A 52,451-nucleotide genomic window follows, 5' to 3' on the forward strand; every position below is an offset into this window, starting at 1 on the left:
AGCGGGAGCCGGCTGCACGACGCCGGGTGGCGGCCGCGGTGGACCAACGAGGAGGTGCTCGCGGAGCTGCTGGAGGAGGTCTCCGGGCGGCACACGGTGGCCGGGCGGCGGCTCGGGCGCAAGGACGCGACGGCCGCGGGCGCCGCGGGGGCGACGGTCGCCCTGCTGGGCGCGGCGGCTGTCGTACGGCGGGCCCGCAAGGCCCGGCGGCGGGCCTGAGCCGGGCCTGGGCCGGACGCAGTGATCCCCGTGCCCGCGGCCGCGTCGTAGGAGCATCCAAGACGCCCCGCGCGCGTGCCTGGTGAAACTCGTATTCCCCGGTGTCACAGGCGTGCGGCACGATGGGGGTATGGCACACGCGAACGAGCACCCCGGTGAGCAGGCGGCACAGGATCCCATCAGGTTGATCGGTGTCCGGGAGACCGCGCTCTCCGCGGACGAGGTGTTCCAGGCCGTCGGGGACGACGCGGCCGGGGGCATCGCCCTGTTCGTGGGGACCGTGCGCAATCACGACGGGGGTGCGGACGTGGACGCGCTCGGGTACTCCTGCCATCCCAGCGCCGAGGCCGAGATGCGGCGGATCGCCGAGAAGGTGGTCGCAGAGTATCCGGTGCGGGCGCTGGCCGCCGTGCACCGGGTCGGGGACCTGCGGGTCGGGGATCTCGCCGTGGTCGTCGGCGTCGCCTGTCCGCACCGGGCCGAGGCCTTCGACGCCTGCCGGAAGCTGATCGACGACCTCAAGCACGAAGTGCCCATCTGGAAGCACCAGAGATTCTCCGACGGTACGGAGGAATGGGTCGGCGCCTGCTGAGCTGGGTCACTCGGAGCACACGGGCTACCCCGTGTTGCGTAACCGGCACCCTCGCGTGAGCGTTGTCAGTGCGGATGGTTAATCTGCTGATCAGTCAGTTGCGGACGCTCATGGCGTTGGGAGGTCGGCATGGGGGCGCTTGTCTGGCTGCTGATTCCGCTGGTGGCCGCGGTCGGCGGCGGGCTGTGGAGCAGTTGGGCCAATCGGACTCGCAAGGTGCGCGGCGACGGCCCGGAACTGGACGGATATGCCCGGTTCCGCGAGGCCATGGAGAGATCCCACACGGGTGCCGGCGGTGCGTGACGAGGGTGCCCTGACGGTGCGCTGACAGCGGCGTCCCGTACTGTCGTGGCATGCCACGCCGCACCGCGACGATGCTCGCCTCCACCCTGATGCTGATCGCGCTCCTGTGCGCGGGAGTGCTCATCCCCGTGCCGTACTCGGAGATGTCTCCCGGCCCGACCGTGAACACGCTCGGGGACCACGACGGCGAGCCGGTGCTGCAGATCACCGGGCACGACACGTACAAGACCAGCGGCAACCTGAACATGACGACCGTCCGGGTCACCAGCGCGGACTTCCGGATGAACCTGGTGGAGGCCGTCTACGGCTGGCTGGACCACGACACCAAGGTCGTCCCGCACGACACGCTCTACCCGAACGGGACGACCGAGGAGCAGTCCTCGCAGCAGAACGCCGAGGAGTTCAGCCAGTCCCAGGAGAGCGCCAAGGTCGCCGCCCTGAAGGAACTGGGCGTCCCGGTGAAGTCCTGGGTGATCGTCTCCACCGTCGTCAAGGACTCGCCCGCCGAGGGCAGGCTGCACGCCGGTGACGTGATCAAGGCCGTCGACGGCACGGCCGTGAAGCAGCCCTCCGACGTCGCCAAGCTCGTCACCAAGCACAAGCCCGGGCAGAACGTCGTCTTCACGGTCGTCCCCGCCAAGGAGCAGGCCGCCGCCGAGAAGGCGCACAAGACGGCGACGAAGACGCGGGACGTCACCATCACCACGGCCACCTCCGACGACAGCGGCGCCAAGCGGGCCATCGTCGGGATCTCCGCCGGGACCGACCACACGTTCCCGTTCGGCATCGACATCAAGCTCGCCGACGTCGGCGGGCCCAGCGCCGGTCTGATGTTCGCCCTCGGCATCTACGACAAGCTGACCCCGGGCAGCCTGACCGGCGGCAAGTTCGTCGCCGGCACCGGCACCATCGACGACAACGGCACCGTCGGGCCGATCGGCGGCGTCGAGATGAAGACCGTCGGCGCGCGCGAGATGGGAGCCCGGTACTTCCTGACGCCCGCCGACAACTGCGCGGCCGCCGCCAAGGACACCCCGGGCGGGCTCACCCTGGTCAAGGTGAGGAACATCGGCGACGCGCTCGACGCGCTGAAGGACATCCGCAGCGGGAACACCGCCGCGCTGCCCAAGTGCACCACCAAGAGCTGACCGGCCCGTGACACGGCTGGGGGCGCCCCCGAGGCAGGGGCGCCCCAGCGCCGTACCGAACCGGGCGGGATCAGTCCTCGAACGTCGCCGCCAGGGCCGCGGCCAGGCCGGGCACCAGGTCCGGGCCGGTCAGGACCTCCGTCGGGGAGTCCTTCTCGCGCAGCCGCAGCGCCGACTCGCGGCCTCCGTCGCGCAGCACCGCGACCGTCATGCGCACCTCCTGGCGCTCGGGGTGGTCGGCCACCCACTGGGCCAGCTTGGCCTCGCTCAGGTTCTCCGGGACCTGAGCCTCGGCGGACGGCGGCAGCATCAGGCGCTCCACCGAGAGCGCGCAGCCGGCCACCGCGTCGGGCCAGGCGATGGTGCCGAGGAACTCGTCCAGCGGCTTGCCGGACGGGATCTCGTCCTGCTCGATCGGGGTGAGACCGGTGGAGGCGGACTCGTCCTCAAGGCCCAGCTGGGCCGCGAGCGCGGGTTCCTGGGCCCGCAGCCGTGCGGTGTCGACAAGGGCGAAGAGGCGAGCGGGCTGGTCCCAGCCGAGGCCGGAGACGTACTCGTCGATCTCGAGTACGGCCCGGGTGAGCGGGCTCGCTGCCATGGGAGTGTTGGACATGGTCACAATCCTGCCTCGTTCCCCGGCCGAATCGGGAACCGAGGAACGCGTGAGTAAGTTGCATAGGTGTGGGTCCGCGATCACGGGGGGCCACGGCGGGTCCGCGAACACGAGGGCCTGACGGATCGACAGCGAACTTCGAGGTGCGCACCTTGGCTTTCCAGATGCCGGACCGCGGCGGAGGCCCGACGGGGCCGCGGATCAGAGCGGGACGACCGTCCCGGGGTGTCCGGACCCTGCTCGTGACGCTGGGCGTCCTGGCCGTCCTCGGCATGGCGTTCACCATGTTCGCGGGCTTCTGGACGGACTGGCTGTGGTACCGGTCGGTGCACTACTCGTCGGTGTTCACGACCATGCTGTGGACCAAGATCGGACTCTTCTTCGTCTTCGGTCTGCTGATGGCGGTCGCGGTGGGGGTCAACATCTGGCTGGCGCACCGCCTGCGGCCGCCGCTGAGCGCCATGTCCATGGAGCAGCAGAGCCTCGACCGCTACCGGATGGGCATCGCGCCGTACAAGAAGTGGCTGCTGCTCGCCGTGGCCGCGCTCGTCGGGCTGATCGCCGGCGCCTCCGCGGCCGGCCAGTGGCGTACCTGGCTGATGTGGGTCAACGGAGTGCCCTTCCACCAGAAGGACCCGCAGTTCCACCTCGACGTCTCCTTCTACGCCTTCGATCTGCCCTGGTACCGCTTTCTGCTCGGCTTCGGCTTCGCCGCCGCCATCCTGTGCCTGATCGCCGCCGCGCTCACGCACTATCTGTACGGCGGGCTGCGCGTCACCAGCCCCGGCGCGCGGGCCACCGGCGCCGCGACCGGGCACCTGTCGGTGCTGCTCGGCATCTTCGTCGCCCTGAAGGCGGTCGCGTACTGGCTCGACCGGTACGGCCTCGCGGTCAAGTCCAGCGACTTCAAGGCGACCGGCAACTGGACCGGTCTGCGCTATGTCGACGCCAACGCGTATCTGCCAGCGAAGACCATCCTGTTCTGCATCGCCGTCATCTGCGCGCTGCTGTTCTTCGCCACGCTGTGGCGGCGCACCTGGCAGCTGCCGGTCATCGGCTTCGGCCTGATGGTCCTCTCGGCGATCCTGATCGGCGGGCTGTACCCGGCGATCGTGCAGAAGTTCCAGGTCCAGCCCAACGAGCAGGCCAAGGAAGCCCCGTACGTCCAGAAGAACCTCAAGGCGACCCGCGAGGCGTACGGCATCGACGACACCAAGGTCACCGAGTACGCCGGCAAGTCCACGGCCTCGGACAAGACCGGGCTGCCGGGCGACGCGGACGACACGGCGAGCATCCGCATCATGGACCCGAACATCGTCTCGCCGACGTTCCAGCAGCTGCAGCAGATGCGGAACTACTACGGGTTCCCGACCAACCTGGACGTCGACCGGTACCCCACCAAGGACGGCAAGGAGCAGGACACGGTCCTCGGCCTGCGCGAGCTGAACCTGGACGGGGTCCCGAAGAACAACTGGATCAACGACCACTTCCGGTACACGCACGGCTACGGCGTGGTCGCCGCCAAGGGCACCGAGGCCGGCGACGGCGAGCCGGTCTTCACCGAGTCCGACCTGCCGTCCAAGGGCGACCTGCCCCGGTACCAGCAGCAGATCTACTACGGCGAGAAGACCACCACCTACTCGATCGTCGGCGGCCCCCAGAAGGAGGTCGACTACTCCGACGACAGCGGTGAGAAGACCACCAGTTACACCGGCAAGAGCGGGGTCAACCTCGACAACCCGCTCAACCGGGCCGCGTACGCGGTGGCGTTCAACGAACCGCAGATCCTCTACTCGGGCGCGATCGGCAAGGGTTCGCGGATCCTGTACAACCGCACGCCCAAGGAGCGCGTCGAGGCGGTCGCGCCCTGGCTGACCATCGACGGCGACGCCTATCCGGCGGTCGTGGACGGCCGTATCCAGTGGATCGTCGACGCGTACACGACGTCGAACGGCTTCCCGTACTCCTCCCGTACGACCCTCGGCGACACGACGGCCGACTCGCTGACCGCCACCAACAACAACCGTGCGGTGGTGGCCCAGCAGAACCAGGTCAACTACATCCGCAACTCGGTGAAGGCGACCGTCGACGCGTACACCGGCAAGGTCAGGCTCTACCAGTGGGACACCCAGGACCCGGTGCTGAAGACCTGGATGAAGGCCTTCCCCGACACGGTGCAGCCGCGCACCGCCATCTCCGCGGACCTGATGGCCCATCTGCGCTATCCGCAGGACCTGTTCAAGGTGCAGCGCGAGCTGCTCTCGCGCTACCACGTGACGGACGCGCAGACGTTCCTCAGCGGCAGCGAGGTGTGGCAGGTCCCCGATGACCCGACCAACGACTCGGGCAGCGCGGTGCCGCCGTACTACCTGAGCATGAAGATGCCGGACCAGAGCGGTCAGGCGTTCTCGCTGACGACGACGTTCACACCGAACGGACGCGACAACCTCAGTGCCTTCATGGCGGTGGACTCCGATCCCCGCAGCGGCGACTACGGCAAGATCCGCATCCTGAAGCTGCCGACGAGCACGACCATCGACGGCCCCAAACAGGTCCAGAGCAAGTTCAACTCCGAACAGGACATCGCGGAGACCATCAGCCTGCTCAGCCGGGGACATTCGAAGGTCGAGTACGGCAATCTGCTGGCCGTGCCACTAGACGGCGGACTGCTGTACGCGGAGCCCGTCTACGTCCGCGGTGGTGAGCTCAAGTACCCCTTGCTGCGCAAGGTCCTGGTCACCTACAACGGCAAGACGGCCTTCGAGAACAGCCTGGACGAGGCGCTCAACAAGGTGTTCGGGGTGCAGGGTTCGACCACCCCGCCGGACACCGGCACCATCAAACCGCCCACGTCCTCCAACCCGACCGTCCAACAGGCCCTGGACGACGCACAGAAGGCGTACGACGCCGGTCAGAAGGCCCTGCAGGAGCCGAACGGACCGGACTGGGCCGCGTACGCCAAGGCTCAGAAGGACCTGAAGGAGGCGCTGCAGCGGGCGCAGGACGCGGAGGCCAAGGCCGGCCAGTCCGACGGCGGCAAGAACGCCGACAAGAGCACCAAGAAGGGCACTTGATCAAGGGCACCTCGCGTCGTGGTACGGTTGACCTGCAACGGCGCGGGGTGGAGCAGCTCGGTAGCTCGCTGGGCTCATAACCCAGAGGTCGCAGGTTCAAATCCTGTCCCCGCTACTGAAGTCGAAGGCCCGGATCCTTGAGGGATCCGGGCCTTCGTGGTGTGCGAACTCATGTACTGGGGGGAGGGACGGCCGCGCCGCCGTGGGGAGGTGAGGGGGGTGTGTTTGACTTGTCGTCCTGTGGGCATGTCGACAAAACGCTGAAGTGACCTCACGGGCTGCGGTATACCAGGTGTACCCAGGTGCAGGTGGTGCGACGATGGACGTTATGGGGGACAAGGCAACTCTGTTCGAGTCAGGGCGATTTGTGCAGCCTTCCGGTGAGGAACCCTCCCGTGACGAGATGGCCGACATGGGAGATGCCGCCGAGGAGGTGCGCCTCGGACTCGCCGCGCAGAGCGGCGACGCCGAGGCGGCGAGCGTCCTCGGAGCCATGCTGCTGCGCCGCGGCGACCTCGACGGAGCCGAAACCCATCTGCGGGCCGCCACCGCTTCCGGCGACCGGGCCGCCGCCAACAACCTGGGTGTCCTGCTGCACCAGCGCGGCTACCCCGAGGAGGCCGCCGGCTGGTGGCGCATCGCCGCCGTCGCCGGCTCCGCGGCCGCCGCGCACGCCCTGGGCCGCTACCACCGCGAGCGCGGGGACGAGCCCGCCGCCGAGTACTGGCTGCGCCAGTCCGCCGAGCAGGGCCACGTCCTCGGCGCCTACGCGCTCGCCGACCTGCTGGAGCACCGCGGGGACGTCGGCGCCGAGCACTGGATGCGGGCCGCGGCCGAGCGGGGGCACCGGGAGGCCGCCTACCGACTGGCGCGCACGCTCGACCAGCGGGCCGGGCGCGAGGACGAGACCGGGGCCGACAACGCTGTCGCCGAGGCCGAGCAGTGGTACCGCCAGGCCGCCGCGCGCGGCCACCGGCGTGCCGCGCTGCACCTCGGGGCGATCCTGGAGAAGCGGGGGGAACTGAAGGAGGCCGGGCGCTGGTACCTGACCTCCGCCAAGGACGGCGAGTCCCGGGCCGCCTGCGCGCTCGGCTTCCTGCTGCGCGACGCCGGGGACACCGAGAGCGCGGCCGTGTGGTGGCTGCGCGCGGCCCAGGAGGGCGACGGCAACGCGGCCAACGCGCTCGGCGCGCTGCACGCCGAGCGCGGCGAGACCCAGACCGCCGAGCGCTGGTACCGGGCGGCGCTGGACGCCGGTGACGACAACGGCGCGTACAACCTCGGGCTGCTCTGCGCCGAGCAGGGACGGACCGCGCAGGCCGAGCAGTGGTACCGGCGGGCCGCCTACGCCGGGCACCGGGAGGCCGCCAACGCGCTGGCCATCCTGCTGCTCCAGGGCGGCGACACCACTGGCGCCGAGCCGTGGTTCTCCAAGGCCGCCGAGGCCGGCAGCGTGGACGCCGCGTTCAACCTCGGCATCCTCTACGCCGGACGCGGCGAGGAGGCCATGGCGCTGCGCTGGTACGAGCGGGCGGCCGCCGCCGGGCACACCGAGGCCGCGCTCCAGGTCGCGATCGCCCGGCTGCGCGCGGGTGATGAGCAGGAGGCCGAGCGGCATCTGCGGTGCGCGGCGGGCGGGGGCAGCGCGGAGGCGGCGTACCGGCTGGCCGCGCTGCTCGACGCGCGGCGGCCGCCGGAGCCGGCGCACGAACTGGGCGAGATCGTGCACGAGAAGACCGAGTGCGAGGAGTGGTACGAGCGGGCGGCGACCCAGGGGCACCGGCGGGCGCAGGTGCGGGTCGGGATGCTCGCGGCGGCGCGCGGGGACGTGGTCGAGGCGGCGCGCTGGTACCGGGCGGCGGCGGAGGCCGGGTCGCGCAACGGCGCCTTCAACCTCGGGCTGCTGCTGGCGCGGGAGGGTAGCGAGCCGGAGGCCGCGGTGTGGTGGACGCGGGCGGCGGGCGCCGGGCACGGCCGGGCGGCGCTGCGGCTGGCCCTGGTCTACGCGCGTCGGGGGGAGCTGGCGGAGGGGCAGCGGTGGGCCGATCGTGCGGTCGCGCTGGGGCCGGCGGAGGTTTCGGAGCGGGCGGGGCGGTTGCGGGACGCGCTGCGGGAGGAACTCTCGGCGTGAGCCCGGACACGTCCCCGGTAACTGATTTGCTTCCGCCCACCTCCCTCACGTAATGTCGTGTTCACCGACGCGGGGTGGAGCAGCTCGGTAGCTCGCTGGGCTCATAACCCAGAGGTCGCAGGTTCAAATCCTGTCCCCGCTACTGAAGGCCGAGGGCCGGAATCCAGAAATGGGTTCCGGCCCTCGGTCGTATCCGGGAGCAGCGCAGAAAAAAAAGAGGGGGCTTTCGCCCCCTCTCCGGCGTTCGCTTACGCCCGCGCGCAGTCCGGGCACAGTCCCCGGTACGTCACCTCGACGTCCGACACCGTGAAGCCGAAGCGTTCGGTGTCGGGGAGGTCGGCGAGCGGGTTGCCCGTGGGATGGACGTCACGGATCGCGCCGCAGTGGGCGCAGACCAGGTGCTGGTGCGGCCGGTGCGCGTTCGGGTCGTAGCGCTTGGCGCGTTTGTCCGTCGTGACTTCCAGCACCTCGCCGAGCGTGACCAGCTCACCCAGCGTGTTGTAGACGGTGGCCCGGGAGATCTCGGGCAGCTTCGCGACAGCCCGTGCATGGACCTCGTCGGCCGTCAGATGGACATGCTCGCCGTCGAGGACCTCTGCGACGACGCGCCGCTGCGCGGTCATCCGCCATCCGCGTCCACGCAGCCGTTCCAGAAGGTCGCTCATGCACACCAGCCTAACAGCAAGGGGGACCAGGACGGGAATAGGTGTGAGATTGGATCGACCTTTGACTTAGAACTTGTCCAATGTAGGATTCGGAACGGCTTTGGCCATAGGACAGGACTGGTACAGGACCAGTCAGTAGTGACGCAGGAGGCGCGCGTGACGCAGGGACCGCTCACCACGGAGGCCGGTGCTCCGGTCGCCGACAACCAGAACAGCGAGACGGCGGGCGTCGGCGGACCGGTCCTCGTCCAGGACCAGCTCCTGCTGGAGAAGCTCGCCCACTTCAACCGGGAGCGCATTCCGGAGCGGGTCGTGCACGCACGCGGCGCCGGTGCGTACGGCACCTTCACGGTGACCGCCGACGTCACCCCGTACACCCGCGCCGCCTTCCTCTCCGAGGTCGGCAAGGAGACCGAGGTCTTCCTGCGCTTCTCGACGGTGGCGGGCAACCTCGGCGCGGCGGACGCCGTCCGTGACCCGCGGGGCTTCGCGCTGAAGTTCTACACCGAGGAGGGCAACTACGACCTCGTCGGCAACAACACCCCGGTCTTCTTCATCCGGGACGCGATCAAGTTCCCGGACTTCATCCACACCCAGAAGCGCGACCCGTACACCGGCTCCACGGAGGCCGACAACGTGTGGGACTTCTGGTCCCTGTCACCGGAGTCGACCCACCAGGTGACCTGGCTGTTCGGCGACCGCGGCATCCCGGCGTCCTACCGCCACATGGACGGCTTCGGCTCGCACACCTTCCAGTGGAACAACGCGGCAGGTGAGGTCTTCTGGGTCAAGTACCACTTCAAGACCGACCAGGGGATCAAGAACCTCACCGCCGAGGAGGCGGAGGCGCTCGCGGGCAAGGACCCCGACTCGCACCAGCGCGATCTGCGCGAGGCGATCGAGCGCGGGGAGTTCCCGAGCTGGACCGTGGGTGTGCAGATCATGCCGGCGGCGGACGCGGCGGCGTACCGCTTCAACCCGTTCGACCTGACCAAGGTCTGGCCGCACGCCGACTACCCGGTCATCCAGATCGGCCGGCTGGAGCTGAACCGCAACCCGCAGAACATCTTCGCCGAGGTCGAGCAGTCGATCTTCAGCCCCGCGCACTTCGTGCCCGGCATCGGCCCCTCGCCCGACAAGATGCTCCAGGGCCGCCTCTTCGCGTACGGCGACGCGCACCGCTACCGCGTCGGCATCAACGCCGACCACCTGCCGGTGAACCGTCCGCACGCCGCCGAGGCGCGCACCAACTCCCGTGACGGCCACCTCTACGACGGCCGGCACGGCGGGGCCAAGAACTACGAGCCGAACAGCTTCGGCGGGCCGCAGCAGACGGGCCGGCCGCTGTGGCAGCCCGTCTCCGTCGACGGTCCCACCGGCAACCACCCGACGCCGGCGCGCGCCGAGGACGACGACTTCGTGCAGGCGGGCAACCTCTACCGGCTGATGTCGGAGGAGGAGAGGGAGCGGCTGGTCGCGAACCTGGCGGGTGCGATCTCGCAGGTCTCGCGCGAGGACATCGTCGAGCGCGCCGTCGGCAATTTCCGCAACGCCGACGCCGGCTTCGGCAAGCGACTGGAGGCGGCGGTTCAGGCGCTGCGCGGCTGAGCCGGCCGTACCGGGTCTGCGGCACGTCCGTGTGCCTCCCCGGTGCCTCGAGGGCCTGGGGGGCGACCCCAGGCGGGCCGGACCCCACGGTGCTCGGGGTCCGGCCCGTTCCGCGTGGTCAGAGCGCCGGTGCGGGCTCGCGTACCGGGGCCCAGCAGCGGATGAGGTCGCGGACCGAGACGATTCCGGCCACCTCGCCGCGGTCGAGGACGACCAGGTGCCGGAAGCCGCCGTGGGCCATGGCGCGTGCGGCCTGCTCCAGCGTCCAGGTGGGCGCCGCGAAGACGACGTCGGTGGTGGTGTGGGCGTGGGCGCGTTCCTTGTCGGGGTTCTGGCCGAGGCCGACGGAGTTGAGGATGTCGCGTTCGGTGAGGATGCCGATGCCGCCGGCGTCCGGGTCGAGGACGACGGCGGCACCGACGCGGCGGGCGGACATCAGGGCGGCTGCCTGGCGGAGCGTGTGGGCGGGGCCGACGGTGAGTATCACCGTGCTCATGGCGTCACGGACGAGCATGGATGGGGCCACCTCCTCGGAATCCGGGGCGCTAGTTCCCGGATTCACAAATTCACAAGTGGGGGTAGCCTCAGAGTGACAGGTAAAGCACGGGTCAACAAGGGGGCGCGCGATGTCAGTTGAGGGCGTACCGCGCGTGCCCTCCCTGCTCAGTGGCCCGGGTTGAGATACCCCAGCAACTCGTCGTGCAGCAGACCGTTGGACGCCGCCGCGTTGCCGCTGTGCGGACCCGGGCGGCCGTCGAGGCCGGTGAAGGTGCCGCCGGCCTCCGTGACGACGATCGCGTTGGCGGCCATGTCCCAGAGCGACAGCTCCGGCTCCGCGCAGAGGTCCACGGATCCCTCGGCGACCATCATGTACGGCCAGAAGTCGCCGTACGCGCGCGTGCGCCACACCTGGCGGGTGAGGTCGAGGAAGCCGTCGAGGCGGCCCTGCTCCTCCCAGCCGGAGAGGGAGGAGTAGGCGAAGGACGCGTCGGCGAGTTTGCCGACGCCGGAGACGTGGATGCGGGACGCGGAGGTCAGGCTGCGGCCGGTGAAGGCGCCGTGGCCCTTCGCGGCCCACCAGCGGCGGCCGAGGGCGGGGGCGGAGACGACGCCGACGACGGGCTGGTAGCCGCCCTCGCCCGCTTCCATCAGCGCGATGAGGGTCGCCCAGACGGGGACACCGCGTACGTAGTTCTTGGTGCCGTCGATGGGGTCGATCACCCAGCGGCGGGGGCCGGAGCCCTCGATGCCGTACTCCTCTCCGAGGACCGCGTCTCTCGGGCGGGCGCGCTGGAGGTGGCCGCGGATCAGTTCTTCCGCCGCCTTGTCCGCCTCGCTCACCGGGGTCATGTCCGGCTTCGTCTCCACCTTCAGGTCGAGGGCCTTGAAGCGCTCCATCGTGGTGGCGTCGGCGGCGTCCGCGAGGACGTGGGCGAGACGCAGATCGTCGTGGTAGTCCGGCATGTGAGGAACGGTATCTGCCGGGGTCGGTACGGGGCTACCAGGGCAAGGGGCGGTGTCGGGGGCGTGTGGTGCCGGCCGAACCTCCGCGAACCCTTGACAGTGCATACAAGCGCGTCAAATCTGGGCGCAGAGCCGCTCCGCCCCAGGGAGGCGATGATGCCTGCTGCCCGGGAGTCCCTACTGGACGCCGCCTACACGGCGCTCGCGCGCCGGCCGTGGTCCGCGGTGCGGATGGTCGACGTGGCCGCGGCGGCGGGCGTGTCCCGGCAGACCCTCTACAACGAGTTCGGCAGCAAGGACGGGCTGGCCCGCGCGCTCGTGCGGCGGGAGGCCGACGGCTACCTCGCCGGAGTCGAGCGGGCGCTCGCCGGACCGGGCGAGCCGAGGGAACGGCTGATCGCCGTCGCCGAGTGGACGCGCTCCGCCGCGCGGGACAACGTGCTGGTACGGGCCATGCTCACCGGCTGCTGGAGCGAACGGCTGCCCGCCCCACCGCCGGCCGCCGTACCGTCCTCCTCCTCGGTGCCGGCCCAGCGCCGCGCGGACGGCCCGCTGCCCACGCCCCGCGACTTCGTGCGGATCGTGCGGGACCGTGCCGTCATCGCCCTGACGGGCCCCACCGCCGCCTCCGCCGACCCCGCCGAGCTGACCCGTCCCTGCGAACTGGCCGTACGCCTCGCCCTGTCCTGCGTCGCGGCACCACCGGGGGAGGGCGGCGTGGCGGAGCTCATCCAAGCGGTCGTCCCACGTCAGCCGGTGTGATTCCCAGGTCTCAGTACGGTCCGCCCCGGAAGTACCGGGCGCCGTACGGCCGGGCGTGGTCGCCGTGCTCGTGGGCGGCGTCGGACCGGTCGGCGGGAGCCGAGCGTTCGGACAGCGTGCGCAGCCGCTCCAGGCCGGCCAGCACCTCGGCGCGATGGCCGGCCTCCTTCGTCCACCGCGGCAGTCGCGGGAACATCGCCCGTGTGGCCCCGGTGCCGCCCTCGCGCAGCGTGGCGCCGACGTAGGCGGCCAGCGCGTCGACGTGCGCCGCGTTGTAGGCCCACAGGACGTGGCCCGCACAACGCGTCTGCAGCCACAGGGGGCGCAGGAAGAACGGCTCCTCGGTGCCGCCGAGTTGCGCCGCGACCAGACCTCCACCCCGCACGGCCGCCTCCCACTCCGCGCTGGCGCCGCACGCCGCGCACGTGAGCCGACGGGGCCGGAACAACAGTTCGGAGTAGTACTGGAGGGCCGGAAGACCGGGGCGCTCGGTCACGTCCGCCCGGCCGCCGCAGCGGGGGCAGACCACCAGAATGCGGTCGGCGAACCGGGCGAGCCATTCCCCCTGGTCGCGATGCCGGCGGGGGCCGGTGCTCTGTTCGGAACTCATGAGAACGTCCTCGGACACCCCTCAGTGCGCCGACCCCGAAAGCTGCAGCCCGATCACCCCGACGATGACCAGGCTGATCGAGACGATCTTCAGGGTCGACACCAGGTCGCCGAGGAAGACCATGCCGTAGATCGCGGTGCCGGCCGCGCCGATGCCGGTCCACACGGCGTAGGCGGGGCCGACGTCGAGCTTCTTCAGGGACAGGGTCAGCAGGCCGAAGCTGCCGAGGGCGAACGAGGCGAAGGCGATGGTCGGCCAGAGGCGGGTGAACCCGTGCGAGAGCTTCAGGCACACGGCGAAACCGGTCTCCAGAAACCCGGCCACGATGACCAGCAGCCACGCCATGTGTGGTCCTCCCGTTGATCCGGATCTCCGGCTCGGTGCGATTATGCACTTACCGAACCCGGGCCCCGGCAAACAACGAAGAGCTCCTCAGTCGCCTTCCTTGCGCTCCCGCGTGGCCAGCAGACGGCGCAGCGAGTACAGGCGCGCCGGGTCCGCGTGGCCCTCCTCGACCCACGCGTCCAGCGCGCAGTCCGGCTCGTCGTGGCTGCACGCGCGCGGGCAGCCCTCCGTGCCGGGTTCGAGATCCGGGAAGGCGTGGATGACGCGGGACGGGTCGATGTGGGCCAGGCCGAAGGAGCGGACGCCGGGGGTGTCGATGACCCAGCCGTCCGTGTCGGAGAGGGGCAGGGCGAGGGCGGACGTCGTGGTGTGGCGGCCGCGGCCCGTCACCGCGTTGACGCGTCCGGTCACACGCCGGCGCTCCTGCGGGACCAGCGCGTTGACCAGCGTCGTCTTGCCGACGCCCGAGTGGCCCACGAACGCGGTGACCCTGCCGTCCAGGTACTCCCGCACCCGGTCCGCGGCGTCACCGTTCTCCAGCTCCTCGCGGCTGGTGACGACGTACGGGATGTCGAGGTCGCCGTACAGCTCCAGCAGCTTGTCGGGCGGGGCCAGGTCCGCCTTGGTCATCACCAGCAGCGGCTCCAGACCGCCGTCGAAGGCGGCGACCAGGCAGCGGTCGATCAGACGCGGGCGCGGTTCCGGGTCGGCCAGGGCCGTGACGATCGCCAGCTGGTCGGCGTTGGCGACGACCACGCGCTCGAAGGGGTCGTCGTCATCGGCCGTGCGCCGCAGCACCGACGTACGCTCCTCGATCCGCACGATCCGGGCGAGCGTGTCCTTCTTGCCGGACAGGTCGCCGACCAGGGCCACCCGGTCCCCGACCACCGCCGCCTTGCGGCCCAGCTCGCGGGCCTTCATCGCGAGCACGGTCCGGTCGTCGACCAGGCAGGTCAGCCGGCCGCGGTCGACCGTGAGGACCAGGCCCTCGGCGGCGTCCTCGTGCTTGGGCCGGATGTTCGTACGCGGCCGGGTGCCCCGGCGGCCGGGGCGGGTGCGGATGTCGTCCTCGTCGGTGTGCTTGCCGTAGCGGCGCATGGCGTGTCCCTACTGCCCGAGCATCCCGGTCCACAGCTCGGGGAAGTCCGGCAGCGTCTTCGCCGTGGTCGCCACGTTCTCGATCCGCACGCCCTCGACCGCCAGGCCGATGATCGCGCCGGCGGTCGCCATGCGGTGGTCCTCGTAGGTGTGGAAGACGCCGCCGTGCAGCGGGCGCGGGCGGATGTGCAGGCCGTCGGCGGTCTCGGTGACGTCACCGCCGAGTTCGTTGATCTCCTTGGTGAGCGCGGCCAGCCGGTCCGTCTCGTGCAGCCGCAGATGGGAAACGCCCCGCAGGGTCGAGGGGGAGTCCGCGAGGGCGGCGACGGCCGCGATGCCCGGGGTCAGCTCGCCGACGTCGCCGAGGTCCACGTCGATGCCGTGGACGGCGCCGGAACCGGTGAACACCAGCCCGAACTCGGTGAGTTCGCAGGAGCCGCCCATCTCGGTGAAGATCTCCCGCAGCCGGTCACCCGGCTGGGTGGTGCGCTCCGGCCAGTCCGGGATCAGCACCTTGCCGCCCGCCACCAGGGCCGCCGCCAGGAACGGCTGCGCGTTGGACAGGTCCGGCTCGATCGTCAGGTCCCGGCCGAGCAGCGCGCCCGGCGTCACCCGCCACACGTTCGGCTCGCCGCCCGACTCCGGGGTGTCCACCTGGGCGCCGACCGCGCGCAGCATGTCGACGGTCATCCGGATGTGCGGCATGGAGGGCAGGCTCGCGCCGGTGTGCCGGACCTCGACGCCCTGGTTGAAACGGGGTCCGGAGAGCAGCAGCGCGCTCACGAACTGGGAGGACGAGGAGGCGTCGATCGACACCGGGCCGCCGTCCAGGGCACCGCCGCCGTGCACCGTGAGCGGCAGCGCGCCCCGGCCGTCGTCGTCGATCCGGGCGCCGAGCGCGCGCAGCGCGTCGATCACCCCGTGCAGGGGACGCTCGTACGACCGCGGGTCGCCGTCGAACCGGACGGGGCCGTCGGCCAGCGCGGCCACCGGCGGCAGGAAGCGCATCACCGTGCCGGCGTTGCCGACGTCGACCGTGGCCGGGCCGTGCAGGCCGGTCGGCAGCACCCGCCAGGCCTCGCCGGTGCCGTCCGGGCCGACCCCCTCCTCGATCTCCACGCCCATCGCGCGCAGGGCACCGGCCATCAGCAGGGTGTCGCGGGAGCGCAGCGGGCGGCGCAGCCAGCCGGGCTCGGAGGCGAGGGCGGCCAGCACCAGCGCGCGGTTGGTGACCGACTTGGACCCGGGCACGTGGACCGTCGCGTCGACGGCTCCGCTCGCGTGCGGGGCGGGCCAGAGGGCGGTGTGTGCGGGGTTAACGGTCATGCGCCCCACTTTAGTGGCTGGGGACGGCCGCACCCCTGCATGCCGCGGGGGGCTGTGGGCCGGCCGGGCCGCCGTGCCAATCCGGCTTTTTTCACGTGTGCAGTTTCTCGCTCGGGAGCGCGAACCCTTCCGGGAAAGAACGCACGACAGCCGTCGCGGACATCTCCTGCAAGCGGGAAACCCATCTGCTGGACATCTGGTTCACCGCCGAGTCCGGCATTCAGAAAGCGAGATCCGCGAGCACCGGGCCGCCCTGGAGGGCCTGAAGAAGGGCCACGCGGCCAACGCCGACACGGCACGGGCCGTCGTCGCACGGCAGCGCTGATCCCCGGGCCCGTTCTCACACCTCCAGCAGCCAGCGGCCCCCGCCGATCAGCGAGCACAGCGACACCGCGTGGAACAGGAACAGCCACAGCGCCGCCGGTACGTGCGTGAGCCGCGACAGCTGGTCCGCGTCCGAGTCCCCGGCGCCGCCCCGGGACCGCTTCATCTGCAGCTCGAACGGCGGCCGTACCCCGCCGAACAGCAGGAACCAGACCACCACGTACGCGAACGCCGCCTGCACCTGCGGTCCGGTCAGCCAGGACACCAGCAGGAAGGCGCCTCCCGCCAGCACCACGGTCAGGACGCCGTACGCGTTGCGGATCATCACCAGCATCGCCACCAGCAGTGCCGTCGCCGCCCACAGCAGCAGCGTGATGCGGCCGGCGGCCAGCAGGGCGGCGCCGCCGAGGCCCAGCAGCGAGGGGGCCGTGTAGCCGGCGGCGGCCGTCAGGATCATGCCGAGCCCGTACGGCTTGCCCCGGCTGACCGTGAGGCCGCTGGTGTCGGAGTGCAGCCGGATGCCGGTGAGCTGCCGGCCGGTGAGCAGGGCGATCAGCCCGTGGCCGCCCTCGTGCGCGATGGTGATCGCGTTGCGGGATATCCGCCACAGTGCGTGCGGGACCACCACGGCGAGTGCGGCCACCGAGGTGGCGAGCACCACCCACAGGTCGGGATCGGGCTGGGTACCGGTGAGCCGGTCCCACAGGTCGGGCAGCGCGAGGGCGGCGAGGCTGTCCATGTTCCGAGTGGCTCCCTGCGGTCGTGCGGAGTCTGGCAGTGTGGCACGTATGTGCGGACGGTATGCATCGAGTCGTAGGCCCGAGGATCTCGCAGGAATCTTTGAGATCGAGAAGTGGGAGCCCGAGGAGACCCTGGAGCCGGACTACAACGTGGCTCCGACCAAGGAGGTCTACGCCGTCCTCGACCGTCCCCTGAAAGACGCGGACTCCCCGCATCCGGTTCGCCAGCTGCGCAAGCTGAAGTGGGGACTGGTGCCGTCCTGGGCCAAGACGCCCGAGGGCGGCGCCCGCATGATCAACGCGCGAGCCGAGACCGTGCACGAGAAGCCCGCCTACCGCAGGGCCTTCGCCGCCCGCCGCTGCATCATCCCCGCCGACGGCTACTACGAGTGGGTCACCGGCACGCAGGAGCGCGAGCTGGAGGTCGAGGGCAAGAAGAAGCGGCCGCGCAAGCAGCCGTACTTCGTGCTGCCGGCGGACGGCTCGGTGTTCGCGATGGCCGGGCTGTACGAGTTCTGGCGCGACCGCACCCTGCCCGACGACCACCCCCAGGCCTGGTGGGTCACCTGCTCGGTGATCACCACGGAGGCGGAGAGCACCCCGCTCGCCGTGGCCCCCGCCGACGGCCCGCACTCCCTGGTCGACATCCACCCCCGGATGCCGCTGATGCTCAGCCCCGACCGCTGGGACGCCTGGCTCGACCCGGCCCGCACCGACCCCGACGCACTGCGCGATCTGCTGGCCCCGCCCCCGCCCGGCCTGATGCGCGCCTACCCGGTCTCCACGGCCGTCAGCAACGTCCGCAACAACGGCCCGGAACTGCTGAAGGAGCTTCAGGCGCCGGAAGAGGGCACACTCTTCTAGGTGATCGAGATTGTCGAGACCGACGCCGGGACCGCACGCATCACCTGGCACAAGGCGAAGAAGGCGCGGCTGGTCCTGGCCCTGAGCCACGGCGCGGGCGGGGGCATCGAGGCACGCGATCTCCAGGCGCTCGCCGGGACCCTCCCCGCGCACGGCGTGACCGTCGCCCTCGTCGAACAGCCCTGGCGGGTCGCGGGCAAGAAGCTCGCCCCCGCGCCGAAGACCCTGGACACCGGCTGGCGCGGCATCCGGCCCGCGCTGGCCGGGATGGAACTGCCGGTGATCTCCGGCGGGCGCAGCGCCGGCGCCCGGGTCGCCTGCCGTACCGCCGCAGAGCTGGGCGCCCACGCCGTACTCGCGCTGAGCTTCCCGCTGCACCCGCCGGGCAAGCCGGAGAAGTCCCGGGCCGAGGAACTGCTGGGCTCGGGGGTGCCGACGCTGGTCGTGCAGGGCGGCAACGACCCCTTCGGCAAGCCGGAGGAGTTCCCGAAGGGCGGCTACGAGCTGATCGAAGTGCCGTACGGAGATCACGGCTTCGCGGTCCCCAAGCGCGCGGAGATCACCCAGGAGCGGGCCCTGGAGATCATCACCGAGGGTGTCGTGGAGTGGTGCGCGTCACTCGGGTGACCCCCGGGAATGTTGCGGGGTGGACCTCTGTTGAGCCGGACAGAAGTGCTGAGGCCTCGGCACCGACGTCGTAGAAGAGGGAGTCCGCCGCATGGGTTCGACCATCTGCCCGGCCCGCAGCAGCCGTACTGACCTGGACTGGACGGTGCTGCACGCGGCCAAGGCCACTCCCATTCGAGGGGCGGCAGGCACGGGTCGTGTTCTATCCTCCGAAACGAGTGGGACCGGTCTCGGTCCTGCCCGGGATCTTGAGGAGGTGGGTCCGGTCACCGGTACCGACGCAGGGACCGACAACGGCCAGGCGGAGCAGCCCGAGGGCCAGGGCGTGAGCGCGGAGTCGTTCTCCGAGTCCACCGCCGAGCGCAGTTCGCGCTTCGAGCGGGACGCGCTCGAGTTCCTCGACCAGATGTACTCGGCCGCGCTGCGCATGACGCGCAACCCCGCCGACGCCGAGGACCTGGTGCAGGAGACGTATGCCAAGGCGTACGCGTCCTTCCACCAGTTCCGCGAGGGCACCAACCTCAAGGCGTGGCTGTACCGGATCCTCACCAACACCTTCATCAACTCCTACCGCAAGAAGCAGCGGGAGCCGCAGCGCTCCGCCGCGGAGGAGATCGAGGACTGGCAGCTCGCCCGCGCCGAGTCGCACATGTCGACGGGTCTGCGCTCCGCCGAGTCGCAGGCGCTCGACCACCTGCCCGACTCGGACGTGAAGGAAGCGCTGCAGGCGATCCCCGAGGAGTTCCGCATCGCCGTCTATCTCGCGGACGTAGAGGGCTTTGCGTACAAGGAGATCGCGGACATCATGGGGACACCCATCGGTACGGTGATGTCCCGGCTGCACCGGGGCCGCCGTCAACTGCGCGGCATGCTGGAGGACTACGCCCGTGAGCGCGGTCTGGTCCCGGCGGGCGCCGGAGAGTCGAACGAAGCGAAAGGCTCGGGCTCATGAGCTGCGGAGAGCCGCACGAGACGGACTGCAGTGAGGTCCTCGACCATCTGTACGAGTTCCTCGACAGTGAGATGCCGGACGTCGATCGCGACAAGTTCCAGCACCACTTCGAGGAATGCTCTCCGTGCCTGGAGAAGTACGGCCTGGAGCAGGCCGTGAAGAAGCTGGTCAAGAGGTGCTGCGGACATGACGACGTGCCCGCGGACCTGCGCGCGAAGGTCATGGGCCGGATCGACCTGATCCGCTCGGGCCAGACCGTGCCCGAGCACGACGTGACCGCCACCCCGCAGGAGAGCTGACCGCCGGGTCGTCACCCGAACGTGCTAATCCTCAGGTCGCATACCCCGCACCCCCCGATCCCCGCCCTAGGCTCCGACCCCGGACAGGCATGGTCGGGGGAGGGGCGCGATGGAGGCGGTACCCGCGAGGGCACGCGGCTATGTGGCCTGTGTCGCCCTGCTGGCGCTGCTCTGCCTCCTGCCGCTGCCGACGATACGCACCCCCTGGCCGGCGCTCGGCCTGCTCTGCGCGCTCTACGCCGCCTGTGAGCACGTCGTACGCCGCCGCTTCGGCGGCACCTTCTACCCCGTGCTGCTCGCCGGGGCGTTCCTGCTGCCGCCGCCGGCCGCCGCGCTGGTCCCGCTGCCCGCGGCCCTGCTGTCCCCGGCCGGGCAAGCCGGGCACCGGCCCGCGCCGCTGCGGCGCGTCTGGCGGGCCGCGCAGCCCGCGCTCGCCGTGTGGGGCGCCGCCCGGGTGCACTGGGCGCTCGGCGGCCGGGACGCGGTGGTCGCCTCCGACTTCCCGTACGCGCTGCTGCCCGCCGGCGCGGCCGTCCTCGCCTTCTGTCTGATCCTCACCGTCCTCGACGGCGGCATCCGCGCCGCCGCCCTCGGCATCCCGCTGCGCCGGGCCTGGCGCGGGCTGCTGTCCCGCTCCCTCGCGCCGGTCGCGGTGCACGGACTGGCCGGGCTGATGACGGCCGTGCTGTGGCGCAGCCCGTATGGTCCGGTCGCCGCGCTGCTCGTGCTGCTGCCGATGTGCGTGTCCTGGTGGGTCTTCGCCCAGTACCACCGCGAACGCGCCGCCCACCAGGCCACCATCCGCGCCCTCGTGCAGGCCGTCGACATCAAGGACGGCTACACCCGCGGCCACAGCGAACGCGTCGGACAGGCCTCCGTGATGATCGCCCGCGAACTCGGCATGGACGACGACCGCGTCGAGACCCTGCGCTTCGCCGGCATCCTGCACGACGTCGGCAAGCTCGGCGTCCCCACCCGGCTGCTGCGCAAGGACGGACCGCTGACCCCCGAGGAACGCCGGATCATCGAACTCCACCCCGAGTACGGCCACGAGATGGTCCGCGGGATCTCCTTCCTCGGCGAGGCCCGCGCCGCGATCCTGCACCACCACGAACGCCTCGACGGCAGCGGCTACCCGTACGGCCTCGTCGGCGGCCAGATCCCCGAGTGCGCCCGGGTCGTCGCCGTCGCCGACGCCTTCGACGCGATGACCTCCACCCGCTCCTACCGCCGGGCCCGGCCCGTCGCGGCGGCCGTCGCCGAGCTGGAGCGCTGCGCGGGCGCGCAGTTCGACCCGCGCATGGTGGACGCGCTCGCCCGCGCACTGGGCCGCTACGGCTGGCACCCCACCGTCACCTCCGAGGACACCGGGACGCCGCGGGAGAGCGAGGGCCGGTCGCCGGTCATCGGGGCACCCCGGTGACCGCCCTGCGGATCGTGCACGGCGCCGCCGCCCTCGCCGGGGCCGGCTCCCTCGCCGCCACCTTGTGGACCGGGCTCGACGAACGGGGCGTCGCCCTCGCCTTCGGGGTGCTCATAGCCGTCGGCGAGCTGACCCGGTGGAGCGACGCCGAGGTACGGCAGGCCGCCCCCCTCGCCACCGCCGGCTCGCTGTCGTACGCCCTGCTCGGCGCGGTGGCCGGACGGCCGACGCAAGCCGACGCGGCGCAGGTCGTCACCGTGGTCCTCGCGGCCGCCCTGCTCGGCGCCGTCCCGCACATCTGGCACGGACGCACCCCCACCCTCGACCATCTGGCCCGCCGGGTGCTCACCGTCGGCTTCGCCGCCGTCTGCTTCCAACCCCTCTACAACAAGGGCGTGTTCGCCTCCTGGAGCGGTCCCGCCTACGCCCTGCTCCTCGTCGCCCTGCTCTGCCTCACCGCCCTGTGCGACGCCGTCCTGGCCGCCGCTCTCGCCCACTCCCGCACCCGCTGGCCGTTCGGCCCGCTGCTGCGCGAGGAGCTGCGCGGGCTGCTCGGCATCGGCTCCGCCGTCTGTGCGACCGGCGCGGTGATGGCGCTCGGGGTCGCCGTCGCCGGGCTGTGGGCGCTGCCCGTGTTCTGCCTGCCCCTGCTGCTCACCCAGTTGTCCCTGCGCCGGTACGCGGCCGTCCGCGCCACCTACCGGCAGACCATCGCCTCGCTCGCCCGGGCCACCGAGATAGCCGGCTGCACCCCCGCCGGGCACGCCCGCCGCGTGGCCGCGCTCAGCCTCGCCGTCGGCCGGGATCTCGGCCTGACCGGGGGCGAACTGACCGTCCTGGAGTACGCGGCCCTCATGCACGACATCGGCCAGCTCAGCCTGGTCGACCCGGTCCCGGCCGGCGCCACCGCCGATCTGCCCGCCGCGCAGCAGCGGCGGATCGCGCTGCTCGGCGGGGCCGTCGTACGGCAGACCGGTGTGTCCGCGGCCGTCGCCGTGATGGTGGAGCGGCAGGCGGACCCCTACCGCGAACAGCCCGTCGCCGCCCGGATCATCCGGGCCGTGAACGCCTACGAGGAGAAGACCCGGGACGCCGGCCCCGAGGGGCCCCTGCGGGCGCTGGAGGAACTGCGCCTCGGCACCGCCGGTGACTACGCTCCGGAGGTGGTGGAGTCCCTGGCCAGGGTCCTCGCCCAGCCCCGGGCCTGGCGGGATAGCGCGCCGGTGGCGGGCGACGGGAGACGCACGGCACTGTCTGACCCTCCCCGCGGCTGGGTAACCCATGGGTAATGAGCGCCTCTCCCACCGTACGTGGTTGGATGCGAGGGAGAGGGTGTCCGGGGGCACAAGCCAGCCCACTGAGCGGAACTGGAACTGGCAGGCGGGAATCGTGAGGATCTTCGGCAAGGGACGGCACCGGCCCTCCGCCTCCTGGCGGCAGGCCACCGACCGCGCGTTCACGCTGATCGGCGACGGCCGGTACGAGGACGCGGGCGAGCTGCTGACACGGGCCGCCGATCTGGAGCCCTGGCTGTCGGAGTCCTGGTTCAACCTCGCCCTGCTGCACAAGTTCCGGCACGACTGGGAGCAGGCCCGCGCGGCCGGTCTGCGGGCGGTCGCGCTGCTGGACCGGGAGGCCGGGGCGCCCGACTGGTGGAACGTCGGCATCGCCGCCACCGCCCTGCAGGACTGGCCGCTGGCCCGCCGAGCCTGGCAGGCCTACGGGCTGAAGGTGCCCGGCGGGGCCACCGTGGCCGGGGAACCGGTCGGCATGGAGCTGGGCAGCGCGGCCGTACGGCTCTCCCCGGAGGGCGAGGCCGAGGTCGTGTGGGGCCGCAGGCTGGACCCGGCGCGGATCGAGGTGCTGTCCATCCCGCTTCCCTCGTCCGGGCGACGCTGGGGCGAGGTCGTGCTGCACGACGGGGTTCCGCACGGCGAGCGCACCACGTCCACCGGGCACGCGTACCCGGTCTTCGACGAGATCGAGCTGTGGGCGCCCTCACCCGTTCCGACCTGGGTGGTGCTGCTGGAGGCGGCCACGGAGGCGGACCGGGACGCGCTGGAGCAGCTCGCCGCGGACGCCGGGTTCGCCGCGGAGGACTGGTCCTCCTCGGTGCGGCTGCTGTGCCGGATGTGCTCGGAGTCGCGGATGCCGTCGGACGAGGGCGAGGGCGATCACCTGGACCCGCACGACCACAGCGAGCCCGGTCATCCCGGGCCGCTGGGGCATCGCACGGACGGACAGCTGTGGGTGCCGGAGCGGGAGTGCGGGGTGGCCGCGCCGGCTTCGCTGGTGCGGGGGCTGCTGGACGGGTGGGTCGCCGACAGCCCGGACTCGCGGGACTGGCGGGACCTGGAAGAGGTTTGCTGAGCCGCCGACGACCTGCCGCCTTTAGGCTGTACCCGAGACTTTTCCCAGGTTTGCAGGAAGGCGTACGTCGGTCATGGCGCAGCAGGACACCGATCAGCAGCACGCGGGCGTGCTCCCCGTCGACGACGAGGGATACGTCGTCGACACGGAGGACTGCGAGGAGCGCGAGAAGGCCTGGCGGGAGCGCGGGACCTCGCGGCCGATCACGGTCGTCGGCAACCCGGTGCTGCACAAGGAGTGCAAGGACGTCACCGAGTTCGGCGAGGAGCTGCAGCAGCTCGTCGCCGACATGTTCGCCAGCCAGCGCACCGCCGAGGGCGTGGGCCTGGCCGCCAACCAGATCGGCGTCGACCTGAAGGTCTTCGTCTACGACTGCCCCGACGACGAGGGCGTCCGGCACGTCGGCGTGGTCTGCAACCCCAAGCTCGTCGAGCTGCCCGCCGAGCAGCGCCGCCTGGACGACAGCAACGAGGGCTGTCTGTCCGTGCCGACGGCGTACGCGCCGCTCGCCCGTCCCGACTACGCCGAGGTGACCGGCCAGGACGAGCAGGGCAACCCGATCAAGGTCCGCGGCACCGGCTACTTCGCACGGTGTTTGCAGCACGAGACCGACCACCTCTACGGCTACCTGTACATCGACCGGCTGTCCAAGCGGGACCGCAAGGACGCGCTGCGGCAGATGGCCGAGAACGAGCCACGTTATCCGGTGGTCGCCAACGACTAGCGGGTGCCGGGGGCTTGGGGCGCCCGGCCGGGATCACTCCCGGTCGGGCGCCCTTCCCATGCCCGGACTCGCTCGTCCGTGCGTCGTACAACCGAACCTTTCTACCCGTCTGGTGATCCTTAATCAGTCACACAAGGGGGGATTCTCGGCACCCTGGGGTAGTGAGTGAAGCAAATCCGTTCCCATGACGGTCAGTTGTGGTGCTGAATGTAAGTGCGGGGATACGCAACGGCGCACGCCCGGTACGACAGGAGGGTGCGCGCTCCTGGCGGCGGAGAGGGGTTTGTACGTGCATGCTTTCCCACACGGCACCACAGCGACGCCGATGGCGGTCGTAGTACCACCCTCACTGGCACTCCCGGTGATCGAGTCCGCCTTTCCTCGGCAACTGCACCCGTATTGGCCGCGACTCCAGGAGAAGACACGGCTCTGGCTGCTGGAAAAACGGCTCATGCCGGCGGACAAGGTGCGGGAATATGCCGATGGACTGTGCTACACCGACCTCATGGCGGGCTACTACCTCGGTGCCCCCGACGAGGTCCTGCAGGCCATCGCCGACTACAGCGCATGGTTCTTCGTCTGGGACGACCGCCACGACCGGTACGTCGTCCACGGCCGGGCCGACGACTGGCGGCGCCTCAGGCACCGCCTCCACACGGCCCTCGACGCACCCCGGCACCATCTGCACCACCCGGATCCGCTGGTCGCGGGGTTCGCGGACAGCGTGCTGCGGCTGTACGGCTTCCTGTCGCGCACCTGGAACCAGCGGTTCGCCCGGCACTTCCACGCGGTGATCGAGGCCTACGACCGCGAGTACCGCAACCGCGCCGAGGCATACATACCCGGCGTCGAGGAATACCTCGCCCTGCGCCGGCACACCTTCGCGCACCGGATATGGACGGACCTGCTGGAGCCGAGCGCCGGGTGTGAACTCCCAAATTCCGTAAGGAAAAACCCGGCCTATCGCCGGGCCGCGCTGCTCAGTCAGGAATTCGCCGCCTGGTACAACGATCTGTGCTCGCTGCCCAAGGAAATAGCGGGCGACGAGGTCCACAATCTCGGCATCAGTCTCATCACCCATGAGAGGCTGACTCTCGAGGAATCGGTGGACGAAGTCAGGCGGCGCGTCGAGGAATGCATCGATGAATTCCTTCGAGTCGAGCATGACGCCCTGCGGTTCGCCGACGGCCTCGCCGACGACACGGTCCGCGGAAAGGAACTGAGCGCCGCGGTGCGCGCCTGCGTCGGCAATATGCGGAACTGGTTCAGCTCCGTCTACTGGTTCCACCACGAGTCCGGCCGGTACATGGTCGACACCTGGGACGACCGGTCCACGCCCCCGTACGTCACGAACGAAACGGCAGGTGAGTAATGACCGTCGAGTCTGTGCGGCCCGAGACCCCCGAGGCCACCACCGGCACCACCGAACTGCGTGAACCGCCCCTGGCCGGGGGCGCCGTGCCGGGCCTCGGGCACGGCCTGAAACTGGTTCGCGACCCGCTCGCGTTCATGTCCCGGCTCCGCGACCACGGCGACGTCGTACGCCTCAGGCTCGGCCCCAAGACGGTGTACGCCGTCACCACCCCCGAACTCACCGGCGCGCTCGCGCTCAACCCCGACTTCAAGATCGACGGGCCCCTGTGGGAGTCCCTCGAAGGGCTGCTCGGCAAGGAGGGCGTGGCCACCGCCAACGGCCCCCGGCACCGGCGTCAGCGGCGCACCATCCAGCCCGCGTTCCGGCTCGACGCGATCCCCGGCTACGGGCCGATCATGGAGGAGGAGGCGCACGCGCTGACCGAGCGCTGGCGGCCCGGCGAGACCGTCGACTGCACCTCCGAGTCCTTCCGGGTGGCCGTCCGCATCGCCGCCCGCTGCCTGCTGCGCGGCGAGTACATGGACGAGCGCGCCGAGCGGCTCAGCGTCGACCTCGCCACCGTCTTCCGCGGCATGTACCGGCGGATGGTCATCCCGCTCGGGCCGCTGTACCGGCTGCCGCTCCCGGCCAACCGCGAATTCAACCGGGCGCTGGCCGATCTGCATCTGCTGGTCGACGAGATCGTCGCCGAGCGGAGGGCATCTGGTCAAAAGCCGGACGATTTGCTGACGGCATTGCTGGACGCCAAGGACGACAATGGCGACCCCATCGGGGAACAGGAGATCCACGACCAGGTCGTCGCGATACTCACCCCCGGCAGCGAAACAGTGGCGTCCACGATCATGTGGCTGCTCCAGGTCCTCGCGGAACACCCGGAACACGCCGAGAAGGTACGGACCGAGGTCGAATCCGTGACCGGTGGTCGACCGGTCGGATTCGAACACGTCCGCTCACTACGGCACACCAACAATGTCGTCGTCGAGGCCATGCGGCTCCGGCCCGCCGTATGGATATTGACGCGGCGAGCGGTGACCGACACCGCGCTCGGCGAATATCGCATTCCGGCCGGGGCGGACATCGTCTACAGCCCCTACGCGATCCAGCGCGACGCCCGCTCCTACGACCGCCACCTCGACTTCGACCCCGACCGCTGGCTGCCGGAGCGGGCCAAGGACGTGCCGAAGTACGCCATGAGCCCCTTCAGCGTCGGCAACCGCAAGTGCCCCAGCGACCACTTCTCCATGACCCAGCTGAGCCTGATCACCGCGGCGATCTCGGCGAAGTACCGTTTCGAGCAGGTCGCGGGGTCGAACGACACCACCCGCGTGGGCATCACACTCCGCCCGCACAACCTGCTGCTGAGGCCGCTGCCTTGGTAGGAGGGTCAGGGTAGGACACCTGGTACCGGCGCGCGCTCAGGCGGCCTCAGGGCCCCGGAACGCGCGCCGGTAGGCGTTCGGGGTGGTGCCGAGCGCCCGGACGAACTGGTGCCGCAGCGCCGCCGCCGTACCGAACCCGGTCCGCCAGGCGATCGCGTCCATGGTCTCGTCGGTCCCCTCCAGCAACTCCTGCGCGCGCAGCACCCGTTGCCGCAGGATCCACCGGTAGGGAGTGGTCCCGGTCTCCTGCTGGAAGCGGCGCGCGAAGGTACGCGGCGCCATGTGGGCGCGGGCGGCGAGCTGCTCGACGGTCACCTCCTGGTCGAGGTGCTCCTCCATCCACACCAGCACCTCGCCGACGGTGTCGCACGGCCCCTTCGGCAGCGGCCGCTCGATGTACTGCGCCTGCCCGCCGTCCCGGTGCGGCGGTACGACCATCCGGCGGGCGATCTTGTTGGCGACCTCGGGGCCCTGCTCCTTGCGCACCAGGTGCAGACAGGCGTCGATCCCGGCGGCGGTGCCGGCCGAGGTGATCACGGGGTCCTCGTCGACGTAGAGCACGTCCGGCTCCACGCTCAGCCGCGGGTACTGGCGGGCCAGCTCCTCGGCATGGTGCCAGTGCACGGCACAGCGCCGGCCGTCCAGCAGCCCGGCGGCGGCGAGCACGAAGACGCCCGAGCAGACGCTGAGCACCCGGGCGCCGCGGTCCACCCCGCGGCGCAGGGCGTCGAGCAGCTCCGGCGGGAACGCGCGCGCGTCGTAGCGGGCCCCGGCCGGCACGGCGATCAGATCCGCCGACTCCAGGCGCTCCAGGCCGTGCTCGACCTGAAGGGTGAACCCCGCGTTCGAGCGCAGCACCGGGCCCTCGGCCGAGGCGACCGCGAAGTCGTACACCGGCAGACCCTCGTCACTGCGGTCGATGCCGAACACCTCGCAGACGACGGCCATCTCGAAGGGGTTCACGCCGTCCAGCAGCACGGCGGCCACGTTCTGCAGCATGCTGCCAGTGTGCCTCGCCGGTGGCAGTAAATCGAGGGTGTACGACAGTCCTGCCACTCCCGGTAAGGAGCATCCGGCGTGACAGTGGTGTACATGAACGTGACACAGACAGAAGGACTGCTCGGAATGATCGCCGTGATCGGGATCCTGGGCCTCCTGGTCCTCCCGGCGGTGATCGGCATCGCGCACGACAAGATCATCGACCGCCAGATCAGGAGGGCCCAGGAGGCCCGGAGCGATCGGGGTGGAAGGAGGGGTCAGAAGTCCTCGTCCAGGTCGACGGTGCCCTCCACCGCGACCTGGTACGCCGACGGGCGGCGCTCGAAGAAGTTCGTCAGCTCCTGAACGCCCTGCAGCTCCATGAAGGAGAACGGGTTCTGCGAGCCGTACACGGGGGCGAAGCCGAGGCGGACGAGGCGCTGGTCGGCGACGCACTCCAGGTACTGCCGCATCGACTCGGTGTTCATGCCCGGCAGGCCGTCGCCGCACAGGTCCCGCGCGAACTGCAGCTCGGCCTCGACGGCCTCCCGCAGCATGTCGGTGACCTGCTGCCCGAGCTCGTCGTCGAACAGGTCCGGCTCCTCCTTGCGGACGGTGTCGACCACGTCGAACGCGAAGCTCATGTGCATGGTCTCGTCGCGGAACACCCAGTTGGTGCCGGTGGCGAGGCCGTGCAGCAGGCCCCGGCTGCGGAACCAGTAGACGTACGCGAAGGCGCCGTAGAAGAACAGGCCCTCGATGCACGCGGCGAAGCAGATCAGGTTGAGCAGGAAGCGACGGCGGTCGGCCCTGGTCTCCAGCCGCTCGATCTTCTCGACCTCGTTGATCCACTTGAAGCAGAATCCGGCCTTCTCCCGGATGGAGGGGATGTTCTCCACCGCGGCGAAGGCGGCCGCGCGGTCGTCCGGGTCGGGGAGGTAGGTGTCCAGGAGCGTCAGGTAGAACTGGACGTGCACGGCCTCCTCGAAGAGCTGACGGCTCAAGTACAGCCGGGCCTCGGGGGAGTTGATGTGCTTGTACAGCGTCAGCACCAGGTTGTTGGCGACGATCGAGTCACCGGTCGCGAAGAAGGCGACCAGGCGGCCGATGAGGTGCTGCTCCTCGGGCGTCAGCTTCGCGAGGTCGGCGACGTCCGAGTGGAGGTCGACCTCCTCCACGGTCCAGGTGTTCTTGATCGCGTCCCGGTAGCGCTCGTAGAAGTCGGGGTAGCGCATGGGGCGCAGGGTCAGCTCGAAGCCCGGGTCGAGAAGGTTCTGGGGACGGTTGGACATTACTGGCAGGCCTCGCAGGACTCGGGGTTTTCCAGGGAGCAGGCGACGGCGTCGGGGTCGGCGGCCTGCTGGACGGGGATGGGGGTCTTGGTCTGCGCCTGGCCCTGGGCGGCGCGGGCGATGCGGGTCGCCGGGCGGGAGCGCAGGTAGTACGTCGTCTTCAGGCCCGACTTCCAGGCGTACGCGTACATCGAGGAGAGCTTGCCGATGGTCGGCGTCTCCATGAACAGGTTCAGGGACTGGGCCTGGTCCAGGAACGGGGTGCGGGCCGCCGCCATGTCGATGAGCCCGCGCTGCGGGATCTCCCAGGCCGTGCGGTACAGCGCCCGTACGTCGGCCGGGATCCACGCGAAGTCCTGCACCGAGCCGCCCGAGTCGCGCAGCGCCTCACGGGTGCGGGCGTCCCAGACGCCCAGCTCCTTCAGGTCCTGCACCAGATAGGAGTTGACCTGGAGGAACTCACCGGACAGCGTCTCGCGCTTGAACAGATTCGACACCTGCGGCTCGATGCACTCGTACACGCCCGCGATGGAGGCGATGGTGGCGGTGGGCGCGATGGCCAGCAGCAGGGAGTTGCGCAGGCCGACCTCGGCGATACGGCTGCGCAGGGCCGCCCAGCGCTCCGGCCAGGCCGGCTCGACGCCGTAGTGGTCGGGGTGCAGCACGCCCCGGGCCGTACGGGTCTTCTCCCAGGCCGGCAGCGGGCCGTTGCGCTCGGCCAGGTCGGCGGAGGCCTCGTACGCGACGAGCATGATCCGCTCGGCGATCCGCGTGGACAGGGCCTTGGCCTGCGGCGAGTCGAAGGGCAGGCGCAGCTTGAAGAAGACGTCCTGCAGACCCATCGCGCCGAGGCCGACGGGACGCCACTTGGCGTTCGACCGCCCCGCCTGCTCGGTCGGGTAGAAGTTGATGTCGACCACGCGGTCGAGGAAGGTGACGGCGGTGCGGACGGTCTCGTCCAGCCGCCGCCAGTCGAGGTCCCCGGTCGCCATGTCGACAAACGCACCCAGGTTGACGGACCCCAGGTTGCAGACCGCGGTCTCCCCGTCGTCCGTGACCTCCAGGATCTCCGTGCAGAGGTTGGAGGAGTGGACGACGTGCCCCGGCAGGGCCGTCTGGTTGGCGGTGCGGTTGGCCGCGTCCTTGAAGGTCATCCAGCCGTTGCCGGTCTGCGCGAGGGTACGCATCATCCGGCCGTACAGCTCACGGGCCGGCATGGTCTTCTTCGCCAGGCCCGCCGCCTCGGCCTTGCGGTAGGCGGCGTCGAACTCCTCGCCCCACAGGTCCACCAGCTCCGGCACGTCCGACGGGGAGAACAGCGACCACTGCCCATCGGCGTTGACCCTGCGCATGAACTCGTCCGGGATCCAGTGCGCGAGGTTCAGGTTGTGCGTACGGCGGGCGTCCTCACCGGTGTTGTCCCGCAGCTCCAGGAACTCCTCGATGTCGGAGTGCCAGGTCTCCAGGTAGACGGCCGCGGCGCCCTTGCGCCGGCCGCCCTGGTTCACGGCGGCCACCGAGGCGTCCAGGGTCTTCAGGAACGGCACGATGCCGTTGGAGTGCCCGTTGGTGCCGCGGATCAGCGAACCGCGGCTGCGGATCCGGGAGTACGACAGACCGATGCCGCCGGCGTGCTTGGAGAGCCGGGCCACCTGGTGGTAGCGGTCGTAGATGGAGTCCAGCTCGTCCAGCGGGGAGTCGAGGAGGTAGCAGGACGACATCTGCGGGTGCCGCGTACCGGAGTTGAAGAGCGTGGGGGAGGAGGGGAGGTAGTCGAGCCGGCTCATGAGCCGGTAGAGCGCGGCCACTTCGTCCACGGACCGGGTGGTGTCGTCCTCGGCCAGGCCGCTCGCGACCCGCAGCATGAAGTGCTGCGGCGTCTCGATGACCCCGCGGGTGATCGGGTGCCGCAGGAGGTAGCGGCTGTGCAGGGTGCGCAGGCCGAAGTAGCCGAAGCGGTCGTCGGCCCCGCGGTCGATCAGCGCGTCGAGCCGCTCGGCGTGGAGCCGCACGAACTCCGCGGTGCGGTCGGCGATGAGTCCCTCGCGGTGCCCCACGGCCACGGACTCGGTGAAGCACGTCACGCCCTGCGAGGCGGCCTCGGCGCGGATGGAGAGGGTCAGCAGCCGGGCGGCCAGCCGGGAGTAGGCGGGGTCCTCGGAGATGAGCCCGGCGGCGGCCTCGGTGGCCAGCTCGCGCAACTCCGACTCGTCCGCGCGCGCCGACCGGCCGCGCAGCGCGGCGGCGGCGACCCGGCCAGGGTCGGCGTCGGGGAGGTCGGCGGTCAGCTCGGTCAGGGTCCGCAGCAACGCGGTACCGGGACCGACGGTCTCCAGGCCGCTGGCTGAAGCCGGATCTGCTGGCGCGATGGTCACGTGGGGCTCTCCCTCGCTCGGCACGGGGGCCTTGCGGAGGGCAGGAGGCAGCCACGAGCGCACACGGCGTCGCGTCCACCGGCCCATCCCACGAGGCCCGGACGTCTGAAGGCCACCCGAACCGGACGGCCGGGTGCGCTGTCGGCAGGTCCTCGGACTGACTCCTGAGCGCAGACGCGCACAAGTACACCGTTGCGGGACAGTTCCGGATTCGCACCGGATTCCCCTGCGGCGACAGCGAGCATGAGCATACATCTAGTGCCGGGCTGTCGCGTCACCCCCAGATGTTGTGTCGTGGTGGTGTCAGAGCGTCAACTCGTAGGTGAGCAGAGTGATGTCGTCCAACTCGGGCAGCGGATTCCAGTCCCGCTCGGGTGTGCGAACGAAACCCAGCCGTTCGTAGATGCGGTGGGCGGCGTGCATGCTGCGCTGGGTCGACAGGACGACGGCCCGGCAGCCCGCGGTGGCCCGTGCGCGGTCGACGCAGGCCCGGACGAGGGCCTCGCCGGCACCCTGGCCGCGGCCGGCTCCGGCGACGGCCAGCATGCGGATCTCGGCCTCTCCGGGGCGGGCGATGTCGGCCATGGGACCGGGGGAGGGCACGAAGGTGACTCCGCCGAGGAGGGTGTCGTTCCGGGTGGCCACGAGTACGTCGGCCGCGGCCGCTCTCTTGGCCACGTCCCTGAGTTCGCCGAGGTACGCGTCGCTCTCGCCGAAGTCCAGGAGCCCGTCCTGGAGGTACGCCTGTGCGGTGATCTCGCCGAGGGCGTCGTATTCGGCGGGGGCTGCGGGGCGGATCCGGATGTCCATGGCACCGAGTCTGCCGGAGGGGTACGGCAACGGGCCGCCGGATTTCCTCCGGCGGCCCGTCGTACGGCAGTCGCTCAGTGACCGGCGCCCGCGGTGGCCGGCGGCAGCTCCACCTGGACCCCCGGGTCGCCCGCGTCCGCCGTGTAGTCCTCCGGCTTGGTCTCGTCGGCGCCCTCGGGGGCCTTCACGGCCTTGAGGACGAAGGTGAGGACCACGGTGACCACGACGTTGAGGACGAAGGCCGTGAGGCCGATGTAGCCGATCTCGCCGATGCCGGGGATCTCCTTCGCCGAGCCGCCGAAGTGCTTCTGCGTCGGGGAGGCGACGCCGTACGCGGCGACCGTGCCGTACACCATGCCGACCGCCCAGCCGGCGAGCAGGGCCCAGCGGTGGAACCAGCGGGTGAACAGCCCGCCGACCAGGGCCGGGAAGGTCTGCAGGATCCAGATGCCGCCCAGCAGCTGGAAGTTGATCGCCACTGTCTTGTCCATCGTCAGCACGAAGACCAGCGCGCCGACCTTCACCAGCAGCGAGACGACCTTGGAGACCTGGGCCTCCTGCTTCGGCGTGGCGTCCGGCTTGATGAAGTCCCTGTAGATGTTGCGGGTGAAGAGGTTCGCCGCCGCGATCGACATGATCGCCGCGGGGACCAGGGCGCCGATGCCGATCGCCGCGAAGGCCACGCCCGCGAACCAGTCCGGGAACATGTTCTCGAACAGCTGCGGGATGGCCAGCTGGCCGTTGGTGACCTTGACCCCGGCCGCGATCGCCATGAAGCCCAGCAGGGCCAGCAGGCCGAGCATCAGGGAGTACAGCGGCAGGATCGTGGTGTTGCGGCGGATCACCTCACGGCTCTTGGAGGACAGGGTCGCGGTGATCGAGTGCGGGTACATGAAGAGCGCGAGCGCGGAGCCCAGGGCCAGGGTGGCGTACGTCCACTGGCCGGCCTCCGGAGGCGCGAGCGCGCCGCGCGGCTTGCCCGTCGCCGGGTTGACCTGGCTGAAGGCGTGACCCGCCTTGGCGAAGATGTCGTCGAAGCCGCCCAGCTTGATCGGGATGTAGATGATCGCCACCGCGATGACGATGTAGATCAGCGTGTCCTTGACGAACGCGATCAGGGCGGGGGCGCGCAGGCCGGACGAGTAGGTGTACGCCGCGAGCACGCCGAACGCGATCAGCAGGGGCAGGTCCCGCACGAACCAGTTGGTGCTGCCGTCCCCGCCGACGCCCATCACGTCCAGCACCGCCTGGATGCCGACGAGCTGGAGCGCGATGTACGGCATCGTCGCCAGGATGCCGGTCAGCGCCACCGCCAGCGACAGGCCCTTGGAGCCGAAGCGGCCCCGGACGAAGTCGGAGGTGGTGACGTACCCGTGGCGGTGCGAGACCGACCACAGGCGCGGCAGGAACGTGAAGATCAGCGGGTAGACCAGGATCGTGTACGGCACCGCGAAGAAGCCGGCCGCGCCCGCCGCGTAGATCGCCGCCGGTACGGCGACGAAGGTGTACGCCGTGTACAGGTCGCCGCCGAGCAGGAACCACGTGATCCAGGTGCCGAACGACCGTCCGCCCAGGCCCCATTCGTCCAGGGAGTGCTCGTTCTCGGCCCTGCGCCAGCGGGCGGCGAGGAAGCCCACGACCGTGACGGCCAGGAAGAAGAAGATGAAGACGCCGAGCGCGACGCCGTTGACGCCGTCCTTCACTTCACCTCACCGCCCTTCTGGGAGGTGCGGCCGCGCTGGTCGCGCTGCCACAGCTTGTACGCGGTCATCGTGAGCGCGGTGGAGATCAACACCCAGGCCATCTGGTACCAGTAGAAGAACGGGATCCCGATGAACGCGGGGTCCGTCTTGGCGTAGGAGCCGACCCAGAGCATCGCCACGAAGGGCGCGACGAGACACAGGCCGATGACCACGCGCACCGGTGTCACCACCGGTGGTTTCACTTCAGGCGTTTCGGACATGACACGGCTCCGTCCCCTCGCTGATCACCTGTGTAATGCGCAGGCAATGTAGGTGACGGTGTCGTGGAAGCGGAAGACCTCGTCCGGATCTCGGTATATCGATTCAGCGACGGTCTGCGGGTCCTACTCGACCGGCCGCTTCAGCCGCGCGACGAACTTGTACCGGTCGCCCCGGTACACCGAGCGCACCCACTCCACCGGCTTGCCCTCGTGGTCCAGGGAGTGGCGGGAGAGCATCAGCATCGGCAGGCCCACGTCGGTGCCGAGCAGGCCCGCCTCGCGCGGGGTGGCCAGCGAGGTCTCGATGGTCTCCTCGGCCTCGGCGAGGTGGACGTCGTAGACCTCGGCGAGGGCGGTGTAGAGGGACGTGTACTTCACCAGGGAGCGGCGCAGAGCCGGGAAGCGCTTGGCGCTCAGGTGGGTGGTCTCGATGGCCATCGGCTCGCCGTTGGCCATGCGCAGCCGCTCGATGCGCAGCACCCGTCCGCCGGCGGCGATGTCGAGCAGCCCGGCGAGCCGGTCGTCGGCGGTGATGTACCCGATGTCCAGCAGCTGCGAGGTCGGCTCCAGGCCCTGGGCGCGCATGTCCTCGGTGTAGGAGGTGAGCTGGAGCGCCTGGGACACCTTGGGCTTGGCCACGAAGGTGCCCTTGCCCTGGATGCGTTCCAGGCGCCCCTCGACCACCAGCTCCTGCAGGGCCTGGCGGACGGTGGTGCGGGAGGTGTCGAACTCGGCCGCCAGCGTGCGCTCGGGCGGGACCGGCGTGCCCGGCGCCTGGGTCTCCGTCATGTCGAGCAGGTGCTTCTTCAGGCGGTAGTACTTGGGCACGCGCGCCGTACGGACGGTGGTGCCGGCCTCGTTCTCCGCACTGCTGACGTCGGTGCTCATGCTCTGCCTTCCCGGCTCCGGATGCCGAAAGCGACCGACATCCCATCGGCCACGGCTCACATCGTGGCACGGGTTCCTCTGTCAGGGCTCCACCCGCACGCTCCGTGATCCCCTCTATATACAATGGCGACCAAGGCTGGTCTAGTCCATAGCGGCGAGCAGGCGTCAGATCCCCTGCCAGTCCGGCTTGCCCGCGTAGGTGTGCCGGAAGTAGTCGGCCAGCTTCAGCTTGGACGCGGCCGCCTCGTCGACGACCACCGTCGCGTGCGGGTGCAGCTGGAGCGCGGAGGCTGGGCAGACGGCCGCGACCGGGCCCTCGACGGTCGCGGCGACCGCGTCCGCCTTGCCCTCGCCGGTCGCCAGCAGCACCAGGTGCCGGGCCTCCAGGATGGTGCCGATGCCCTGGGTGATGACGTGGTGCGGCACCTGCTCGATGTCGCCGTCGAAGAAGCGGGCGTTGTCGACGCGGGTCTGCTCGGTCAGCGTCTTGATCCGGGTGCGCGAGGCGAGGGACGAACAGGGCTCGTTGAAGCCGATGTGACCGTCGGTGCCGATCCCGAGAAGCTGCAGGTCCACCCCGCCGGCCTCGGCGAGCGCTCGGTCGTACGCCGCGCAGGCCGCCCGGACGTCCTCGGCGGTGCCGTCGGGTCCGAGGAACTTGTCCATGCCGATGCCGAGCGGCTCCAGGACCTCCCGGCGCAGCACCGAGCGGTAGGACTCGGGGTGGTCGGCGGGCAGTCCCACGTACTCGTCGAGCTGGGCGATGCGCGCCCGCGAGGTGTCCACGGCGCCGGAGCGCACCTTCGCGGTCAGCGCCTGGTAGACGGGCAGCGGGGTGGAGCCGGTGGCCACGCCGAGCAGGGCGTCGGGCTTGCGTCGCAGCAGCTGCGCCATGGCCTCGGCGATCAGCTCGCCGCCCGCGGCGTCCGGAACGATGACAACTTCCACGCTGGGCCTGCCGTTCTGAAGTGGGCTCTGGACGTCTATGTGGTTTAGACCAATCTAACAGAACCGGGTCCCCGGGGGAGCGCGCCCGCCTTGTGTTTCCGAGGGCCCCGCATTTCTCTAAGGGCCGCTATAAAATGCCCTCCCATGGTGAGTGGTCAGGACACGAGCACACGGGCCGGAGCCTCCAGATCGCGTGGCCGCCCGCGCTCCTTCGATCGTGCCACCGCCCTGGAGAAGGCGCTCATGGCCTTCTGGGAGCACGGCTACGAGGCCACCTCGGTCGCCGACCTCACCCGGATCATGGGCATCGGCGCTCCCAGCCTGTACGCGGCCTTCGGTGACAAGCGGTCACTGTTCGAGGAGGTCGTGCGGCTCTACGCCGACACCCACGGCGCCTTCGGCGATCGCGCCCTCGCCGAGGAGCCCACCGCCCGCGCCGCCGTCGCGTGCATGCTGCGCGAGGCCGCCGCCGCGTACACCGACCCCGCCCACCCCTACGGCTGCCTGGTCGTGCACGCCGCCACCAACTGCACCAGCCCCGAGGTGACGCGGCTGCTGCGCGATCGGCGCAACGCGGACATCGCCGCCTTCGAGTCGCGGATCCGGGCGGACGTCGCGGCGGGGCGGCTCCCGGCCGGCACCGACGCCGCCGCCCTCGCCCGGCACACCGGCGCCATGGTCCAGGGCATGTCCCAGCAGGCCCGCGACGGAGCGAGCCGTGGGGAACTGGAAGCGCTCGCGGAAATTGCCCTGTCCATCTGGCCCCAAGGGTGACCCGCGCGGGCTAGGCTGCGTGGCATCGCGTGCCATCGCTTCTGTGCACGGGGTGCACCGGTCTTGTGCGTCGGGGTGTGGACCGAGTCTTCGTGCATGCCGACAAGACCATGGACACATCGTTGTGGTCTAGTCCAGAATCGCAGTGGACATCCAAGTGAACAAGCCTCCGCCTTCCCCGCACAGGAAGGCGGACCGAGGAACCGGTGCTCTCTGCCCTGACTGCCCCGGCTCCTCGACCTTCGGCCGACCGGGACCGCACACCCCACGGCCGATGATGCTCCGGGCTGCGGTGCCGGGAGGGTTGAGGGTCCCTTCCAGGCGCCGCGGCCCGCGGGTGTTTCCGGGGTCGGCCGCAGATGTTTTTCAGCCATGTTCAAACGTGCGGGTACGCTCGCAGACGTGCCCTCCATGAACGAACTGGTCCGCCAGCACACCGCCCTCGACGACTCCGACCTCGAGTGGCTCCATCTGCTGGTCTCGGAGTGGCAGCTGCTCTCCGACCTCTCCTTCGCCGACCTGGTTCTGTGGGTCCCCACCCGGGACGGCACCCGGTACGTCTCGGTCGCCCAGATGCGCCCCAACACCGGTCCCACCTCCTACCAGGACGACATGGTCGGCCACCTGGTCCCGCGCGGCCGGCGGCCCATGCTGGACGCGGCGCTGGACGAGGGCCGGATCGTGCGCGAGGGCGACCCGGAGTGGCGCGAAGAGGTCCCCGTACGGGTCGAGTCCATCCCCGTACGGCGCGAGGGCCGCGTCCTCGGCGTGATCGCCCGCAACACCAACCTGCTCACCGTCCGCACCCCGAGCCGCCTGGAGCTGACCTACCTCCAGAGCGCCTCCGACCTCGCGCAGATGATCGCGGCGGGATCGTTCCCCTCCCTCGACCAGCAGGTCGACATGGACGCCTCGCCGCGCGTCGGCGACGGCCTGATCCGGCTGGACGGCGACGGCATCGTCCAGTACGCCTCCCCGAACGCGCTGTCCGCCTACCATCGCCTGGGCCTCGCCGCCGACCTGGTCGGCCAGCACCTCGGGCAGACCACCGCCGAACTCGCCCCCACCCGGGGTCCGGTCGACGAGGCGCTCGCCAAGGCGGCCAGCGGCTGGGCGCCGCGCGAGTTCGAGATTGAGGCCAACGACGGCGTCATCCAGTTCCGGGCGATCCCGCTCAAGCCCAAGGGCACCCGGATCGGTTCGCTGGTGCTGTGCCGGGACGTCACCGAACTGCGCCGCCGCGAGCGCGAGTTGATAACGAAGGACGCGACCATCCGGGAGATCCACCACCGGGTGAAGAACAACCTCCAGACGGTCGCCGCGCTGCTGCGGCTGCAGGCCCGGCGCATCGAGTCCGAGCGCGGCCGGGAGGCCCTGGAGGAGGCCGTCCGCCGGGTCGGCTCCATCGCGATCGTGCATGAGACGCTGTCTCAGAACCTGGATGAACGCGTGGAGTTCGACGACATCGCCGACCGGGTGCTGGCGATGGTCGCCGAGATCTCGCCGGGCAAGGTGACCGGCCGGCGCAGCGGGCGGTTCGGGATCCTCGACGCCGAGGTGGCCACCCCGCTGTCGATGGTGCTCACCGAGGTCCTGCAGAACGCCCTGGAGCACGGCTTCCGCGAGGGCGACACGGGCACGGTCGAGGTCTCCGCGGTCCGCGGCGGTACGACCAAGGAGGCCCGCCTCCTCGTCACCGTCCAGGACGACGGCGTCGGCCTGCCCGAGAACTTCGACCCGCACCGCTCGGGCAACCTCGGCCTGCAGATCGTAAGGACGCTGGTGGAGGGCGAGTTGGGCGGCACGTTCGACATGGTGCCGGCGCCGGGCCGGGGGACCAGGGTGATCCTCGACATTCCGGTGCGGGCGCAGAAGTAGCCCAACCGGCTTACGGCGAAGGGGGCTTTGCCGGTGGACGCGGCTAGGCGCGGACAGCAAAAAGCCCCGGACCGCCATGGGTCCGAGGCTCGTGCTCGTTGCTGCTCTGCTATATCGCTAGCGGCATCGGGGGATACTGCGCGCTGCGGCTCGGGGGCGGGAGATGCGTGCGTGCTGCACGCGCCGCCAAGCTCAGGCTGTCAGCAGGGGTGGGTATGTCAGGCGGAGGCCTGACGAGCCCGGTTGCGGGCGGCGCGGCGCTTCATGGCGCGGCGCTCGTCCTCGCTGAGACCACCCCAGACGCCGGAGTCCTGACCGGACTCGAGCGCCCACTGCAGACACTGCTCGATCACCGGGCAGCGACGGCAGACGGCCTTGGCTTCCTCGATCTGCAGCAGCGCAGGACCGGTGTTGCCGATGGGGAAGAAGAGCTCGGGGTCTTCCTCGCGGCAAACGGCGTTGTGACGCCAGTCCATGGCTGCTACCTCTCCTAGGTTCTCTGAACGTATTACGTGCAGGTTGCTTGTGAATGTGAACGCTTTCACGAATCCCTCAACAAGTGAAGGGCCGACCGCCGAGTCTTCCCCGGCGTGGTCCTTGGTTTTGAAGAGGGGTTCCGGTGATCAGTGGAGGCCGGTCTCGCGGGCCGTCCCGATCGCCAGGTAGAGACTCGCAAACCTCGGCGACGGATACAACCCCTTCCAGAAAGTTTTTTTTGATTCCTCGGTGTCGACTAGGTCACAGCCGTACTTCCATGGGGTGGATCCTGGCCTAAACGTTCGAGTGAAAGGACTTTTGCCTGTTCCGCTCACACAATCACACGCAGTGCACGGCGTACGCCTGTGAACGTCACGCTCGTACGCAGTCCCAGGTGGTCACCGTCCATCTGCAGGGGCAGAGGAACCTTCGAATGCAAGGTGAACTGGTCCAGATCGTGCAGCGAGACGACATGTCGACCATGGGGTCCGCGCTCGGGGGACGAAGTGAGCAACTGGGTGCCATACCGGGCAACCGCGGCGGTCGACAGACGGCTGAGACCGAGCACGTCGATGCCGGTATCGAACGAGGCCTTAGGCGACGTGTACATGGGGCGATTGCCGAGATACGTCCAAGGGGACGTGTTCGAGACTATGGCGACCACAAGATCGGCGATCGGATCCTCACCCGTTTGCTCCAGCGTGATCGAGCCGTGCCGGCGGTTGGGCTCACCGAGGAACTGCCGGAGCACCTGACGTACGTACAACGCGTGCGTCGACTTCTTCCCGCGCTCGCGCTGCTGCTCCACCCGGCCGACGACACCCGCGTCGAACCCCAGTCCCGCGTTGAAGGTGAACCAGCGGTCCGGGACCGCCTCGTCCCCGGTGCCGGGCGTACCCGAGGTCAGCCCGAGGCCGACGACCCGCTCCCGGCCCTCCCGCAGCGCGTCCAGCAGGGCGCCGGTGGCCTCGACCGGGTCGTTGGGCAGGCCCAGGGCGCGGGCGAAGACATTGGTGGAGCCGCCGGGTACGACGGCGAGACCGGGCAGACGCTCGAGGTCGGGACCGGAGTGCAGCAGGCCGTTGACGACCTCGTTGACCGTGCCGTCACCGCCGAGGGCCACGACCAGGTCGATGTCGTCGCTGTCCGCCGCCTGCCGGCCGAGGTCGCGCGCGTGCCCGCGGTACTCGGTGGTGACCGCCTCCAGCTTCATCTCGCTCGCCAGCGCGTGGATCAGCACGTCACGCCTGCGTGCGCTTGTGGTGGTTGCCGCCGGGTTGACCACGAGAAGTGCACGCATGGACTGCAGCGTACCTACTGGGGGGTACCGGGCCCATACCGAGGTAGGGATCGGGTAAGAGGTGGTGGCGTGACACTGGACACTTGGCGAGCCGCGGCTCCCCGCGCCCCGTTCGGGGCGCCCGACACCGGCCCCGCTACCCTGCTGGGGTGAGCAGTGAGCAGAACCCCGCCCCCAACGCCGCCGACACCGCCGAAGCCGGCGCGGCGGGTCGTCCCCGCCGGCTGACCTACGCCGCCGTGCTGGCCGCCCTCGAAGGTGTCGCGCTGGCGGTCGGCGGGCTGTGGGTGCTCGTGCTCGGGCTCACCGGAGACCCGGACGACCGGCAGCAGGCCGTGACCCTGGGCGTCACGCTGGTCGTGCTCGCGCTGCTGCCGCTGCTCGCCGCGCGCGGGCTGCTGCTGCGGCGCGGCTGGAGCCGCGGCCCCGCGGTGATCACCCAGATCATGGCGCTGCCGATCGCCTACAACCTGCTCAAGGCCGACAGCATGGCCATCCCGGCCGGCATCGCCCTCGCCGTGGTCGCCGTGGCGGCGCTGGTCCTCCTCGTCAACGGGGAGACGACCCGGGCCCTCGGGATCAAGGGACCGGGTCGCGCGGAGTAAGCGCCCTCACTCCTCGACGAGCAGCTTCTCCCGCAGCTGGGCCAGGGTGCGGGCCAGCAGCCGGGAGACGTGCATCTGGGAGATGCCGACCTCCTGCGCGATCTGCGACTGGGTCATGTTCCCGAAGAAGCGCAGCAGCAGGATCCGCTTCTCCCGCGGCGGCAGATCCTCCAGCAGCGGCTTGAGGGACTCCCGGTACTCCACGCCCTCCAGCGCCTCGTCCTCCGCGCCGAGGGTGTCGGCCACCGCCGGGGACTCGTCGTCGGTGTCGGGGACGTCCAGGGACAGCGTGGAGTACGCGTTCGCGGACTCCAGGCCCTCCAGGACCTCCTCCTCGGAGATCGCGAGCTTCTCGGCCAGCTCGTGGACCGTGGGGGAGCGGCCGTGCAGCTGGGACAGCTCGGCCGTCGCCGTGGTCAGCGCGAGCCGCAGCTCCTGCAGCCGGCGCGGCACGCGGACCGCCCAGCCCTTGTCGCGGAAGTGCCGCTTGATCTCGCCGACCACCGTCGGGGTGGCGTACGTGGAGAACTCCACGCCGCGCTCCGGGTCGAACCGGTCGACGGACTTGATCAGGCCGATCGTGGCCACCTGGGTGAGGTCGTCGAGCGGCTCGCCGCGGTTGCGGAACCGGCGCGCCAGGTGCTCCACGAGCGGCAGATGCATACGGACCAGCTGATTGCGCAGCTCCGCGTACTCCGCGCTGCCCGCGTTCAGCTTGCGCAGCTCCACGAACATCGCCCGCGCCCCGCTGCGGTCCGCCGGGTCGTGCTGTACCGCCTGCACGGCCTCCGCGCTCAGCGCCCCGTCGTCGGCGTACCGCTCGTGCTCGCTCATCGTCCCGCCCGTAGCCCTTCCCCGAGCAGCCCTGGCCCCCGTGCGGCCGGTGGGCCCGGCGCCGCCGGGCCCGTCCGGCGGTACGTCCTGCACGGCACCGTCACCGGCGATCCGCGCGGAGTCGTCCTCCGGGTGTGGCCTGGCCTGCTCGGGGATGCCGTCGATGCCGTCCGCCATGCGCCGGGAGCCGTCCCCGGGAGACTCCCCGGAGACCTCGCCCGTGCTGGGCCAGGGGGCACCCCCGTCCCCCGCCGGCAGCTCGCGTGTGCCGCGCTCTTCGTCCCGCACCGGACCGTCCCCGTTCCTCACGCCGGGCCAGGGCCCGCGCCGCGCTGTTTGTAGAGGCTGATCGACACGGTCTTGTCCTCGTCGACGGCGGACGAGACCTTGCCCGCGAGGGCCGAGAGCACGGTCCAGGCGAAGGTGTCCCGCGAGGGGGCGTGACCGTCCGTGGTCGGCGCCGAGACCGTGACCTCCAGCGAGTCGTCGACGAGCCGGAAGACACAGCTGAGCACGGAGCCGGGCACGGCCTGCTGGAGCAGGATCGCGCAGGCCTCGTCCACGGCGATGCGCAGGTCCTCGATCTCGTCCAGGGTGAAGTCCAAGCGGGCCGCCAGACCGGCCGTGGCCGTCCGCAGCACCGACAGGTAGGCACCCGCGGCCGGCAGCCGGACTTCCACGAAGTCCTGGTTCGCCGCGGGCTCGCCTGCGATCTGGGACACCCTCACCTCCATGGTGGTACAAGCTTTACGGGGCCGAGGGGGTCGCCCCCCGGGGTAACGCGTACGTGGTTCCGCGGTGACGCTATCGCGGTCCGAACGGTCCTGTCCCGGGACCCAACCCCCCTGACGTCACTCACAGTAAAGCTGTGCATACGCTCCGTGTCTAGGGGGTTTGCGGACCCAAATGGGAACACCATGCGCCGGGTTGACGTACCCAGACGTCTGACGCTCGAACCGTCGTGCGGCCGCCGCCGCATGCAGTGTCACACGAGAACAGGGTCGAGCGGGAATGCGATCACCCGAGAACCCGCTCGTAAGAGGGTCAGACGAGCACGTGGTCCACGAAGCACCACCGCCAGTCCTCGCCGGGCTCGAACGTCCGCATCATCGGGTGACCGGTCGTCTCGTGGTGCTGCGTCGCGTGCCGTCCGGGCGAGGAGTCGCAGCAGCCGACGTGGCCGCAGGTGAGGCACAGCCGCAGCTGCACGGGGTGCGTGCCGTCGCGCAGGCACTCCGGGCAGGTCGGGGCGAGCGGATCCGGCTCCGGGTGCGGCAGCGCGTCGGAGTGCGTGCACTGTTTCATGATTGCCAGATTACGACGGGCGTGCGGGTGGCCGCGCGGAAAACGAGGGTGGGCGAGGGGCATGGACGTGATGCCGCTGCTGTTGCTGGTGGCGGGCAGTGCGGCGATCGCGGGGGCCGCCCGGCGCACTCCGGTGCCGGCACCGCTGCTGCTGGTCGCCGTGGGCCTCGCGGTCTCGTACGTCCCCGGGATCCCGCCCTACACCCTGGACCCGCAGGTCGTCCTGCCGCTGGTGCTGCCGCCGCTGCTGTACAAGGAGGGCACGGAGAGCTCGTATCTGGACCTGCGCGCCCAGATGCGGCCCGTGGGGCTGCTGTCGATCGGGTACGTGCTCTTCGCGACCTTCGCCGTCGGCTGGGTCGCCTATCTCGTCGTACCGGGGCTGCCGCTGCCCGCCGCGCTGGTGCTGGGCGCGGTGGTGGCGCCGACGGACGCGGTCGCGGCCGCGGCGATCGCGCGCCGGGTCGGCCTGCCCTCCCGGCTCACCACCATCCTCCAGGGCGAGTCCCTGCTCAACGACGCCACCGCGATCACCGCCTACAAGGTCGCCCTCGGCGCGGCCGTCGGCGCGGGCGCCACCTGGGCGGGCGGCTTCGGCGAGTTCCTGCGCGCCGCCATCGGGGGCGTCGTGGTGGGCCTGGTGCTCATGGTCCCGATCCACTGGCTGCGCACCCACCTGAAGGAGGCCCTGCTCCAGAACACCCTCTCCCTGCTGATCCCGTTCGTCGCCTACGGCGTCGCCGAGCAGTTCCACGGCTCCGGGGTCCTCGCGGTCGTCGTGGTCGCGGTCTACCTCGGGCACCACGCGTGGGAGGTCGACTTCGCCACCCGGCTCCAGGAGGACGCGGTGTGGCGGATGGTCGCCTTCGTGCTGGAGTCGGCGGTGTTCGCCCTGATCGGGCTCCAACTGCCCACCATCCTCAAGGGACTGGGCGCGTACCAGGGCCGTGACGCGGCCTGGTACGCCATCGCGGTCTTCCTCGCGGTCGTCGTGGCCCGGTTCGTCTGGGTGTATCCGGCGGCCTTCCTGCCCAGGCTGCTCTTCCGCCACATCCGGGAACGCGAGGACAACCCCACCTGGCGGGCGCCGGCCGTGGCGTCGTGGGCCGCCATGCGCGGTGTGGTGTCCCTGGCCATCGCCTTCTCGATCCCGCTCACGGTGCACGGCGGCACCCCCTTCCCGCAGCGGAACCTGATCCTCTTCCTGACCTTCACCACGGTCATCGGCACCCTCGTGGTGCAGGGCCTGACGCTCGCGCCGCTGATCCGCCTGATGAAGTTCCCCGGCCGCGACGCGCAGGCCGAGACCCTCGCCGAGGCCAACGCCCAGGCGCAGGCCTCCCGGGCCGCCGAGAGGCGCCTCGACGACCTCCTCGCCGACGAACGCAACGAACTGCCCCCGCCGCTCGCCGACCGACTGCGCACGGTCCTGGAGCGCCGCCGCAACGCCGTCTGGGAGCGCCTCGGCCAGACCAACCCCATCACCGGCGAGTCCGTCGACGACACCTACCGCCGCCTCTCGCGCGAGATGATCGGCGCCGAACGCGAGGTCTTCGTCAAGCTCCGCGACCACCGCTACATCGACGACGAGATGCTGCGCGCGCTGCTCAGACGCCTGGACCTGGAGGAGGCGGCGGCCTACCGGGAGACGGAGTAGCGCTACGGGAACGGCCGCCCGGTGATGACGGCGGCGACCGTCGTCCCGCCCGCGAAGGCGCCCTCCTGCGCGAGGGCGACCAGTCCGTAGAGCAACTTGGCGACATAGAGACGTTCGACGGGCAGCCCGTGGCGGTCCTCGAAGTCCTCGGCGAACGCGTGCAGTGCGGGTGTCGTGCGGGCGTAACCGCCGAAGTGGAAACGCTCGTCGAGGGACCAGGAGCCGGTACGGCCGCCGAAGGCACGTTCCTGCAGTGCCTGTACGTCGTCTGCCAGGAAGCCGCCCCTGAGGACCGGCACGCCGAGCGCCCGCTGCCCCGGGGCCAGACCCGCGGCCAGTCCGGCGAGCGTGCCACCGGTGCCGCAGGCGACGCCGACGACATCGGCGAACCCGCGCAACTCCGCCCCCAGCGCCCGGCAGCCGTGGACGGCCGCGCTGTTGCTGCCGCCTTCGGGCACGACGTACGCCTCCTCGGCCCCGGCCGCGCGCAGGACCGCGGCCAGGGTCTCGGGGTCGGTCTTGCGACGATATGTCGCTCTGTCGACGAAGTGCAGCCGCATGCCGTCCGCCGCGCACCGGGCGAGCGAGGGGTTGAGCGGACGGTCGGCCAGCTCCTGGCCGCGGACCACGCCGGTGGTCGCCAGCCCGAGGATCCGGCCCGCGGCGGCGGTGGCCCGCAGGTGGTTGGAGTAGGCCCCGCCGAAGGTGACCAGCGGCCGCCCCGCCGCCGCCTCGACGTTCGGCACGAGCTTGCGCCACTTGTTGCCGACGAGGTCGGGGTGGATCAGATCGTCCCGCTTGAGGACGAGCCGGAGCCCGCGCCGCCCGAACCGGTCGTCCCTGACCTCTTGGAGAGGTGAGGGGAGGCGAGGGGCGAGGGCGGTCCGGCTGGTCACCGCTCCATTGTCGCCCGGCACCGGGGCCGGCCCGGGTGGGGACGCCTACCGGCGCAGGCGACGGCACGGAAGCCCTACGGCGCTACCCCTTCAGCCGCTCTGCCACGCGATCCCGCAGCCAATCCATGCCGAACCCCCTCGGATCCACCTTCCCCGGCTGCCACTCCAGGTGGCCGATGACCGACCTCTCGGTCCACCCGTGCCGGCGGCACACCGCGGCGGCGACCCGCTCGATCGCGTCCAGCTGGGCCTCGGGCCACGGATCCTCCCCGTCGCCCAGGTTCTCGCACTCGAAACCGTAGAAGTGCCGGTTGCCGTCGGTGTCGGCCTCGTTGTCCGGCGGCAGCGCCTTCTCGGCGATGACGGCCCGCAGCACGTCGTCGTCGCCGAGGCCGGCGTGGTTGGCGCGGCCGTAGCCGACCAGGTGGACCGTGCCGTCCTTGGTGATCACGCCGTGGCACAGCGGGCCCGGCAGCCCCGGATGGCCGTCCCGGCAGATCCGCACGGTGTGTGCGCTGCCCCGGGTCACCGTGTGGTGGATCATCACGCCGTGGACGGGCCCCCACGGGCCCTTGTGGTTGCGGTTGTGGTTGCGCCAGTCGCCGACCTCGACGACCGCGGCGCCCTCCGCTCGCAGTGCGTCCAGAAACCCGCTCGCGGACATGGGTGGGGCCATGCCGCCTCCTTCGTGCCGTGCCGGTCCGTGTACCGACACCTCTACCGAAACCGGACGCCCCGCAGCACGTCGTTCGCACGCTGTGCGAGCCGATCCGGCCAGGTGGCGCGGGTCTCCCGCGTCCTGGGGGCTGGAGTGGAGTCCCTCTTCGTGCCCGGTAATCCGATGATCCATTCCCGCTCTTTCGGGTAATGGCACGGACACGCTCCGTGATGGAAGGCTTGGATACCGAGACCGGTGCCCCCTGCGACTCGGTGCCGGGCATACCTGGGAGGCAATTCTCTATGTCGGTAGGCGAAGAGGTCCGCACGGATCAGGGCAAGCCGCAGCAGTCCCTCGGGACGGCGGCCGCGCGGAACCTGGCCACCACGACCAAGTCCGTTCCGCAGATGCAGGAGATCAGCTCCCGCTGGCTGCTGCGCACACTCCCGTGGGCCGACGTACAGGGCGGCACGTACCGCGTCAACCGGCGGCTGACGTACTCCGTCAGCGACGGCCGCATCACCTTCGTCAAGACCGGGGACCAGATCGAGGTCATCCCGGCCGAGCTCGGCGAACTGCCGGCCCTGCGCTCGTACGAGGACGAGGAGGTGCTGACGGAGCTCGCCCGGCGCTGCCGCCAGCGCGACTTCGCGCCCGGCGAGGTGATCGCCGACTTCGGCAACCAGACGGGCGAGGTGTACCTGCTGGCGCACGGCAGGGTCGAGAAGATCGGCACCGGCCCCTATGGCGACGCCGCGGTCCTCGGAGTCCTCGCCGACGGCGCCTACTTCGGCGAGCAGGCGCTGCTGGACCCGGACGCCATCTGGGAGTACACCGTCCGCGCCGACACCGCGACCACCGTGCTGATCCTCAGCCGTCAGGACTTCCAGCAGGTCGCCGAGCGCTCGGACACCCTGCGCGACCACCTCGAACAGCTGCGCTCGGTGCCGGAGCAGCGGACCAACAAGTACGGCGAGAAGGAGGTCGAGCTGGCGGCCGGCCACTCCGGCGAGCCCGACATCCCGCACACCTTCGTGGACTACGAGGCGCGGCCCCGCGAGTACGAGCTGAGCATCGCCCAGACCGTGCTGCGCATCCACACGCGCGTGGCCGACCTCTACAACCAGCCGATGAACCAGACCGAGCAGCAGCTCAGGCTCACGGTCGAGGCGCTCAAAGAGCGCCAGGAGCACGAGCTGATCAACAACCGCGACTTCGGCCTGCTCCACAACTGCGAGTACGACCAGCGGATCCAGCCGCACGACGGCGTGCCCAGCCCGGACGACATGGACGAGCTGCTCAGCCGCCGGCGCAGCACCAAGCTGTTCCTGGCCCACCCGCGCGCGATCGCCGCGTTCGGACGCGAGCTGAACAAGCGCGGACTGGTACCGGAGACCGTCGAGATCGGCGGCAACCGCATCCCGACCTGGCGCGGAGTGCCCATCTATCCCTGCAACAAGATCCCGGTCACCCCGGAGCGCACGACCTCGATCATCGCGATGCGTACCGGTGAGCAGGACCAGGGTGTCATCGGCCTGAGGCAGTCGGGCATCCCGGACGAGATCGAGCCGAGCATGTCCGTGCGGTTCATGGGCATCAACGAACAGGCGGTCATCAAGTACCTGGTGACGGCCTACTACTCGGCCGCCGTGCTGGTGCCCGACGCGCTCGGCGTGCTGGAGAACGTCGAGATCGGCCGGTGGAGGTGACGTTTCCGCACTTCGCGGCCGTGTCCCCGCCCGCCGGGAGGGGTAGACCCTCGGAATATGCGTCCGGCCGGGCCGGCGTTGCCGGTGTCCGCGGACCTGGCGAGGGGGAGACATGGCCGAGTTCATGACGGAGACCGAACAGCGTTCCCCCGCCGTGCCGCAGCCCGGCACGGCGGGGGAACGGCGGGGGAGGAGCGGCGACAGCGGTGCCGATCCCGTCGAGGGAGATCCGGGACGGCATCCGGAACGGCAGGCCGAGGGGCATGCCGAAGGGCAGGAGGCGCCGGCGCTCCTGGAGCGCACCCGGGCCGTCGTCGACCCGGAGCTGCGGGCGGCCCTGGAGTCGCTGCCGGCCCCCATGCGCCGTATCGCGCTCTACCACTTCGGCTGGCGGCACGCGGACGGCAGCCCGGCAACGGGCAACGCGGGCAAGGCGATACGGCCCGCGCTCGTCCTGGCGGCGGCCGCTGCTCTCGGCGGCCCGCAAGCCCGTGCGGCGGCGGTCCGGGCGGCGGTGGCGGTCGAACTGGTCCACAACTTCACGCTGTTGCACGACGACGTGATGGACCGGGACACCTCCCGCCGACACCGGCCCACCGCCTGGACCGTGTTCGGCGACGCCGACGCGATCCTCGCCGGTGACGCCCTGCAGGCGCTGGCCCTGCGGCTGCTCGCCGAGGACCCGCACCCGGCCTCCGGCCCGGCCGCGGCCCGGCTCGCGGACTGTGTCATGGAGCTGTGCGCCGGCCAGCACACCGACACGGACATGGAGCACCGCGCCCCGGACGAGGTCACCCTCGACGAGGTGCTCGCCATGGCCGAGGCGAAGACCGGCGCACTGCTGGGCTGCGCCTGCGCCCTCGGCGCGCTGTACGCGGGCGCGGGCCCGGAAGAAGTGGCGGCGCTGGACGGCTTCGGCCGTCAGGCCGGGCTCGCCTTCCAGCTGATCGACGACGTCATCGGCATATGGGGTGACCCCCTGCGCACCGGTAAGCCGGCCGGTGCCGATCTCGCCGCCCGCAAGAAGTCGCTGCCCGTGGTGGCGGCCCTCTCCTCCGGCACCGAGGCCGCGGCCGAACTCACCGAGCTGTACGGCAAGCCGCATGTCCCCGGTGACGCCGAGGGCATCGCGCGTACGGCACGGGCCGTGGAGCGGGCCGGCGGCCGGGACTGGGCGCAGGCCGAGGCGGCCGACCGGATGGCCCGTGCCGTGCAGGAGCTGTCCCGCGCGGTCCCCGCCCCCGAGGCGGCGGGCGGTCTGCTGGCGCTCGCCGAGTTCGTGACCCGGCGCAGCAGCTGAGCGCCGCCGGCACCGGGAGCCGGGAAGACCCCGGAGCCCCGGGCCCGCGCGGCTCCTGACCCCGTGCGGCCACCGGGGCTCCGGCCACGCGGGTCCCGCGCATCCCCACGGTCGCGGGACCCGCTGCTTCTCCGAGCCGGCGCGGGGGCATGCCGAGCCGTCCGGCGATCGTCCCCGCCGGCCTACTCGGCGGGGACGATCGCCGTCACGATCCTCTCGACCAGCCCCTCCGGCACGCTCACTCCCTCCAGAGCCCCGTCCAGGACGCCGGGCAGTGTCAGGTGCTCCAGGATGAGGCCGAGCATCGCGAGGTAGAGGACGGTGACGGTCTCGTCGCCGCCGGGCAGACCGCTCTGGCGGTGGAAGGCCATGCCCTGTTCCAGGTCCCCGCGCACCGACCGGGTGAAGGAGGCACGCAGCTCGGGCCGCCGGGTGGCCTCCAGACGCATCTCCAGCAGGGCCAGATAGCCGGTGCGGTCGCGGGTGGCGCGGTCCATGAGGTCCCGCATGAAGGCCACGACCAGGGAGCGGTCGCGGGCCCCGCGCAGCAGCGTCTGCACCACCTGCGGATCGGGCGCGAGCCGGAGATGCAGCCGGGCGTCGATCTGGCGGAGCAGGTCGTCGCGGTTGGCGAAGTAGTTGGAGGCGGTGCCCGTGGGCACGCCCGCCTCGCCGTCCACCGCGCGGAACGTCAGCCCGCGTGCGCCCTCCCGTGCCAGCACCGCGATCCCGGCGTCCACCAGCGCCGCCCGCCGTTCCGGATTGCCCGCCATGCGGAATCCTCTCTCCCACTTGTTCTCGGTCTTCGACTGCATCCCTGAAAGACCTTGCCACCACTACAACCGGAGTACTACAAATGAAGCACTACAGCCGGAGTGGTTATTGGGCCGCTCCGCAGCCTACGAAAAGAGACCAAGCTTGCGAAAGCTCACGTACTTCGTCGCCTGCTCGCTCGACGGCTTCATCGGCGACGAGCACGGCGACGGCTCCGCGATGTACCGCTTCCTGGACGAGGAGTACCTCGCGTTCCTCGGGACGGAGTTCCCGGAGACCCTCCCCACCCACGTCCGCAAGCCGATGGGCCTGGACGACCTGGAGAACAAGCGGTTCGACACCGTCATCCAGGGCCGGGCCAGCTACGAGCTGGCGCTGAAGGAGGGCATCACCAGCCCCTACGCCCATCTGCGCGAGTACGTCGCCTCACGCACCCTGGGCAGCTCCCCCGACCCGAACGTCGAGGTCATCGCCGACGACCTGGTCGGCCGGGTGCGCGAACTGAAGGCCGAGGAAGGCGGGTTGGACATCTACCTGTGCGGTGGTTCGCTGGTCGCGGGCGCGCTGCTCGAGGAGATCGACGAACTGCTCATCAAGACCTACCCCATCGTCTACGGCGCCGGCATGCCGATGTTCGGCACCGGTCTCGACATCAAGGAGTTCACCCTGCACTCGGTGCGCACCTTCGGCAACGGCGCGCTGGTGCGGACATACCGCAGGAAGCGCTGAACCCCCGCCCGCCCTACCCTGAGGACATGGACAGCGAGGACCACGTCTGTCCCGTCTGCGGGCAGCCCGTCGACACGGTCGTCGGACGGCGCAAGACGCTGGGCGCCTGGGTACCGGTGTGGGGCCCCGGCCCCTGCCGCAACCCCGACTGCGCGGCCTACGGCCAGCCCGTCGAGACCGAGACCGCGGCCGCGGACGACGGGACCGAGCAACCGCGCCCCGGTGAATCCGAGGCCGAGAAGACCTGAGCCGGGTGGTCGTGAGCCGAAGGAGCGGACCATGAAGTACCTGGTGATGGTGCAGGGGACGCAGGCGGACTACGACGCGATGGCCGGCCGGCCCACCCGGCACGCCCCGGCCTGGACCGAGGTGCGGCTCAAGGCCATGTATCTGTGCATGAGCGCGATCAACGACGACCTCGCCGAGTCCGGCGAACTCCTCGACGCCCAGGGCCTGGCCGAGCCCGCCCGGACCCGGCTGGTCGCGCGCGGCGCGGACGGCGAGACCGTGATCACCGACGACCCGTACGGCGAGACCGAGGCGGTGATGGCCGGTTACTGGGTGGTGGACTGCGCGAGCCTGGACCGGGTCACCGAGATCGCCGAACGCGTCACCCGCTGTCCCGGCCCCGAGGGACTGATCGACTACCCCGTGGTGATCCGCACTGTCATGGACGGTGCGGACGACGCCGGTGCCGGATGAGGAGCCGCGCGCGGCCCGGCCGGCGCCGTAGCGTGGCCGCATGCCGAAACTTCCGTACATCGTCCACATCACCGAGCGCTCCCTGTGGGAGGCGGCGCGCGAGTGCGGCACCTACGAGGTGTCGACCCGTGGCCGCACCCTCCAGGAGGAGGGCTTCATCCACTTCTCCACCCGCGAACAGCTCCCGCGCATCGCCGAGTTCCTCTACGGCGACTACGACGGCCCGGACGAGCTGGTCGTGCTGGTCGTGGACCCGGCCCTGGTCGGCGCGCCGGTGAAGTACGAGGCCGTGGAGCCGGGCGGGGAGGAGTTCCCGCATGTGTACGGGCCGGTGCCGGCCGAGGCGGTGGTGGACGTGGAGCCCTGGGGGTGACCGAGCAGGGGGAGCGCCTCGTCGCCGGTGGTGGCGGTGGGTGGTGACGGTCTGGGCGGTCGCCGTGGCCGTGGGGGGAGGACGCCCGGCCCCGTGGGCCGTACGTCTGGGACGACGGGCACGGGACCGGTCCGTAGCCGGATGCCCGGCGCCTGCGGCGGCGGGGCGACGACCGCTCCTGTCCGCCGAGT

53 protein-coding genes, 2 tRNA genes and 1 riboswitch (1 of these 56 only partly in view) are annotated in these 52,451 nt (G+C 70.8%); of the genes, 30 read left to right on the forward strand and 25 right to left on the reverse strand.

What is annotated here, in order from left to right:
- From ACIBJF_RS09265 to ACIBJF_RS09280, 4 genes are all read left to right on the forward strand, one after another.
- Positions 1-219, forward strand: the 3' portion of a protein-coding gene (locus ACIBJF_RS09265) for an SDR family oxidoreductase (RefSeq protein ID WP_351799450.1). It extends 894 nt beyond the left edge of the window; 219 of the gene's 1,113 nt are visible here — the last part of the coding sequence; its start codon lies off the left edge, out of view; the stop codon is at positions 217-219.
- Positions 220-349: 130 nt separating this feature from the next.
- On the forward strand, positions 350-811 hold the full coding sequence (locus ACIBJF_RS09270; RefSeq protein ID WP_399173076.1) for a molybdenum cofactor biosynthesis protein MoaE: 462 nt from the start codon (positions 350-352) through the stop codon (positions 809-811).
- A gap of 129 nt (positions 812-940) precedes the next feature.
- On the forward strand, positions 941-1,114 hold the full coding sequence (locus ACIBJF_RS09275; RefSeq protein ID WP_194294008.1) for a hypothetical protein: 174 nt from the start codon (positions 941-943) through the stop codon (positions 1,112-1,114).
- Between the two features lie 50 nt (positions 1,115-1,164).
- Positions 1,165-2,262, forward strand: a complete 1,098-nt coding sequence (locus ACIBJF_RS09280; RefSeq protein ID WP_399173077.1) for a PDZ domain-containing protein — start codon at positions 1,165-1,167, stop codon at positions 2,260-2,262.
- A gap of 70 nt (positions 2,263-2,332) precedes the next feature.
- On the opposite strand, the gene ACIBJF_RS09285 is transcribed toward ACIBJF_RS09280, so the two are convergent.
- The gene (locus ACIBJF_RS09285) at positions 2,333-2,875 is read right to left on the reverse strand and encodes a PPA1309 family protein (protein WP_351799459.1); all 543 of its coding nucleotides are present in this window, start codon (positions 2,873-2,875) and stop codon (positions 2,333-2,335) included.
- 164 nt (positions 2,876-3,039) lie between these two features.
- On the opposite strand from ACIBJF_RS09285, the gene ACIBJF_RS09290 reads away from it, so the two are divergent.
- From ACIBJF_RS09290 to ACIBJF_RS09305, 4 genes are all read left to right on the forward strand, one after another.
- Complete coding sequence (locus tag ACIBJF_RS09290) at positions 3,040-5,949, forward strand: UPF0182 family protein (protein ID WP_399173235.1); 2,910 nt, start codon at positions 3,040-3,042, stop codon at positions 5,947-5,949.
- Positions 5,950-5,990: 41 nt separating this feature from the next.
- Positions 5,991-6,064, forward strand: a tRNA-Met gene (locus tag ACIBJF_RS09295).
- A 204-nt stretch (positions 6,065-6,268) separates the two neighbouring features.
- Positions 6,269-8,080, forward strand: coding sequence for a sel1 repeat family protein (locus ACIBJF_RS09300; protein WP_399173078.1), 1,812 nt, complete (start codon positions 6,269-6,271; stop codon positions 8,078-8,080).
- Positions 8,081-8,148: 68 nt separating this feature from the next.
- Positions 8,149-8,222 (forward strand) — tRNA-Met (locus tag ACIBJF_RS09305).
- Positions 8,223-8,328: 106 nt separating this feature from the next.
- Here the strand turns inward: ACIBJF_RS09305 and ACIBJF_RS09310 are convergent.
- Positions 8,329-8,745, reverse strand: a complete 417-nt coding sequence (locus ACIBJF_RS09310) for a Fur family transcriptional regulator (protein WP_351799465.1) — start codon at positions 8,743-8,745, stop codon at positions 8,329-8,331.
- A 156-nt stretch (positions 8,746-8,901) separates the two neighbouring features.
- On the opposite strand from ACIBJF_RS09310, the gene ACIBJF_RS09315 reads away from it, so the two are divergent.
- Positions 8,902-10,353 (forward strand): catalase, encoded by a 1,452-nt coding sequence (locus tag ACIBJF_RS09315; RefSeq protein ID WP_399173079.1) that lies wholly within the window; start codon positions 8,902-8,904, stop codon positions 10,351-10,353.
- Positions 10,354-10,471: 118 nt separating this feature from the next.
- On the opposite strand, the gene ACIBJF_RS09320 is transcribed toward ACIBJF_RS09315, so the two are convergent.
- Together ACIBJF_RS09320 and hisN are read right to left on the reverse strand one after the other, a co-directional pair.
- Complete coding sequence (locus ACIBJF_RS09320) at positions 10,472-10,867, reverse strand: cyclic nucleotide-binding/CBS domain-containing protein (protein ID WP_399173081.1); 396 nt, start codon at positions 10,865-10,867, stop codon at positions 10,472-10,474.
- A gap of 149 nt (positions 10,868-11,016) precedes the next feature.
- A complete protein-coding gene (hisN, locus tag ACIBJF_RS09325; RefSeq protein ID WP_399173082.1) occupies positions 11,017-11,817 on the reverse strand; it encodes a histidinol-phosphatase in 801 nt (266 codons plus the stop codon).
- A gap of 153 nt (positions 11,818-11,970) precedes the next feature.
- Between hisN and ACIBJF_RS09330 the strand changes: the two genes are divergently transcribed.
- Positions 11,971-12,579 carry a TetR/AcrR family transcriptional regulator gene (locus ACIBJF_RS09330; protein WP_399173083.1) on the forward strand — a complete coding sequence of 203 codons (609 nt, stop codon included), beginning with the start codon at positions 11,971-11,973 and terminating at the stop codon, positions 12,577-12,579.
- Positions 12,580-12,589: 10 nt separating this feature from the next.
- Here the strand turns inward: ACIBJF_RS09330 and ACIBJF_RS09335 are convergent, their stop codons facing one another.
- From ACIBJF_RS09335 to ACIBJF_RS09355, 5 genes are all read right to left on the reverse strand, one after another.
- Complete coding sequence (locus ACIBJF_RS09335) at positions 12,590-13,189, reverse strand: hypothetical protein (protein WP_399173084.1); 600 nt, start codon at positions 13,187-13,189, stop codon at positions 12,590-12,592.
- 21 nt (positions 13,190-13,210) lie between these two features.
- A complete protein-coding gene (locus tag ACIBJF_RS09340) occupies positions 13,211-13,534 on the reverse strand; it encodes a multidrug efflux SMR transporter (protein ID WP_351799482.1) in 324 nt (107 codons plus the stop codon).
- A gap of 87 nt (positions 13,535-13,621) precedes the next feature.
- Entirely contained in the window at positions 13,622-14,632 is a 1,011-nt protein-coding gene (gene rsgA / locus ACIBJF_RS09345) for a ribosome small subunit-dependent GTPase A (RefSeq protein WP_399173085.1), read from the reverse strand.
- Between the two features lie 9 nt (positions 14,633-14,641).
- Positions 14,642-15,958, reverse strand: a complete 1,317-nt coding sequence (gene aroA / locus ACIBJF_RS09350) for a 3-phosphoshikimate 1-carboxyvinyltransferase (protein WP_399173086.1) — start codon at positions 15,956-15,958, stop codon at positions 14,642-14,644.
- 340 nt (positions 15,959-16,298) lie between these two features.
- Positions 16,299-17,021, reverse strand: coding sequence for a M50 family metallopeptidase (locus ACIBJF_RS09355; protein ID WP_399173088.1), 723 nt, complete (start codon positions 17,019-17,021; stop codon positions 16,299-16,301).
- Positions 17,022-17,070: 49 nt separating this feature from the next.
- On the opposite strand from ACIBJF_RS09355, the gene ACIBJF_RS09360 reads away from it, so the two are divergent.
- The 10 genes from ACIBJF_RS09360 (at position 17,071) to ACIBJF_RS09405 (ending at position 27,035) form a co-directional block, all read left to right on the forward strand.
- Positions 17,071-17,886 carry an SOS response-associated peptidase gene (locus tag ACIBJF_RS09360; protein WP_399173089.1) on the forward strand — a complete coding sequence of 272 codons (816 nt, stop codon included), beginning with the start codon at positions 17,071-17,073 and terminating at the stop codon, positions 17,884-17,886.
- Positions 17,887-18,513: an alpha/beta family hydrolase gene (locus ACIBJF_RS09365; protein ID WP_399173090.1), complete on the forward strand. Its 627-nt coding sequence runs from the start codon at positions 17,887-17,889 to the stop codon at positions 18,511-18,513.
- A 256-nt stretch (positions 18,514-18,769) separates the two neighbouring features.
- Entirely contained in the window at positions 18,770-19,465 is a 696-nt protein-coding gene (sigR, locus tag ACIBJF_RS09370; protein WP_399173237.1) for an RNA polymerase sigma factor SigR, read from the forward strand.
- Positions 19,462-19,764 carry a mycothiol system anti-sigma-R factor gene (rsrA, locus tag ACIBJF_RS09375; RefSeq protein ID WP_351799508.1) on the forward strand — a complete coding sequence of 101 codons (303 nt, stop codon included), beginning with the start codon at positions 19,462-19,464 and terminating at the stop codon, positions 19,762-19,764. Before sigR ends, rsrA begins: the two co-directional genes overlap by 4 nt.
- A 109-nt stretch (positions 19,765-19,873) precedes the next feature.
- A complete protein-coding gene (locus ACIBJF_RS09380; protein WP_399173091.1) occupies positions 19,874-21,187 on the forward strand; it encodes an HD-GYP domain-containing protein in 1,314 nt (437 codons plus the stop codon).
- Positions 21,184-22,476: an HD-GYP domain-containing protein gene (locus ACIBJF_RS09385; RefSeq protein WP_399173092.1), complete on the forward strand. Its 1,293-nt coding sequence runs from the start codon at positions 21,184-21,186 to the stop codon at positions 22,474-22,476. The genes ACIBJF_RS09380 and ACIBJF_RS09385 overlap by 4 nt, the downstream gene beginning before the upstream one ends.
- Before the next feature lie 100 nt (positions 22,477-22,576).
- Positions 22,577-23,557 carry a tetratricopeptide repeat protein gene (locus ACIBJF_RS09390; protein ID WP_399173093.1) on the forward strand — a complete coding sequence of 327 codons (981 nt, stop codon included), beginning with the start codon at positions 22,577-22,579 and terminating at the stop codon, positions 23,555-23,557.
- 73 nt (positions 23,558-23,630) lie between these two features.
- Entirely contained in the window at positions 23,631-24,281 is a 651-nt protein-coding gene (gene def / locus ACIBJF_RS09395) for a peptide deformylase (RefSeq protein ID WP_399173094.1), read from the forward strand.
- Positions 24,282-24,570: 289 nt separating this feature from the next.
- The gene (gene cyc1 / locus ACIBJF_RS09400; protein ID WP_399173095.1) at positions 24,571-25,653 is read left to right on the forward strand and encodes an epi-isozizaene synthase; all 1,083 of its coding nucleotides are present in this window, start codon (positions 24,571-24,573) and stop codon (positions 25,651-25,653) included.
- The gene (locus ACIBJF_RS09405) at positions 25,653-27,035 is read left to right on the forward strand and encodes a cytochrome P450 (protein ID WP_399173096.1); all 1,383 of its coding nucleotides are present in this window, start codon (positions 25,653-25,655) and stop codon (positions 27,033-27,035) included. Before cyc1 ends, ACIBJF_RS09405 begins: the two co-directional genes overlap by 1 nt.
- 36 nt (positions 27,036-27,071) lie before the next feature.
- Here the strand turns inward: ACIBJF_RS09405 and ACIBJF_RS09410 are convergent, their stop codons facing one another.
- From ACIBJF_RS09410 to nagB, 8 genes are all read right to left on the reverse strand, one after another.
- Complete coding sequence (locus ACIBJF_RS09410; RefSeq protein ID WP_399173097.1) at positions 27,072-28,034, reverse strand: GlxA family transcriptional regulator; 963 nt, start codon at positions 28,032-28,034, stop codon at positions 27,072-27,074.
- A 257-nt stretch (positions 28,035-28,291) separates the two neighbouring features.
- Complete coding sequence (locus tag ACIBJF_RS09415) at positions 28,292-29,305, reverse strand: ribonucleotide-diphosphate reductase subunit beta (protein ID WP_399173098.1); 1,014 nt, start codon at positions 29,303-29,305, stop codon at positions 28,292-28,294.
- A complete protein-coding gene (locus tag ACIBJF_RS09420; RefSeq protein ID WP_399173099.1) occupies positions 29,305-31,680 on the reverse strand; it encodes a ribonucleoside-diphosphate reductase subunit alpha in 2,376 nt (791 codons plus the stop codon). Before ACIBJF_RS09420 ends, ACIBJF_RS09415 begins: the two co-directional genes overlap by 1 nt.
- 147 nt (positions 31,681-31,827) lie before the next feature.
- Positions 31,828-31,906, reverse strand: a riboswitch (cobalamin riboswitch).
- 77 nt (positions 31,907-31,983) lie between these two features.
- Entirely contained in the window at positions 31,984-32,490 is a 507-nt protein-coding gene (locus tag ACIBJF_RS09425; RefSeq protein ID WP_399173100.1) for a GNAT family N-acetyltransferase, read from the reverse strand.
- A 74-nt stretch (positions 32,491-32,564) separates the two neighbouring features.
- Positions 32,565-34,193, reverse strand: coding sequence for a monocarboxylate uptake permease MctP (gene mctP / locus ACIBJF_RS09430; protein ID WP_399173101.1), 1,629 nt, complete (start codon positions 34,191-34,193; stop codon positions 32,565-32,567).
- The gene (locus tag ACIBJF_RS09435; protein ID WP_399173103.1) at positions 34,190-34,453 is read right to left on the reverse strand and encodes a DUF3311 domain-containing protein; all 264 of its coding nucleotides are present in this window, start codon (positions 34,451-34,453) and stop codon (positions 34,190-34,192) included. The genes mctP and ACIBJF_RS09435 overlap by 4 nt, the downstream gene beginning before the upstream one ends.
- A 123-nt stretch (positions 34,454-34,576) precedes the next feature.
- Positions 34,577-35,341 (reverse strand): GntR family transcriptional regulator, encoded by a 765-nt coding sequence (locus ACIBJF_RS09440; RefSeq protein WP_351799543.1) that lies wholly within the window; start codon positions 35,339-35,341, stop codon positions 34,577-34,579.
- A 165-nt stretch (positions 35,342-35,506) separates the two neighbouring features.
- Positions 35,507-36,289: a glucosamine-6-phosphate deaminase gene (nagB, locus tag ACIBJF_RS09445; RefSeq protein ID WP_399173104.1), complete on the reverse strand. Its 783-nt coding sequence runs from the start codon at positions 36,287-36,289 to the stop codon at positions 35,507-35,509.
- A gap of 144 nt (positions 36,290-36,433) precedes the next feature.
- Here nagB and ACIBJF_RS09450 point away from each other — a divergent pair, with 144 nt between their 5' ends.
- Both ACIBJF_RS09450 and ACIBJF_RS09455 read left to right on the forward strand, forming a co-directional pair.
- Positions 36,434-37,063 carry a TetR/AcrR family transcriptional regulator gene (locus ACIBJF_RS09450; protein WP_399173105.1) on the forward strand — a complete coding sequence of 210 codons (630 nt, stop codon included), beginning with the start codon at positions 36,434-36,436 and terminating at the stop codon, positions 37,061-37,063.
- Positions 37,064-37,465: 402 nt separating this feature from the next.
- The gene (locus tag ACIBJF_RS09455; protein ID WP_399173106.1) at positions 37,466-38,941 is read left to right on the forward strand and encodes a sensor histidine kinase; all 1,476 of its coding nucleotides are present in this window, start codon (positions 37,466-37,468) and stop codon (positions 38,939-38,941) included.
- A gap of 218 nt (positions 38,942-39,159) precedes the next feature.
- On the opposite strand, the gene ACIBJF_RS09460 is transcribed toward ACIBJF_RS09455, so the two are convergent.
- Both ACIBJF_RS09460 and ACIBJF_RS09465 read right to left on the reverse strand, forming a co-directional pair.
- Positions 39,160-39,417, reverse strand: a complete 258-nt coding sequence (locus ACIBJF_RS09460) for a WhiB family transcriptional regulator (protein ID WP_003992873.1) — start codon at positions 39,415-39,417, stop codon at positions 39,160-39,162.
- Between the two features lie 332 nt (positions 39,418-39,749).
- On the reverse strand, positions 39,750-40,718 hold the full coding sequence (locus ACIBJF_RS09465; protein WP_399173107.1) for a diacylglycerol/lipid kinase family protein: 969 nt from the start codon (positions 40,716-40,718) through the stop codon (positions 39,750-39,752).
- 149 nt (positions 40,719-40,867) lie between these two features.
- Between ACIBJF_RS09465 and ACIBJF_RS09470 the strand changes: the two genes are divergently transcribed.
- Positions 40,868-41,323 (forward strand): hypothetical protein, encoded by a 456-nt coding sequence (locus ACIBJF_RS09470; protein WP_399173108.1) that lies wholly within the window; start codon positions 40,868-40,870, stop codon positions 41,321-41,323.
- Between the two features lie 6 nt (positions 41,324-41,329).
- Here the strand turns inward: ACIBJF_RS09470 and ACIBJF_RS09475 are convergent, their stop codons facing one another.
- The 3 genes from ACIBJF_RS09475 to ACIBJF_RS09485 all read right to left on the reverse strand — a co-directional run bounded on the left by ACIBJF_RS09475 (position 41,330) and on the right by ACIBJF_RS09485 (position 43,462).
- A complete protein-coding gene (locus ACIBJF_RS09475) occupies positions 41,330-42,445 on the reverse strand; it encodes an RNA polymerase sigma factor SigF (protein WP_399173109.1) in 1,116 nt (371 codons plus the stop codon).
- A gap of 17 nt (positions 42,446-42,462) precedes the next feature.
- Positions 42,463-42,879, reverse strand: a complete 417-nt coding sequence (locus ACIBJF_RS09480; RefSeq protein ID WP_009190566.1) for an anti-sigma regulatory factor — start codon at positions 42,877-42,879, stop codon at positions 42,463-42,465.
- 322 nt (positions 42,880-43,201) lie between these two features.
- Positions 43,202-43,462, reverse strand: a complete 261-nt coding sequence (locus ACIBJF_RS09485) for a UBP-type zinc finger domain-containing protein (protein WP_399173110.1) — start codon at positions 43,460-43,462, stop codon at positions 43,202-43,204.
- A 61-nt stretch (positions 43,463-43,523) separates the two neighbouring features.
- Between ACIBJF_RS09485 and ACIBJF_RS09490 the strand changes: the two genes are divergently transcribed.
- Positions 43,524-45,119 (forward strand): Na+/H+ antiporter, encoded by a 1,596-nt coding sequence (locus tag ACIBJF_RS09490; RefSeq protein ID WP_399173111.1) that lies wholly within the window; start codon positions 43,524-43,526, stop codon positions 45,117-45,119.
- Positions 45,120-45,121: 2 nt separating this feature from the next.
- Here ACIBJF_RS09490 and ACIBJF_RS09495 read toward each other — a convergent pair whose 3' ends face one another.
- Both ACIBJF_RS09495 and ACIBJF_RS09500 read right to left on the reverse strand, forming a co-directional pair.
- Positions 45,122-46,015, reverse strand: a complete 894-nt coding sequence (locus tag ACIBJF_RS09495; protein WP_399173112.1) for a 1-aminocyclopropane-1-carboxylate deaminase/D-cysteine desulfhydrase — start codon at positions 46,013-46,015, stop codon at positions 45,122-45,124.
- 82 nt (positions 46,016-46,097) lie between these two features.
- Positions 46,098-46,691: an N-acetylmuramoyl-L-alanine amidase gene (locus tag ACIBJF_RS09500; RefSeq protein WP_399173113.1), complete on the reverse strand. Its 594-nt coding sequence runs from the start codon at positions 46,689-46,691 to the stop codon at positions 46,098-46,100.
- Positions 46,692-46,975: 284 nt separating this feature from the next.
- Between ACIBJF_RS09500 and ACIBJF_RS09505 the strand changes: the two genes are divergently transcribed.
- Positions 46,976-48,382, forward strand: coding sequence for a family 2B encapsulin nanocompartment shell protein (locus tag ACIBJF_RS09505; RefSeq protein WP_399173114.1), 1,407 nt, complete (start codon positions 46,976-46,978; stop codon positions 48,380-48,382).
- A 112-nt stretch (positions 48,383-48,494) separates the two neighbouring features.
- Complete coding sequence (locus ACIBJF_RS09510) at positions 48,495-49,682, forward strand: family 2 encapsulin nanocompartment cargo protein polyprenyl transferase (protein ID WP_399173115.1); 1,188 nt, start codon at positions 48,495-48,497, stop codon at positions 49,680-49,682.
- 182 nt (positions 49,683-49,864) lie between these two features.
- Here ACIBJF_RS09510 and ACIBJF_RS09515 read toward each other — a convergent pair whose 3' ends face one another.
- Positions 49,865-50,455: a TetR/AcrR family transcriptional regulator gene (locus ACIBJF_RS09515; RefSeq protein WP_399173238.1), complete on the reverse strand. Its 591-nt coding sequence runs from the start codon at positions 50,453-50,455 to the stop codon at positions 49,865-49,867.
- Between the two features lie 145 nt (positions 50,456-50,600).
- Between ACIBJF_RS09515 and ACIBJF_RS09520 the strand changes: the two genes are divergently transcribed.
- Genes ACIBJF_RS09520 through ACIBJF_RS09535 form a run of 4 tightly spaced genes read left to right on the forward strand, consistent with a single transcriptional unit; the run spans position 50,601 to position 52,260 of the window.
- Positions 50,601-51,185, forward strand: coding sequence for a dihydrofolate reductase family protein (locus ACIBJF_RS09520; protein ID WP_399173116.1), 585 nt, complete (start codon positions 50,601-50,603; stop codon positions 51,183-51,185).
- Between the two features lie 26 nt (positions 51,186-51,211).
- Positions 51,212-51,433 carry a hypothetical protein gene (locus tag ACIBJF_RS09525; RefSeq protein ID WP_399173117.1) on the forward strand — a complete coding sequence of 74 codons (222 nt, stop codon included), beginning with the start codon at positions 51,212-51,214 and terminating at the stop codon, positions 51,431-51,433.
- Between the two features lie 31 nt (positions 51,434-51,464).
- Positions 51,465-51,887 carry a YciI family protein gene (locus ACIBJF_RS09530; RefSeq protein WP_399173118.1) on the forward strand — a complete coding sequence of 141 codons (423 nt, stop codon included), beginning with the start codon at positions 51,465-51,467 and terminating at the stop codon, positions 51,885-51,887.
- 40 nt (positions 51,888-51,927) lie between these two features.
- Positions 51,928-52,260 carry a DUF952 domain-containing protein gene (locus tag ACIBJF_RS09535; RefSeq protein WP_399173119.1) on the forward strand — a complete coding sequence of 111 codons (333 nt, stop codon included), beginning with the start codon at positions 51,928-51,930 and terminating at the stop codon, positions 52,258-52,260.
- Positions 52,261-52,451: the final 191 nt, after the last annotated feature.

Source organism: Streptomyces sp. NPDC050743, assembly GCF_044456925.1.
Classification (GTDB): domain Bacteria; phylum Actinomycetota; class Actinomycetes; order Streptomycetales; family Streptomycetaceae; genus Streptomyces.

Bases quoted from the DNA above. Each gene is read 5' to 3' on its own strand.
- ACIBJF_RS09270 (WP_399173076.1), top strand. From the start codon at position 350: ATGGCACACGCGAACGAGCACCCCGGTGAGCAGGCGGCACAGGATCCC.
- ACIBJF_RS09275 (WP_194294008.1), top strand. From the start codon at position 941: ATGGGGGCGCTTGTCTGGCTGCTGATTCCGCTGGTGGCCGCGGTCGGC.
- ACIBJF_RS09280 (WP_399173077.1), top strand. From the start codon at position 1,165: ATGCCACGCCGCACCGCGACGATGCTCGCCTCCACCCTGATGCTGATC.
- ACIBJF_RS09285 (WP_351799459.1), bottom strand. From the start codon at position 2,875: ATGTCCAACACTCCCATGGCAGCGAGCCCGCTCACCCGGGCCGTACTC.
- ACIBJF_RS09290 (WP_399173235.1), top strand. From the start codon at position 3,040: ATGCCGGACCGCGGCGGAGGCCCGACGGGGCCGCGGATCAGAGCGGGA.
- ACIBJF_RS09300 (WP_399173078.1), top strand. From the start codon at position 6,269: ATGGACGTTATGGGGGACAAGGCAACTCTGTTCGAGTCAGGGCGATTT.
- ACIBJF_RS09310 (WP_351799465.1), bottom strand. From the start codon at position 8,745: ATGAGCGACCTTCTGGAACGGCTGCGTGGACGCGGATGGCGGATGACC.
- ACIBJF_RS09320 (WP_399173081.1), bottom strand. From the start codon at position 10,867: ATGCTCGTCCGTGACGCCATGAGCACGGTGATACTCACCGTCGGCCCC.
- hisN (WP_399173082.1), bottom strand. From the start codon at position 11,817: ATGCCGGACTACCACGACGATCTGCGTCTCGCCCACGTCCTCGCGGAC.
- ACIBJF_RS09330 (WP_399173083.1), top strand. From the start codon at position 11,971: ATGATGCCTGCTGCCCGGGAGTCCCTACTGGACGCCGCCTACACGGCG.
- ACIBJF_RS09335 (WP_399173084.1), bottom strand. From the start codon at position 13,189: ATGAGTTCCGAACAGAGCACCGGCCCCCGCCGGCATCGCGACCAGGGG.
- ACIBJF_RS09340 (WP_351799482.1), bottom strand. From the start codon at position 13,534: ATGGCGTGGCTGCTGGTCATCGTGGCCGGGTTTCTGGAGACCGGTTTC.
- rsgA (WP_399173085.1), bottom strand. From the start codon at position 14,632: ATGCGCCGCTACGGCAAGCACACCGACGAGGACGACATCCGCACCCGC.
- aroA (WP_399173086.1), bottom strand. From the start codon at position 15,958: ATGACCGTTAACCCCGCACACACCGCCCTCTGGCCCGCCCCGCACGCG.
- ACIBJF_RS09355 (WP_399173088.1), bottom strand. From the start codon at position 17,021: ATGGACAGCCTCGCCGCCCTCGCGCTGCCCGACCTGTGGGACCGGCTC.
- ACIBJF_RS09360 (WP_399173089.1), top strand. From the start codon at position 17,071: ATGTGCGGACGGTATGCATCGAGTCGTAGGCCCGAGGATCTCGCAGGA.
- rsrA (WP_351799508.1), top strand. From the start codon at position 19,462: ATGAGCTGCGGAGAGCCGCACGAGACGGACTGCAGTGAGGTCCTCGAC.
- ACIBJF_RS09380 (WP_399173091.1), top strand. From the start codon at position 19,874: ATGGAGGCGGTACCCGCGAGGGCACGCGGCTATGTGGCCTGTGTCGCC.
- def (WP_399173094.1), top strand. From the start codon at position 23,631: ATGGCGCAGCAGGACACCGATCAGCAGCACGCGGGCGTGCTCCCCGTC.
- ACIBJF_RS09405 (WP_399173096.1), top strand. From the start codon at position 25,653: ATGACCGTCGAGTCTGTGCGGCCCGAGACCCCCGAGGCCACCACCGGC.
- ACIBJF_RS09410 (WP_399173097.1), bottom strand. From the start codon at position 28,034: ATGCTGCAGAACGTGGCCGCCGTGCTGCTGGACGGCGTGAACCCCTTC.
- ACIBJF_RS09415 (WP_399173098.1), bottom strand. From the start codon at position 29,305: ATGTCCAACCGTCCCCAGAACCTTCTCGACCCGGGCTTCGAGCTGACC.
- ACIBJF_RS09425 (WP_399173100.1), bottom strand. From the start codon at position 32,490: ATGGACATCCGGATCCGCCCCGCAGCCCCCGCCGAATACGACGCCCTC.
- ACIBJF_RS09435 (WP_399173103.1), bottom strand. From the start codon at position 34,453: ATGTCCGAAACGCCTGAAGTGAAACCACCGGTGGTGACACCGGTGCGC.
- ACIBJF_RS09440 (WP_351799543.1), bottom strand. From the start codon at position 35,341: ATGAGCACCGACGTCAGCAGTGCGGAGAACGAGGCCGGCACCACCGTC.
- ACIBJF_RS09450 (WP_399173105.1), top strand. From the start codon at position 36,434: ATGGTGAGTGGTCAGGACACGAGCACACGGGCCGGAGCCTCCAGATCG.
- ACIBJF_RS09460 (WP_003992873.1), bottom strand. From the start codon at position 39,417: ATGGACTGGCGTCACAACGCCGTTTGCCGCGAGGAAGACCCCGAGCTC.
- ACIBJF_RS09465 (WP_399173107.1), bottom strand. From the start codon at position 40,718: ATGCGTGCACTTCTCGTGGTCAACCCGGCGGCAACCACCACAAGCGCA.
- ACIBJF_RS09485 (WP_399173110.1), bottom strand. From the start codon at position 43,462: ATGAAACAGTGCACGCACTCCGACGCGCTGCCGCACCCGGAGCCGGAT.
- ACIBJF_RS09490 (WP_399173111.1), top strand. From the start codon at position 43,524: ATGGACGTGATGCCGCTGCTGTTGCTGGTGGCGGGCAGTGCGGCGATC.
- ACIBJF_RS09500 (WP_399173113.1), bottom strand. From the start codon at position 46,691: ATGGCCCCACCCATGTCCGCGAGCGGGTTTCTGGACGCACTGCGAGCG.
- ACIBJF_RS09505 (WP_399173114.1), top strand. From the start codon at position 46,976: ATGTCGGTAGGCGAAGAGGTCCGCACGGATCAGGGCAAGCCGCAGCAG.
- ACIBJF_RS09510 (WP_399173115.1), top strand. From the start codon at position 48,495: ATGGCCGAGTTCATGACGGAGACCGAACAGCGTTCCCCCGCCGTGCCG.
- ACIBJF_RS09515 (WP_399173238.1), bottom strand. From the start codon at position 50,455: ATGGCGGGCAATCCGGAACGGCGGGCGGCGCTGGTGGACGCCGGGATC.
- ACIBJF_RS09525 (WP_399173117.1), top strand. From the start codon at position 51,212: ATGGACAGCGAGGACCACGTCTGTCCCGTCTGCGGGCAGCCCGTCGAC.
- ACIBJF_RS09530 (WP_399173118.1), top strand. From the start codon at position 51,465: ATGAAGTACCTGGTGATGGTGCAGGGGACGCAGGCGGACTACGACGCG.
- ACIBJF_RS09535 (WP_399173119.1), top strand. From the start codon at position 51,928: ATGCCGAAACTTCCGTACATCGTCCACATCACCGAGCGCTCCCTGTGG.